The 57,671-nt window shown below is 75.0% G+C and carries 52 protein-coding genes (1 of these 52 cut by a window edge); 23 read left to right on the forward strand and 29 right to left on the reverse strand.

All coding sequences use genetic code 11. The features are described 5' to 3' along the window. A protein-coding gene (locus PP1_RS27725) for a hypothetical protein (protein WP_075314446.1) crosses the window boundary here: on the forward strand, positions 1-1,885 show its 3' portion. Its footprint begins 353 nt before the window's first position; the window shows 1,885 of its 2,238 coding nt (coding positions 354-2,238); the start codon falls outside the window, past its left edge; it ends in the stop codon at positions 1,883-1,885. 26 nt (positions 1,886-1,911) lie between these two features. Here PP1_RS27725 and PP1_RS27730 read toward each other — a convergent pair whose 3' ends face one another. Then, positions 1,912-2,874 (reverse strand): pseudouridine synthase, encoded by a 963-nt coding sequence (locus PP1_RS27730; RefSeq protein ID WP_033199302.1) that lies wholly within the window; start codon positions 2,872-2,874, stop codon positions 1,912-1,914. Positions 2,875-2,940: 66 nt separating this feature from the next. Here PP1_RS27730 and PP1_RS27735 point away from each other — a divergent pair, with 66 nt between their 5' ends. The 4 genes from PP1_RS27735 to PP1_RS27750 all read left to right on the forward strand — a co-directional run bounded on the left by PP1_RS27735 (position 2,941) and on the right by PP1_RS27750 (position 7,406). Next, entirely contained in the window at positions 2,941-3,711 is a 771-nt protein-coding gene (locus PP1_RS27735) for a hypothetical protein (RefSeq protein ID WP_010228257.1), read from the forward strand. A 74-nt stretch (positions 3,712-3,785) separates the two neighbouring features. Next, positions 3,786-5,252: a GntP family permease gene (locus PP1_RS27740; RefSeq protein ID WP_075314444.1), complete on the forward strand. Its 1,467-nt coding sequence runs from the start codon at positions 3,786-3,788 to the stop codon at positions 5,250-5,252. Positions 5,253-5,267: 15 nt separating this feature from the next. Continuing rightward, a complete protein-coding gene (locus tag PP1_RS27745) occupies positions 5,268-6,485 on the forward strand; it encodes a CaiB/BaiF CoA transferase family protein (protein WP_010241745.1) in 1,218 nt (405 codons plus the stop codon). Further along, the gene (locus PP1_RS27750) at positions 6,486-7,406 is read left to right on the forward strand and encodes a hydroxymethylglutaryl-CoA lyase (protein WP_010241744.1); all 921 of its coding nucleotides are present in this window, start codon (positions 6,486-6,488) and stop codon (positions 7,404-7,406) included. Positions 7,407-7,424: 18 nt separating this feature from the next. Here the strand turns inward: PP1_RS27750 and PP1_RS27755 are convergent, their stop codons facing one another. The 3 genes from PP1_RS27755 to xylB form a co-directional block, all read right to left on the reverse strand. Beyond that, a complete protein-coding gene (locus PP1_RS27755) occupies positions 7,425-9,041 on the reverse strand; it encodes a BCCT family transporter (RefSeq protein WP_010241743.1) in 1,617 nt (538 codons plus the stop codon). A gap of 282 nt (positions 9,042-9,323) precedes the next feature. Further along, positions 9,324-10,097, reverse strand: coding sequence for an IclR family transcriptional regulator (locus tag PP1_RS27760; protein ID WP_010241742.1), 774 nt, complete (start codon positions 10,095-10,097; stop codon positions 9,324-9,326). Then, positions 10,094-11,485 (reverse strand): xylulokinase, encoded by a 1,392-nt coding sequence (xylB, locus tag PP1_RS27765; RefSeq protein WP_010241740.1) that lies wholly within the window; start codon positions 11,483-11,485, stop codon positions 10,094-10,096. Before xylB ends, PP1_RS27760 begins: the two co-directional genes overlap by 4 nt. A 71-nt stretch (positions 11,486-11,556) precedes the next feature. Between xylB and PP1_RS27770 the strand changes: the two genes are divergently transcribed. After that, complete coding sequence (locus PP1_RS27770) at positions 11,557-11,748, forward strand: hypothetical protein (RefSeq protein WP_010241739.1); 192 nt, start codon at positions 11,557-11,559, stop codon at positions 11,746-11,748. 45 nt (positions 11,749-11,793) lie between these two features. Here PP1_RS27770 and PP1_RS27775 read toward each other — a convergent pair whose 3' ends face one another. Next, positions 11,794-13,242: a cytochrome P450 gene (locus PP1_RS27775; RefSeq protein WP_010241737.1), complete on the reverse strand. Its 1,449-nt coding sequence runs from the start codon at positions 13,240-13,242 to the stop codon at positions 11,794-11,796. 100 nt (positions 13,243-13,342) lie between these two features. Between PP1_RS27775 and PP1_RS27780 the strand changes: the two genes are divergently transcribed. Next, positions 13,343-13,903: a TetR family transcriptional regulator gene (locus PP1_RS27780; RefSeq protein ID WP_075301715.1), complete on the forward strand. Its 561-nt coding sequence runs from the start codon at positions 13,343-13,345 to the stop codon at positions 13,901-13,903. Positions 13,904-13,912: 9 nt separating this feature from the next. Here PP1_RS27780 and PP1_RS27785 read toward each other — a convergent pair whose 3' ends face one another. Next, positions 13,913-14,968, reverse strand: coding sequence for a phosphotransferase family protein (locus PP1_RS27785; protein WP_010233340.1), 1,056 nt, complete (start codon positions 14,966-14,968; stop codon positions 13,913-13,915). Positions 14,969-15,104: 136 nt separating this feature from the next. Between PP1_RS27785 and PP1_RS27790 the strand changes: the two genes are divergently transcribed. From PP1_RS27790 to PP1_RS27805, 4 genes are read left to right on the forward strand one after another with little or no spacing between them, the layout of a single operon-like run. After that, positions 15,105-16,148 carry an LLM class flavin-dependent oxidoreductase gene (locus PP1_RS27790; protein ID WP_010233336.1) on the forward strand — a complete coding sequence of 348 codons (1,044 nt, stop codon included), beginning with the start codon at positions 15,105-15,107 and terminating at the stop codon, positions 16,146-16,148. After that, complete coding sequence (locus tag PP1_RS27795; protein WP_010233333.1) at positions 16,145-17,689, forward strand: long-chain-fatty-acid--CoA ligase; 1,545 nt, start codon at positions 16,145-16,147, stop codon at positions 17,687-17,689. The genes PP1_RS27790 and PP1_RS27795 overlap by 4 nt, the downstream gene beginning before the upstream one ends. Positions 17,690-17,694: 5 nt before the next feature. Beyond that, positions 17,695-18,504: an alpha/beta fold hydrolase gene (locus PP1_RS27800; RefSeq protein ID WP_029239690.1), complete on the forward strand. Its 810-nt coding sequence runs from the start codon at positions 17,695-17,697 to the stop codon at positions 18,502-18,504. A gap of 2 nt (positions 18,505-18,506) precedes the next feature. Further along, positions 18,507-19,253 (forward strand): SDR family NAD(P)-dependent oxidoreductase, encoded by a 747-nt coding sequence (locus PP1_RS27805; protein WP_249266010.1) that lies wholly within the window; start codon positions 18,507-18,509, stop codon positions 19,251-19,253. Between the two features lie 61 nt (positions 19,254-19,314). Here the strand turns inward: PP1_RS27805 and PP1_RS27810 are convergent, their stop codons facing one another. From PP1_RS27810 to PP1_RS27820, 3 genes are all read right to left on the reverse strand, one after another. Continuing rightward, on the reverse strand, positions 19,315-19,722 hold the full coding sequence (locus PP1_RS27810) for a nuclear transport factor 2 family protein (protein WP_010233325.1): 408 nt from the start codon (positions 19,720-19,722) through the stop codon (positions 19,315-19,317). Positions 19,723-19,726: 4 nt separating this feature from the next. After that, the gene (locus PP1_RS27815; protein ID WP_082398891.1) at positions 19,727-20,353 is read right to left on the reverse strand and encodes a TetR/AcrR family transcriptional regulator; all 627 of its coding nucleotides are present in this window, start codon (positions 20,351-20,353) and stop codon (positions 19,727-19,729) included. 80 nt (positions 20,354-20,433) lie between these two features. Next, the gene (locus PP1_RS27820) at positions 20,434-21,525 is read right to left on the reverse strand and encodes an LLM class flavin-dependent oxidoreductase (RefSeq protein WP_010233319.1); all 1,092 of its coding nucleotides are present in this window, start codon (positions 21,523-21,525) and stop codon (positions 20,434-20,436) included. A gap of 117 nt (positions 21,526-21,642) precedes the next feature. On the opposite strand from PP1_RS27820, the gene PP1_RS27825 reads away from it, so the two are divergent. The 3 genes from PP1_RS27825 (at position 21,643) to PP1_RS27835 (ending at position 25,127) form a co-directional block, all read left to right on the forward strand. Then, a complete protein-coding gene (locus PP1_RS27825) occupies positions 21,643-22,947 on the forward strand; it encodes a PucR family transcriptional regulator (RefSeq protein WP_075314442.1) in 1,305 nt (434 codons plus the stop codon). A gap of 120 nt (positions 22,948-23,067) precedes the next feature. Continuing rightward, positions 23,068-23,832: an SDR family NAD(P)-dependent oxidoreductase gene (locus tag PP1_RS27830; RefSeq protein WP_010229190.1), complete on the forward strand. Its 765-nt coding sequence runs from the start codon at positions 23,068-23,070 to the stop codon at positions 23,830-23,832. Beyond that, on the forward strand, positions 23,832-25,127 hold the full coding sequence (locus PP1_RS27835; RefSeq protein WP_010229193.1) for an acyl-CoA dehydrogenase family protein: 1,296 nt from the start codon (positions 23,832-23,834) through the stop codon (positions 25,125-25,127). Before PP1_RS27830 ends, PP1_RS27835 begins: the two co-directional genes overlap by 1 nt. A 16-nt stretch (positions 25,128-25,143) precedes the next feature. On the opposite strand, the gene PP1_RS27840 is transcribed toward PP1_RS27835, so the two are convergent. From PP1_RS27840 to PP1_RS27855, 4 genes are all read right to left on the reverse strand, one after another. Then, positions 25,144-25,653: a gamma carbonic anhydrase family protein gene (locus PP1_RS27840; RefSeq protein WP_010229198.1), complete on the reverse strand. Its 510-nt coding sequence runs from the start codon at positions 25,651-25,653 to the stop codon at positions 25,144-25,146. 34 nt (positions 25,654-25,687) lie between these two features. After that, positions 25,688-26,203, reverse strand: a complete 516-nt coding sequence (locus PP1_RS27845; protein WP_010229201.1) for an O-acetyl-ADP-ribose deacetylase — start codon at positions 26,201-26,203, stop codon at positions 25,688-25,690. Continuing rightward, positions 26,200-26,910: a 5-formyltetrahydrofolate cyclo-ligase gene (locus PP1_RS27850; protein WP_029239489.1), complete on the reverse strand. Its 711-nt coding sequence runs from the start codon at positions 26,908-26,910 to the stop codon at positions 26,200-26,202. The genes PP1_RS27845 and PP1_RS27850 overlap by 4 nt, the downstream gene beginning before the upstream one ends. Positions 26,911-26,994: 84 nt before the next feature. Further along, positions 26,995-27,249, reverse strand: a complete 255-nt coding sequence (locus tag PP1_RS27855) for a DUF7218 family protein (protein WP_010229207.1) — start codon at positions 27,247-27,249, stop codon at positions 26,995-26,997. A 310-nt stretch (positions 27,250-27,559) separates the two neighbouring features. Between PP1_RS27855 and PP1_RS27860 the strand changes: the two genes are divergently transcribed. The 3 genes from PP1_RS27860 to PP1_RS27870 all read left to right on the forward strand — a co-directional run bounded on the left by PP1_RS27860 (position 27,560) and on the right by PP1_RS27870 (position 29,894). Next, entirely contained in the window at positions 27,560-28,042 is a 483-nt protein-coding gene (locus tag PP1_RS27860) for a helix-turn-helix domain-containing protein (protein ID WP_010229210.1), read from the forward strand. An 83-nt stretch (positions 28,043-28,125) separates the two neighbouring features. Next, positions 28,126-28,650, forward strand: a complete 525-nt coding sequence (locus PP1_RS27865; RefSeq protein ID WP_010229213.1) for a hypothetical protein — start codon at positions 28,126-28,128, stop codon at positions 28,648-28,650. 5 nt (positions 28,651-28,655) lie between these two features. Next, positions 28,656-29,894 carry an MAB_1171c family putative transporter gene (locus PP1_RS27870; protein ID WP_075314440.1) on the forward strand — a complete coding sequence of 413 codons (1,239 nt, stop codon included), beginning with the start codon at positions 28,656-28,658 and terminating at the stop codon, positions 29,892-29,894. Here the strand turns inward: PP1_RS27870 and PP1_RS27875 are convergent. The 3 genes from PP1_RS27875 to PP1_RS27885 form a co-directional block, all read right to left on the reverse strand. Continuing rightward, entirely contained in the window at positions 29,870-30,382 is a 513-nt protein-coding gene (locus tag PP1_RS27875; RefSeq protein WP_033199762.1) for a 2'-5' RNA ligase family protein, read from the reverse strand. The two genes, PP1_RS27870 and PP1_RS27875, sit on opposite strands and share 25 nt — an antisense overlap. 184 nt (positions 30,383-30,566) lie before the next feature. Continuing rightward, a complete protein-coding gene (locus tag PP1_RS27880; protein ID WP_010231864.1) occupies positions 30,567-31,040 on the reverse strand; it encodes an NUDIX domain-containing protein in 474 nt (157 codons plus the stop codon). Next, positions 31,037-31,624: a GNAT family N-acetyltransferase gene (locus PP1_RS27885; protein ID WP_202796389.1), complete on the reverse strand. Its 588-nt coding sequence runs from the start codon at positions 31,622-31,624 to the stop codon at positions 31,037-31,039. Before PP1_RS27885 ends, PP1_RS27880 begins: the two co-directional genes overlap by 4 nt. Before the next feature lie 224 nt (positions 31,625-31,848). Here PP1_RS27885 and PP1_RS27890 point away from each other — a divergent pair, with 224 nt between their 5' ends. Next, entirely contained in the window at positions 31,849-32,772 is a 924-nt protein-coding gene (locus tag PP1_RS27890) for a DedA family protein (protein WP_010231870.1), read from the forward strand. A gap of 12 nt (positions 32,773-32,784) precedes the next feature. Here the strand turns inward: PP1_RS27890 and recD are convergent, their stop codons facing one another. From recD to PP1_RS27940, 10 genes are all read right to left on the reverse strand, one after another. Continuing rightward, a complete protein-coding gene (recD, locus tag PP1_RS27895; RefSeq protein WP_075314438.1) occupies positions 32,785-34,800 on the reverse strand; it encodes an exodeoxyribonuclease V subunit alpha in 2,016 nt (671 codons plus the stop codon). Further along, positions 34,797-38,279, reverse strand: a complete 3,483-nt coding sequence (locus PP1_RS27900) for a UvrD-helicase domain-containing protein (protein ID WP_075314436.1) — start codon at positions 38,277-38,279, stop codon at positions 34,797-34,799. The genes recD and PP1_RS27900 overlap by 4 nt, the downstream gene beginning before the upstream one ends. After that, on the reverse strand, positions 38,276-41,641 hold the full coding sequence (recC, locus tag PP1_RS27905; protein ID WP_075315139.1) for an exodeoxyribonuclease V subunit gamma: 3,366 nt from the start codon (positions 41,639-41,641) through the stop codon (positions 38,276-38,278). Before recC ends, PP1_RS27900 begins: the two co-directional genes overlap by 4 nt. 47 nt (positions 41,642-41,688) lie before the next feature. Beyond that, a complete protein-coding gene (locus tag PP1_RS27910; RefSeq protein WP_010225043.1) occupies positions 41,689-43,107 on the reverse strand; it encodes an SDR family NAD(P)-dependent oxidoreductase in 1,419 nt (472 codons plus the stop codon). Positions 43,108-43,133: 26 nt separating this feature from the next. After that, a complete protein-coding gene (locus PP1_RS27915) occupies positions 43,134-43,793 on the reverse strand; it encodes a biliverdin-producing heme oxygenase (protein WP_010225040.1) in 660 nt (219 codons plus the stop codon). A gap of 68 nt (positions 43,794-43,861) precedes the next feature. Then, complete coding sequence (locus PP1_RS27920) at positions 43,862-44,461, reverse strand: TetR/AcrR family transcriptional regulator (RefSeq protein ID WP_010225038.1); 600 nt, start codon at positions 44,459-44,461, stop codon at positions 43,862-43,864. A 53-nt stretch (positions 44,462-44,514) separates the two neighbouring features. Next, entirely contained in the window at positions 44,515-45,000 is a 486-nt protein-coding gene (locus PP1_RS27925) for a peroxiredoxin (RefSeq protein WP_010225037.1), read from the reverse strand. A 410-nt stretch (positions 45,001-45,410) separates the two neighbouring features. Then, on the reverse strand, positions 45,411-46,346 hold the full coding sequence (locus tag PP1_RS27930) for a hypothetical protein (RefSeq protein ID WP_010225036.1): 936 nt from the start codon (positions 46,344-46,346) through the stop codon (positions 45,411-45,413). Positions 46,347-47,218: 872 nt separating this feature from the next. After that, positions 47,219-49,120: a primary-amine oxidase gene (locus tag PP1_RS27935; protein WP_010225034.1), complete on the reverse strand. Its 1,902-nt coding sequence runs from the start codon at positions 49,118-49,120 to the stop codon at positions 47,219-47,221. Further along, positions 49,117-50,601, reverse strand: a complete 1,485-nt coding sequence (locus tag PP1_RS27940) for an APC family permease (protein WP_010225032.1) — start codon at positions 50,599-50,601, stop codon at positions 49,117-49,119. Before PP1_RS27940 ends, PP1_RS27935 begins: the two co-directional genes overlap by 4 nt. A gap of 233 nt (positions 50,602-50,834) precedes the next feature. Between PP1_RS27940 and PP1_RS27945 the strand changes: the two genes are divergently transcribed. Further along, positions 50,835-52,250, forward strand: coding sequence for an APC family permease (locus PP1_RS27945; RefSeq protein WP_010225030.1), 1,416 nt, complete (start codon positions 50,835-50,837; stop codon positions 52,248-52,250). Continuing rightward, entirely contained in the window at positions 52,247-53,005 is a 759-nt protein-coding gene (locus PP1_RS27950) for an IclR family transcriptional regulator (protein WP_075301707.1), read from the forward strand. The genes PP1_RS27945 and PP1_RS27950 overlap by 4 nt, the downstream gene beginning before the upstream one ends. Positions 53,006-53,016: 11 nt before the next feature. On the opposite strand, the gene PP1_RS27955 is transcribed toward PP1_RS27950, so the two are convergent. Both PP1_RS27955 and PP1_RS27960 read right to left on the reverse strand, forming a co-directional pair. Continuing rightward, the gene (locus PP1_RS27955) at positions 53,017-53,262 is read right to left on the reverse strand and encodes a hypothetical protein (RefSeq protein ID WP_010225022.1); all 246 of its coding nucleotides are present in this window, start codon (positions 53,260-53,262) and stop codon (positions 53,017-53,019) included. Positions 53,263-53,356: 94 nt separating this feature from the next. Next, a complete protein-coding gene (locus PP1_RS27960) occupies positions 53,357-53,791 on the reverse strand; it encodes a DUF6319 family protein (RefSeq protein WP_010225020.1) in 435 nt (144 codons plus the stop codon). A gap of 200 nt (positions 53,792-53,991) precedes the next feature. On the opposite strand from PP1_RS27960, the gene PP1_RS27965 reads away from it, so the two are divergent. Further along, complete coding sequence (locus PP1_RS27965) at positions 53,992-54,372, forward strand: VOC family protein (protein ID WP_010225017.1); 381 nt, start codon at positions 53,992-53,994, stop codon at positions 54,370-54,372. 6 nt (positions 54,373-54,378) lie between these two features. Here the strand turns inward: PP1_RS27965 and PP1_RS27970 are convergent, their stop codons facing one another. Continuing rightward, on the reverse strand, positions 54,379-54,993 hold the full coding sequence (locus tag PP1_RS27970) for a TMEM175 family protein (protein WP_010225015.1): 615 nt from the start codon (positions 54,991-54,993) through the stop codon (positions 54,379-54,381). A 69-nt stretch (positions 54,994-55,062) separates the two neighbouring features. Here PP1_RS27970 and PP1_RS27975 point away from each other — a divergent pair, with 69 nt between their 5' ends. Both PP1_RS27975 and PP1_RS27980 read left to right on the forward strand, forming a co-directional pair. Continuing rightward, positions 55,063-56,058 (forward strand): zinc-dependent alcohol dehydrogenase family protein, encoded by a 996-nt coding sequence (locus PP1_RS27975; RefSeq protein ID WP_202796307.1) that lies wholly within the window; start codon positions 55,063-55,065, stop codon positions 56,056-56,058. A 216-nt stretch (positions 56,059-56,274) separates the two neighbouring features. Beyond that, positions 56,275-57,582 carry an MFS transporter gene (locus PP1_RS27980; protein WP_029239217.1) on the forward strand — a complete coding sequence of 436 codons (1,308 nt, stop codon included), beginning with the start codon at positions 56,275-56,277 and terminating at the stop codon, positions 57,580-57,582. Positions 57,583-57,671 lie beyond the last annotated feature (89 nt).

Here is a 57,671-nt window from a genome sequence, read left to right on the forward strand (position 1 = left end):
CGTCCCGCCGACGCCGAGCGTGTCGGTGGACGTCTCGGCCCTGCCCGTCCTGGAGCAGATCCTCGCCGAGCTGCTCGCCCACGCCGCCGGTGCGACCCCGCCCGGGGAACGGCTGGAGCTGCACACCCGGTGGGGTCCCGACGGCGGCGTCGTCGTCGAGCTGCAGTGCGCCACGCCGCCCCGGCACCGGACCCCGGTCGAGGAGCTCGACCGCGCGCTGAACACGGCCACCCCCGCCGGTCCCGTCGCGCCGCAGGAGATCGGGCTGCACGTCGCCGCACGCCTGGCGCGGGCGATCGGGGCGCGGCTCGGTGTCCGTGACCCGGCCGCGAGCACCGGGGTCTCGCCGGTCGCGGTGCTGCACCTGCCCTCGTCGGTCGTCGGAGGGGGGCAGCAGCCCGAGCAGCCCGCCGCCGCTCCGGAGGCCGTCGGTCCGACCGCGTCGCTGCGCCGGCCCGCCTCGCCCGACGCCGTCGGAGACGCGCCCTGGCCGCCGCCGCAGAGCAGCCGGCGGGACGACGACTCCCTGCCGAGCCGGCCGCCGGCCGCGGCCCAGGCCGGGCCCCCGGCGCCGGACGAGCCCGGGGCGCTGCCCCGCCGGGACACGCCGGGCCGTCCGCGGGGGATCGCCGGGGCGCAGCCCTTCGGTGCGCCGGACCGGAACGGTGCCGCGGGGCTGTGGACCGCGTCCCCGCAGGACTCCGGCCCGCAGGACCTCGCCGCGCAGGAGCCCGGGCCGCAGGACTCCGGGCCGCAGGACGTCGCCGCCCACGGGCACGTCCGGCCGGGTGCCGATCCTGGTGTGCCGGGTCCTGGTGTGCACGGTGCCGGAGCGCAGAGTTCCGGTCAGCAGAGTTCCGGTCAGCAGGGTCCTGGTCAGCAAGGTCCCGGTCAGCAGGGCCTCGGCCAGGGCGCCGGACCCCAGGGGCCGGGCCAGGTCGTTCCGGGCCGGCAGGGGTCTGGTCTGCCCGGGCCTGCTCAGCACGGCCCGGGTCCGCAGGGTCCCGGTCAGCCGAACGCCGGTCAGCACGGATCGGGTCAGCCGAACTCCGGCCTGCCGGGATCCGGTCAGCAGGGTCCTGGCCATCAGGGCGCCGGCCACCCGGGATCCGGTCAGCCGAACCCGGGGCAGCAGGGCATGGGGCTCCCGGGCCCGGGCCGGCAGGGGCCCGGTCCGTCCGGCCCCGTCCGGCCCGACCGCTGGGGCACCGGACTGCACCTCCCCGCCGGTCGCCCGGCGGCCCCCGGACCGGACCGGACGTCCAACGGGGCGGGTCCGGATCCCGCCGGCCCCGACGCGCCCCCGGTCACCGAGGCACTACCGGTGTCCGGAGCCCCCGGCACGACCCCACCGGTCGAGCTGTTCGGTCCGTTCGACTCGGAGGTACCGGTCCCGGTGGACGACGCCGACGACACCCCCATCTTCGCGTCGGTCGCCTCGGCCTGGTTCCGTGAGCCGTCGACGCCCGAGACCACCGCGCTGCCGGTGAGCAACGGGACCAACGGCAACGGTGCCCCGTCGGGCAACTGGCAGACCCCCGGCGACGCCGAGTTCGACGCCGCGCGGATCCGCGCCGACCGCGTCGTCGACCTCCCGACGACCGCCCAGGGCCTCCCGCAGCGGCTTCCCGGCCAGGCGATGGTCCCGCCGCCGTGGCGGGAGACGCCGAACGGCGGTCAGCCGAGCGGCTCCCGGGAGCGGCAGCCGGACCGCGTCCGCAGCCGGCTGGCGAGCTACCAGCGGGGCCTGCGTGAGGGCAGGCACCGCGCGTCCGAGGACCAGCCGGAACCGGTCAACGGGGCCGCCGTCAACGGGCACTCCGGCGGCGGCCCGGCCTCGAACGGGCACGGGCTCCACGGCGAGGGCGGCCGCAACGTCGGCTGAGGCGCGGTGGCCCCGCGGCGGCCGCGTCAGGACCGTGGTCCGGCCGCCCAGCCCTCGGGGTCGTCCCACGCCTGCAGTGTCCGGCGGCTCACGAACGTCCGCCGCTCCCCGCTGACCGGGTCGTCGAACTCCAGGGAGCGGGAGAGCAGCTGCAGCGGGCGGGTGAAGTCGCCGTCCGGACGCTGCCGCAGCTCGGGGTAGACGTCGTCGCCGAGGATCGGCACGCCCAGCTCGTTCAGGTGGACCCGCAGCTGGTGGGTACGTCCGGTGCGGGGGAACAGGCGATATCGGGCCAGCCCGGCGCGGTGCGTGTCGAGCTCGATCCGGGTCTCGGCGTTCGGCGTGCCCGGCTCCGTCACGGCTGCGAAGATCCCCGGCCGCTTCACGATCCGCGACACCTCGGTGCGGGGCAGTGTGAGCGACGGATCGTGCCGGGTGATCGCCTCGTAGGTCTTCCCGACCCGGCCCTCGGCGAACAGCATCTGGTACGCCCCGCGCAGCTCCGGGCGCGCGACCAGCAGCAACACCCCGGCCGTCGCACGGTCCAGCCGGTGCGCGGGGCTCAGCTCGGGCAGTCCGAGCTCGTGCCGCAGCCGCACGAGCACGGTCTGGCGGACGTGCGAGCCGCGCGGGATCGTCGCGAGCAGGTGGGGCTTGTCGACGACCACGACGTCGTCGTCGGCGTGCAGCACCTCGACCGGGAACGGGACCTCGGCCTCGTCGGGCTCCTCGCGGTGGAGCCACAGCGTCGTCGACGGCGTGAACGGCGACGACGGCGTCAGCGGCCCGGCCGCCGTCACGATCTCCCCGGCGGCGAGCATCGCGTCGATCCGCCGGGGATCGACGCGCGGAAGCCGGTCGGCGAGGTGCGCGCGCATCGTCGTCCACTCCCCGGCGGGCGGGGTGCGCAGCCGGGCCGGATCGAGCCCGTCCCGGGCGGGGAGCGGCGGCACCTCCCGGGACGCGCGTCGGCGGCGGCGGGACCTCACCCCTGCGAGCCTACGGCGGCGGCCACGAACGCTCCGGCGGCAGGGCCCGGGCCGTACCGTGGGGCGATGCGGCTCGCAGCGGTCCTGCTCGTGATCGCCGCCGGGCTTGCCGGGTGCGGTGCCGGGCCGCCGGGCGGCGGGCTCACCGGCGCCGTCATGCAGTACCGCTCGGACATCGCGTCCCGCGTGGTGACCGTCCGGCTGCGCGCCGGCGCCGATGTGCGGGTCGAGCGCGTGGAGCTGCGCCCGGCCGGGTTCACCCCGTCGGCGCCGGTCGTGCCGGGTGCCGCGCTGGGGGCCGGGACGACGACGGACGTCCGGGTGCCGCTCGGCGTCCCGGACTGCCGTGCCGCACCGGCCCCCACCACCGCACTCGTCACCACCGAGGGCACGACGGAGACGCTCACCCCCGCCGACGAGCACGACGCGATCGGCGCGCTGCACCGCGCGGAGTGCGCCGAGCGCGCCGCGCGGGACCGGGCCGACGTCACCTTCGATCCGGTGTGGACGCGGTCCGGGGACCGGCTGCTCGGCACGGTGCGGCTGCACCGCCGCGCCGGGACGGAGCCGGTGTCGATCACCGAGCTGGGCGGCACGACCCTGTTCGGCATCACACCCGCGCCCGGGAGCCGCCTCCCGCTGACACTCGGGCCGTCGGCGCAGGACATCAGTTTGCCGGTGCGCATCGAGGCGGCCCGGTGCGACCGTCACGCGCTGGCGGAGAGCAAGCGCGCGACGGCGTTCGCGGTCGTCACCGGGGAGCCGCCGGTCCGGCTCACGGTGTCGCCGCAGGACCGTGTGCCGCTGCTCGACTTCGCGGCCGACGTCTGCACCTGACTTGCCCGCATGGTGGGTAAGAGTTCATGATGTGGGTCCGCGACAGTGCCGTCGGACCTGCAGGGAGCCCTATCGTGTCGGAGACCGTCATCGTGGTGAACACGGTGGTGGCCGTGCTCGCCACCGTCGTGCTGATCGTCCGGTTCCGGTTGAACCCGGTGATCTCGCTGGTGATCGGCGCGGTCTACCTCGGGCTCACCGCGGGCCTGGGCGTGCAGGGCACCGTGGACGCCGTCACCGGCGGGTTCGGTGACATCCTCGCCGACGTCGGGCTGCTGATCGCCTTCGGCGTGCTCACCGGGGCGATGCTGCACCGGGCCGGCGCCATCGAACGGCTCGTCGCGTCACTGCTGAGCATCTGCGGGCCGCGCGGGATGCCGTACGCCACGGCGGTCACGGTCGGCACCGTCCTCCAGTCGATCTTCGTGGACGTCCTGCTGGTCATCTCGGCGCCGCTGGCCCGGCGGATCGCGCCGCGCATCGGGAGCCACGGTCTGCCGCGGATGGCGACGGCGCTCGCGATCGGGCTCGAGTGCGGGATCGTGTTCATGGTGCCGGGCGTCGGCGCGGTCGCGCTGGCCGGTGTGCTGGGCGTCCCGATGGGGCAGATGCTGCTGGCCGGGCTGATCGTCGTCGTCCCGACCGTCGTGATCGCGACCGGGATCATGACCTTCCTCTTCCGGCGCGGCTGGTGGGACCCCGAGCGCGACGAGCAGGAGCCGACCTGGGCCGGGATGGCGCCGTCGGGGACGGACGGCGACGAGGGGCCCGGCCCGGACACCGACGCCGCCGGCTCCGGTGCGACGGCGGATCCCGCCGGTCCCGAGGGGACGGCGCCGCAGCCGTCGGGCGCGGCCACGACCGTCGCCGGCCGGCCGGACGGCGCCCGTCGTCGCCCGCTGCCGCTGATCCTGCTCTTCGCACCGCTGCTCGTCGGTCTGCTCCTGATCGCCGCGGGCGCCGTGCTCGACGCCGCCGGTGTCGAGCAGCCGGTGCTGGTCTTCCTCGGCGAGCCGGTGATCGCGCTGCTGATCGCGCTGGTCGGGACGACCGCCGTCGTCGGGCTGGCGCACGGCCGCGAGCTCGTCGAGGGCGCGGTCGGCGACGGGTTCCGCGAGAGCGGCCAGATCCTGATCCTCACCGGTGTCGGCGGCTCGCTCGCCACGACGATCTCCGACGCCGGGCTGGGCGAGATCCTCGGCCGCTACTTCTCCGCGAACACCGCCGCACCGCTGCTGATGGTGTGGCTGATCGCCGCCGTGCTGCACGTCGCGATCGGCTCGGTGACCATCTCGGCGATCACCGCGGCCGGCGTCCTCGCCCCGGTCGCGCCGGTGATCGGCCTGGCGCCGGTGCTGATCGCGCTGGCCGCGGGCGCCGGTGCGCTGTTCGCCGTGCACGTCACGTCCAACACGTTCTGGCTGCTCCAGTCGCTGCTCGGCCAGTCCGTGCGGGGCGCGCTCAAGACCTGCTCGGTCGGGGTGTCGGTCGCCTCGGTCGTGGCGATCCTGCTGATCCTGCCGCTGTCCTACGTCTTCTAGAAGGGAGGCCGAGACGTGTCCGACCTGCCGCTGTCCGGTATCCGGGTGCTGGAGCTGGGGAACTACATCGCGGCGCCGACCACGGGCCGGCTGCTCGCCGACTTCGGCGCGGACGTGATCAAGGTGGAGCGTCCGCGCACCGGCGACGAGCTGCGCAACTGGCGGCTCTACGCCGGTGACACCTCGATGCTCTACCGCACCCTCAACCGCAACAAGCGGTCGATCACGCTCGACCTGCGCTCCGACGCCGGGCGCCGCGCCGTGCTGGACCTTGCCGCGTCGTGCGACGTCGTGCTGGAGAACTTCCGGCCCGGCACGCTGGAGAAGTGGGGTCTCGGGCCGGGTGAGCTCGACGCCGCCAACCCCGACGTCGTCCTGGTCCGGATCTCGGCGTTCGGCCAGACCGGCCCGATGTCGGCACGTCCGGGCTTCGCCGCCGTCGCGGAGGCGATGGGCGGGCTGCGCGCGCTGGTGGGGGAGGAGGACCGGCCGCCGTCGCGGACCGGGGTGTCGATCGGCGACTCGATCGCCGGGCTCTACGGCGCGTTCTCCGCGGTGATGGGCCTCTACCAGCGCGAGGCCGCCACGGACCGGCCGCCGCTGGACCGCCGCTCGATGGACGTCGCGCTCAACGAGGCGGTGTTCTCGATGATGGAGTCGCTCGTGCCCGACCACCTGGCCTACGGCGTCGAGCGTCGCCGGGTCGGCGGGCGGATGGAGGGCATCGCGCCGTCCAACGCCTACGAGTGCGGTGACGGCGGCAGCGTCGTCATCGCCGGCAACGGCGACTCCATCTACGGCCGGTTCATGCAGGTCATCGGCCGGCCGGAACTGGCCGACCAACCCGATCTGGCATCCAACGCGGGTCGCTGGGAGCGCCGGGACGAACTCGACGCGGCCATCGAGGCGTGGACGCGGTCGATGCCCCGCGACGAGGTGCTCGCCCGGCTGGAGTCCGCGGGCGTGCCGGCCGGGCCCATCTACTCGGCCCCCGACATCGTCGGCGACGCGCAGTTCCGGGCTCGGAACATGGTCCAGTACTTCGACGTCGACACCGGCGGTCCGGAGCCCGCCCGGGTCGGTTTCCCGGGCGTCGTGCCGGTGCTGGGCGGGGAGTCGGTGCCGGTCCGGCACGTCGGCCCCGACCTCGGCGCCGACACCGGCGACGTGCTCGGCGGCCTGCTCGGGTACACCGACGACGCGGTCCGCGCCGCGTCCGGAGAGGAGTCCTGAATGGACGTGCTGCTGCGTGACGTGACGCTGCGGGACGGGTTGCAGCTGACCGGCAAGCCGCTGCCGACCGGGCGCAAGGTCGCCCTCGTCCGGTCGCTGCTGGCGGCGGGCGTGCCCGAGCTGGAGATCGGCTCGCTGGCCCGCGGCGACCTCGTGCCACCGCTCGCGGACACCCTCGACGTGGTCGCCGCGCTGACCCCGGAGGAGCTGGAGCGCTGCTGGGTGTGGGTGGCGACGCCACGGCACGTGCAGAAGGCCGTCGCGGCGGGCGCCCGCAACGTGCAGTACTGCTTCTCGGTCTCCGACGCCCACAACAACGCCAACATCGGTCGCGACACCGGGGTGTCCCTGGAGGCGATGCCCGAGGCCGTGCAGTACGCCCGTGACGCCGGTGGACGGATCCAGCTGTGCCTCGCGACGTCGTTCACCTGCCCGTTCGACGGCCCGGTCGACCCGGAACGGGTGCTGGAGATCGTCGCGGACCCGCGGACCGACGGCTCGTGCGACGTCGTCGTGTGCGACACGCTCGGGCAGGCGGCACCGTTCGAGGTCGGGTCGCTGGTCGAGCGGGTCGCGGGCGTCGCGGACGGCCGGCGGATCGCCTTCCACGGTCACGACACCTGGGGGCAGGGCGTCGCGAACGCGCTCGCGGCCGTGCAGGGCGGCGCGACCCTGCTGGACGGCGCGCTGGGCGGCCTCGGTGGCTGCCCGTTCGCGCCCGGGGCCAGCGGGAACACCGCGAGCGAGGACCTGCTGTTCGCGCTGCGCCCGTCCTGGCTCACCCCCGACGTGCTGGCCGGGCTCGTGACGGAGGCCGAGGACGTCCTCGCGGAGCTGGGGGAGCCGAACCGCTCCCGCGCGGCGCAGGGCGTGCGGTCGAAGGCCGAGGCGTTCCGCTGGACGGCCGGGCCGCGGGACTGACGCCCCGCGGCCCTGCGGTCAGGTCGGCTGTCCGCTCGGCTCCGTCTCCGCGTCGCGCGTCGCGGACGACGGCTGCTCGGACGACGGCGGGCCGGGCGGCGGCCGCTCGGCGGGGACGACCCCCTGCTCGACACCCATCTCCCGGACCACCCGGGGCGCGGTCCACAGCAGCGGGAGCATGAGGAACCCGGCGGGCACCGCCGTGATCACGATGACGTTCTGCAGGGCGGTGATGCCGCCGTCGCCGACGACGATCAGCACCGCCGCGGCGGCGCCCATCAGGAGGCCCCAGAAGACCCGGGTACCGCGGGCCGGCTCGCCGCGCGTCGTCGAGGCCGCGGCGATGGCGTAGGACATCGAGTCCGTCGTCGTCGCGACGAACGTGCAGGTCAGCAGGAGCAGCACGATCCCGAGCAGTGATCCGAGCGGGAGCTGCTCGGCGGCCGAGACGACGGCCGCCGCCATCCCGGTCGACTCGAGCGGCCCGGACAGCGCGCCCGGGGTGTTCTGCTCCAGGAAGATGCTCGTGCCGCCGAAGACGGTGAACCACACCGCGGTCGCGACCGGCGGGACGATCGAGGTACAGACGATCAGGTCGCGTACCCGGCGGCCGCGCGAGATCCGCGCCACGAAGATCGACATGAGCGGGCCGTAGCCGAGGAACCAGCCGAAGAAGAACACCGTCCACGAGCCGAGCCACGCCTCGTCGCCGCGGTGCAGGGCCAGCGGCGCGAAGTCGCGCAGGTACAGGCCGAACCCGCCGAGGAAGGCGTCGATCAGGAACCCGGCCGAGCCCAGCACGAGGAACGCCGCCAGCACGCCCAGCGCCATCCAGATGTTGATCCGGCTGAGCAGCTGGATGCCGCGGTCGATGCCGGTGAGTACCGAGACCACCGCGACGGCGGTCAGCCCGAGGATCACGGCGAGCTGCACCGGGTAGGTGTCCGGCGTCCCGATCAGCCGGGACAGGCCGTAGGACACCTGCAGACCGAGGAAGCCGATCGGCCCGACGGTGCCGGCCACCACGGCCAGCACGGTGACGATGTCGACGGCGGTGCCGAGTCTCGAGTGCCGCACCTTCTCGCCGAGGATCGGGTGCAGCAGTGTCCGTGGTCGCAGCGGCAGGCCCTTCTCGGCGCCGCGCATCATCACGATCGCGCCGAGCGAGCCGAGCACCGCCCAGGCCAGGAAGCCCCAGTGCGTGAAGCTCTGGGCCAGCGCCGGGGCGACGGCGTCCGGCGAGCCGGGCGCGACGTGGTCGTAGTACGGCGACGGCGAGACGAAGTGCTGCAGCGGCTCACCCGCGGCGAAGAAGACCCCGCCGCCCGCGAGCAGCGTGGACATGATCATCGCGATCCACTTGAAGCGGGCGATCTCCGGCTCGCTGCGGCCGCCGAGCCGCACGGCGCCGTAGCGGGAGCACGCCAGCCCCACCGCGACGACGAAGGTCGCGAACAGCAGCACCTGCCACAGCGGGCCGAACCAGCGGGCCGCCAGGTCGAACGCGACGGTCACGCCGTCGTCGGTGGCGACGGGGACGATCAGCGCGGCGATCACGAACGCCGTCAGCAGGCCACCGGCGATGCCCAGCACCGCCACGTCGGTGGACCGGGAACGGGTCGCCGGGGCGGTCACCGCCCGCCCCCGGCGGTCGGTACCGCGCTCGGCAGCGGTCGGTCGGTGGCGCCCACGAGGGGTCGCACGGATGTCATCGGGATCGTCGCTCCGCGGAGTCGGGGATGATGTGGAGCTGGGCGGCATGCGCGCCGTCGGCCAGTCCGTGGCCGGGAGGTGCAGCCCGTCTCGCAGCGTTGCCGCGCGCTCGTGCTCCCGAAGTGCCGAAGCATCCACCGTAGCCGCTGATCGGACACGTGCCACAAACGGCCACAGTGGACGAAACGTTCGTGGTGTGTCCGGTCAGGACGGCGGGCGGCCACCGAGGGTCCGGGTCAGCCGGTCGGCGGCCCGGACCAGCAGCTCCACGTGCTGCTCGCACCGCTCCCGGGTGAGCCGGATCGTCGGCCCGCTGATCGTCAGCGCCGCCGCGACCGCCCCGGAGTGGTCGAAGACGGGGGCAGACAGTCCGGAGCCGCCGTCGTCGCGCTCGGCGGCGGTGATCGCGAACCCGTCGCGGCGGGTCTCGTCCACCAGTGTCCGCAGCACCGCCGGGTCGGTCACCGTGTGGTCGGTGATCGTCTCCAGCGGCCCGGACAGGACCTCGTCGGCCAGCGGTGCGTCCCACGCCAGGAGCACCCGGCCCGCCGAGCCCGTGTGCAGCGGGATGATCTTGCCGACGTGCATCTCCCGGCGCAGCGCGTGCCGGGTCTCGGCCACCGCGACGCAGACCCGGAAGCGGGTCTCGGCCCGGAACAGCGCCGCCGTCTCGCCGGTGGTGTCGCGCAGCTCGCGCAGCACCGGGCCGGCCAGGTCGAGCAGGTCGACGCCGCGGGCAGCGGCACCCGCCCAGTAGGCCATCCGGACGCCGACCCGGACCCGGTCGCCGACCCGGTCCAGCAGCCCCTCCGTGACCATGTTGGACACCAGCCGCTGCACCGTCGACGTCGGGATCCCGGTGGCCTGCTGGATCTCGCCGAGGCTGAGCACCGGGCGCTGCAGGGTGAAGGCGTCGAGGATGTCCGTGATCTTGCCGAGGACCAGGAGCGGCTTCGGCCCGGTGACCTCGGAGGTCATTCCGGGATCCGGTCCAGGAACGCCGACGCCGCCTCCCGGTAGCGCTCCCAGGCGTGCGGGGCGGGATCGGCGTCGTACCGGGCGGGCTCGGTCGCCGGGGCCCAGGACGGCGGGGTGTCGCCGCCGCGCAGCGCCCACGCCGCCTGGCGGGCCGCGCCGTCGGCGACGTACTCGCCGGGCTCCGGTACCCGCACGGGCACCTCGAAGACCTGCGCGGCGATCCGGCACACGGCCTCGGACCGGGTCGCGCCGCCGACCAGCGTCACCCCGGACACCGAGACGCCCTGCTCGCGCAGCGCCTCCAGGCCGACCCGCTGCGCGTAGAGCATGCCCTCGACCGCCGCCCGGGCCAGGTTCTCCCGGGTCCCGGAAGCGAGGGTCCAGCCGTGCAGTGAGCCGGTGGCGTCCGGCAGGTTCGGCGTCCGCTCGCCCTCGAGGTAGGGGACGACGACGAGGCCGCCCGCCCCCGGCTCCGCGGCCAGCGCCAGCTCGCCGAGCTCGGCGTGGTCGACGCCGAGCAGCCGCCGGGTCGCGTCGAGCACCCGGGACGCGTTGAGCGTGCAGACCAGCGGCAGGTAGGCGCCGGTCGCGTCGGAGAACCCGGCGACGATCCCCGACGGGTCCTGCGCACGCGTCGCCGACCGGGCGAACACGGTGCCCGACGTCCCGAGCGAGACGACGACGTCGTCGCCGGCGTCGACCCCCAGCCCGGCGGCGGCGTTGTCGCCGGCCCCCGCGCCGATGCGGATCCCGCCGGGGCCCTCGACGGACTCGGCCGGGCCGAGGACCCGGGGCAGCGCCGGTGTCGCACCGAAACCGCGTTCGAGCAGGTCCGTGCGGTAGCCGGCGCCGTCGTAGTAGCCGGTGCCGGACGCGTCGGACCGGTCGGTGACCAGCTCGTCCAGTCCGGCCGCGCCGCGCAGCCGCCAGGTCAGCCAGTCGTGCGGCAGGCACACCGCCGCCGTGCGGGCGGCGTTGTCCGGCTCGTGCTCGGCGAGCCAGCGCAGCTTCGTCAGGGTGATCGAGGCGACCGGGACGACGCCGGTCGCCTCCGCCCAGCCGCCGGCCCCGAGCTCCTCGGTGAGTGCGGTCGCGGCCGGGGCGGAGCGGGTGTCGTTCCACAGCAGCGCGTCGCGGACGACCTCACCGCCGGAGCCGAGGCAGACCATCCCGTGCTGCTGGCCCGCGACCGACAGCGCCTCGACGCCGTCGAGGCCGCCGGCGTCGGCGAGGGCCTCCTGCAGGGCGTCCCACCAGAACCGCGGCGCGATCTCGGTCCCGTCCGGGTGCGAGGCCCGGCCGGACCGGACGAGCTCGCCGGTGTCCGCGTCGCGGACGACGACCTTGCAGGACTGGGTGGAGGAGTCCACCCCGAGCACCAGTGCCATGCCCCCAGCCTGCCACGGGGATCCCGGCGCGGCGGGCGGCACGCGGTCGCCGGCGGTGCCAGGCTGGACCCATGAGCGACGAGGAATGGTTCTACTGCCTGAAGCACAACACGGTGGAGCCGAAGGACGGCTGCCGCGCCGCCGACCGGCTCGGCCCCTACCCGGACCGCGAGACCGCGGCCCGCGCGCTGGAGCTCGCCCGCGAGCGGACCGAGGCCGAGGACCGCAAGGACCACCGGTGGAGCAGCGGGGACGACGAGTAGGCGCTTCGCGCTCGTGAGTGGAAAACACGGCCCTGACCGTGTTTTTCACTCACGGGCGCGCAGCGCCACAGGAATCCCGCCCACCGGCACCGGCAGCGAGGTGTTGTCCCAGCGCAGCCGGTAGCCCGGGTCGACGGTCCACCGGTACCGCCGCAGCATCTCGTGCAGGACCGCGGTCACCTCCAGCGTGCCGAAGTGCAGGCCGATGCACTTGTGCACGCCGCCGCCGAACGGGATCCAGGCGTCGCGGTCGGACCGGTCCTCGCGCCGGTCCGGGCCGAACCGGTCGGGGTCGAAGCGCTCCGGGTCGGTCCAGCACGAGCGGTCGTAGTGGTTCACCGCCTGGGCGACGACGACCCGGGTGCCCGCCGGCACGTGGTGCCCGGCGACCGTGGTGTCACGCACCGCGGTGCGCATGACGACCGGGACCGGCGCGTCCATCCGGAGCGCCTCCTTGATCACCAGGTCCAGCCCGGTGAGCGAGCGCAGGTCCGCGACGGTCGGCACGGCGTCGCCGATCCGTTCCGCGAGCGCGTCGGACTCGGCGCGGCAGCGCTCCTGCCACTCCGGGTTCCGCGCCAGGTGGTGCGCGGCGGCGGCCGCGGTCGTCGTCGACGTGTCGTGCGCCGCCATCATCAGGAAGATCATGTGGTTGACGACGTCGTCGTCGGAGAACGCCTCGCCGTCGTCGGTGCGGGCGTGGCAGAGCGCGGAGAACAGGTCGGTGCCCTCGCCGGTCCGCTTCGCGTCCAGGTTGGACCGGAACCAGTCCTCCAGCAGCGCGCGGCCCTGCAGCCCGCGCCGCCACCGTGTCCCGGGGAGGTCCTTGCGCACGAACGAGTTCGCCGCCCGGACGCAGTCCACGAACGCCCGGTTCACCGCCTCGGCCTCCGGGCCGGAGCGGGCGTCCATGAAGACCGACTGGGCGACGTCCAGGGTCAGCCGCTTCAGCGCCGGGTAGAGGCGCATCCGCGACGGCCACTGCGGCATGACCTCGCGCAGCACCGGGGTGGTGGCGGCGACGTAGCTCTCGATCCGGGCCGGGGTGAACGCCTCCTGCATGATCCGCCGGTGGGCCCGGTGCTCGTCGAAGTCGAGCAGCATCAGGCCGCGGTGGAAGAACGCGTCGACGGTCGCCCGCCAGCCCTCCTGGGAGAACGCCTTGTCCCGGTTGACCAGCACCTCGCGGGTCGCGGCCGGCCCGGTGACGACGATCGCCCGCCCGGCGGGGGAGCGCATCCACCACACCGGGCCGAGCGCCTCGGTCCGGGCCCGGGTGAAACGGTGTCCGAACCGGACGTAGGCCAGCGCGTGGCCGAGCAGCGGCAGGCCGTCGTCGCCGGGGACCTCCCTGGTGTCCCCGGGGGCCGGGCCGAACGGCGCGGGCCTGCGGCCCTCGGCGCCGGTGCTGAGCAGCGCGTCGTCCAGCCGGTCGGGGGCGGGCAGGGTGAGCACCGACGACCAGCGCTCGCGTGCGTGCTGCACCAGGCTCACGGGGGTGCCTCCTCGCGTTCGACCACCGTGTCGGACCTCAAGTTAGACACTTCTTCCGAAACTGTCCAGGAGCTGGACATGGCATGCCATGATGTCCGCGATGGAACGGCGGACGATGGCGCGGCGGGCGCGCGACGAGCTGCGGGACGAGGTGCTCGACGCCGCCGAACGGCTCGCCGTCGCGGGGGAGCGGCCCTCGATGCCCGAGCTCGCCCGCCGGGTCGGCGTCAGCAGGCAGACCCTCTACAGCGAGTTCGGCGACCGGGACGGCCTGGCCGCCGCGCTGGTCCTGCGGGCCACCGGCCGGTTCCTGGACCGCATCGAGACCGCGCTCGACGGGGAGGACGACCTGCACGCCGCATGGGTCGCCGCCGTCGGCGCGGCGCTGACGGAGGCCGCGGAGAACCCGCTGGTGAAGGCCCTGCTGACCGGTGCGCCGTCGGCGTTCGGGAGCCAGTCCGGGCCCATCGTCGCCGCCGCGGCCGACCGGGCGGCCGGGTACCTGCGGCGGGTCCGGCCCGGAGCCGCGGACGGCACCGTCCGGCTCGCCGCGCAGACCGCCGCCCGGCTCACCGTCAGCCACCTGGTCCTGCCGCCCGGGCCCGCGGAGCGCTCCGCGGAGGACATCGCCACCGTCGTCGTCCGGCTGCTGGGGGAGTGAGCCGGACCGTCAGCGGGCGAGCGGCGCGACCCGCTCCAGGGTCCGCACGGCGGCGTCGTGCAGGTGCTGCCCGACGTCCGGGTCGGCCTGGCCGGCGAGCGCGCGGGCGTGCGTCCCCTCGATGACGATCGCGAACTTGAACCCGGCGAGGACGGTGTACCAGTCGACGGCCGACGGCTCCCGGTCCCCGGCGTCCGCCCAGGCCCCGACGAGCTCGTCCCGGCCGGGGAGCCCGCCCGCGGCGGCCAGCGCGGCCCCGGTCAGCGGGTCCGGCCCGCCGTCCGGCCAGGTCACGAGCAGCCAGCCCAGGTCGAGCAGCGGGTCGCCGACCGTGCACATCTCCCAGTCCACGATTGCCGCGACCCGGGGCCGCACGGGATCCAGCAGCACGTTGTTGAGGTGATAGTCGCCGTGCACCAGCCCCGGCGGCGACGGCGGCGGGCGGTGCGCCTCCAGCCACCGCGCGAGCTCCGGGACGTGCGGGAGCCGGTTCCCGCCGTACTCCGGGATCCGGTCGTAGGACGCCAGGTGGTCGAGCCAGCGCGGCACCTGACGCTCGAGGAAACCGTCGGGCCGCCCGAGGTCGCCCAGCCCGATCGCCTCGTGGTCGACGGCGGCGAGGCGGGCGAGCGCGGTGGCGGTGTCCGTCGCGGCGGCGGCGCGGGCGGCCGCGTCGTCGCGGTACAGGGCGCCGACCGTCGCACCCGGATTGTCCCCGTCGACGGCCTCCATCAGGTAGAAGACGACGCCGAGCACGCTCTCGTCGGTGCAGCCCGCGACGAACCCGGGGTGCGGCACGTCGGCGCCGGCGAGCGCCGACAGCACCCGCATCTCGCGGGCCAGCGTCGCGTTGCTGGCGGGCCGGGGGTGCTCGGGCGGCCGGCGCAGGACGAGGTCGCGGCCGCCCCAGTCCAGGCGCAGCACCACGTTCTGGGTGCCGCCCCCGATCCGCTCGACGGCGGAGACCGGGCCGCCCGGCAGACCGGCCCCCCGTCCCCAGCCGGCGACCGCCTCCAGGTCGACGAGGTCGCGGGGGAGCCAGTCGGGCTGTGTCGTCGTCGGCACGTCAGCGAGGTTACGGCCCGCGGGCCCGCACGTCGCGGGACCGGCGCCGACCCGGCCCCGGGGCGTTGAAGGAGTCCACAACGACCACCACGGGAGCGGGGTGACAGCGGTCACCCCCGGACGCCAGGGTGCCGCCATGACCAGCACGCACGAGACGCCCGCCCGCACCGGACCGGCCTTCGGGCTCTGGTACGACTTCCGCAACCCCGACCCCGGCCGTCCGTTCGGGGCGTTCTACGCGGAGGTCCTGGACCAGATCTCGTGGGCCGAGCAGCGGGGACTCGATTCCGTCTGGCTGACCGAGCACCACTTCTGCGACGACGGGTACAGCCCGTCGCCGTTCGTCCTCGGGTCCGCGATCGCGCAGCGGACGTCCCGCATGCGGATCGGGACCAACCTCATCGTCTCGCCGCTGCACGACCCGGTGCGGCTCGCCGAGGACGCGTCGACCCTGTCACTGCTCTCCGGCGGCCGGTTCGACCTCGGCGTCGGGCAGGGCTACTGGGCCCGCGAGTTCGACGCGTTCGGCAGGACGCTCACCCACCGGCCCAGCCTGCTCGAGGAGGGGGTCGAGCTGATCCGCCACGCGTGGTCGGGATCGGCGGAGGGCTACCGGGGGAGGCGCTACACGCTCCCGCCGCTGCCCGTGACGCCGGTCCCCGAGACACCGCCGCAGCTGCTGGTCGGGGCGATGGCCGACGTCGCGATCGAGCGGGCCGCGCGGATCGCCGACGGGTTCCTGTCCACCCAGAACGCCCACCACCGCAGCTACCTCGACGCGGTGCAGCGGCTCGGCCGGCCGGTCGACGACGCCGCGATCTACGCCGGTCAGTGGGCGATCGTCGCCGACGACCCCGAGCGCGTCTGGTCCCGGATCGGGGAGCACGCGCTGTACCAGCTCAACGAGTACATCTCCTGGGGCGCGTTCGGACCGCCGGAGAGCACACCGAGGTTCACCGACCCGGCGCAGATCATCGAGGCGGGCGCGTACCAGCTGATGGACGCCGAGGCCGCGACCACCCACTTCACCGAGCTGCTGCGCGGGACGCCGCAGATCCGGGACGTGCACTTCTGGGCGATGCTGCCCGGCGAGCCGGTCGAGAGCGGCTCCGAGCGCATCGCCTACCTCTCCGACAAGGTCGTCCCGGCGGTGCGGGAACGGCTGCGGGCGCGGCCGTGACCGAGTTGCTGATCACCGAGTTCGCCGACCGGGCCCGGCAGCAGCATCCCGGGCGGCCGATCGTCGGCTACGAGCACGGCGAGGAGGTGCTCCGCTACGACTACGGCCGCTACCACGACCGGGTCGTGCGGCTGGCGGGTGCGCTGCGCCGGCTGGGGGTGCGGCCGGGCGACCGGGTCGGGTCGCTGTGCTGGAACCACCACCGTCACCTGGAGCTCTACGCCGCGGTGCCACTGGCCGGGGCGGTGCTGCACACCCTCAACCTGCGGCTGTCCGCGGAGGAGATCGCCTACATCGCGGGGCACGCCGACGACCGGCTGATCGTCGCCGACGACGACCTGGTGCACCTGCTCGACGGCGTCCGGCCGGAGCTGGGCGTCGTCGGCTCCGGTGCCGAGTACGAGGAGCTGGTCGCGCAGGGACCCGCAGTGACCGGGGCCCCGGAGCGGTCCGAGCACGACCTGGCCGTGCTCTGCTACACGTCCGGGACGACCGGGCGCCCGAAGGGCGTCGGCTACACCCACCGCGGCCTCTACCTGCACACCTTCGGCGCGTGTCTGGCCGACGGGCACGCGATCTCCGCCCGCGACACCGTGCTGCACGTGGTGCCGCTGTTCCACGCGAACGCCTGGGGCGTGCCGTTCGCGGCCACCATGGCCGGGGCGGCGCAGGTGCTGCCCGGCCCGCACCCGACCGTCGCGGAGATCGCGTCGATCGTGCAGCGGGAGCGGGTCACCTACCTCGGCATGGTCCCCACGGTCGCGACCGACCTGCTGGAGCACGTGCGCACCCACGGGACCGACGTCTCCTCGGTCCGCGCGCTCGTCCTGGGCGGGTCGACGCCGTCGACCGCCCTGATCCGCGCGTGGGACGAGCTCGGCGTCCCGGTGTTCCAGGGCTGGGGGATGACCGAGATCTCGCCGATGGCGACCTTCACCCGCGATCCCGACCCGCCCGGCGACGACGAGGAGCGGTACCGGAGGACCCGCAGCCAGGGCCGGCTGCTGCCCGGCCTGCAGTGGCGGATCGTCGACGACGACGGCGCGGAGCTGCCCCGCGACGGCGTCGCGTCCGGCGAGCTGCTGGTCCGCGGGCCGTGGGTGGCGACCTCCTACTACCTGGGCGAGGCGCCCGAACGCTTCGTCGACGGCTGGCTGCGGACCGGCGACGTCGCGACCATCGACCCCGCGGGGCGGCTGCGGATCGTCGACCGGGCGAAGGACCTGATCAAGAGCGGGGGCGAGTGGATCAGCTCGGTCGCGCTGGAGCAGGCACTGCTCGACGATCCCGACGTCGCCGAGGCGGCCGTCGTCGCGGTCCCGCACCGCCGGTGGCAGGAGCGCCCGCTCGCCGTCGTCGTCCTCCACGCCGGACGGGACGCGACCGGCGGAGAGGTGCTCACCCGGCTGGGCACCCGGGTGCCGCGGTGGTGGCTGCCCGAGGACGTCGTCCCGGTCGACGCCCTGCCCCGCACGAGTGTCGGCAAGACGGACAAACGGCGGCTGCGCTCGCAGTACGCCGGCACCGACGAGAAGGAGTGATCCACATGGCGTTCCTCGAGGTGGAGGACGGCAAGCGGGTGTACTACGAGCACCACGCGGGACCGGGGCGCCCGGTCGTGCTGGTGCACGGCTGGGCCGCGGACGCGCACTGCTGGGACACGACCCTCCCGGCGCTGCTCGCCGCCGGGCACTCGGTCACCGTCCTCGAGCACCGGGCGTGCGGCCGGTCGGACAAGGACATCGCCGACACCTCGATCGGCGCGATCGCCTCCGACGTCGTCGCGCTCGTCGAGCACCTCGGGCTGCGCGAGCCGGTGCTGAACGGCTGGTCGCTGGGCGGCGCGGTCGTCGTCGAGGCCGCCCGGCGGCTCGGGGCGAACCTGGGCGGGCTGGTGCTGACCGGTGGGGCGACCCCGCGCTACACCGCCGCGGAGGGCTGGCCGCACGGCGGCACCCCGGACGACGTCGAGGGCGTGCTGGCCGGGCTGGCCGTGGACCGGCCGGGCACCTTCCGGGCGGTCGCCGACGCGGTGTGCGCGAAGGAGGTGGGGGAGCCGGTCGTGCAGTCGATCTGGCTGGCGTTCCTGGCCTGCGGGCCGGGCGCCGACCGCACGCTGCGCGACCTCGCCCACATCGACCAGCGGGAGATCCTGCCGGCCATCGACCGTCCGGTCCTGCTGCTGTCCGGCCGGGAGGACGGGTTCGTCCCGTTCGACGCCGTGGCCGCGTCGCGCACCCTGTTCCGCGACGCCCGGCTGGTCGAGTTCGGCGGCGTCGGCCACGCGCCCATGCTGGAGGACGGCGAGACCTACCGCGCCGAGCTGCTGGGCTTCCTGGCGGGCCGGGAGGCCTGAGGGTGGGACGGATCTGGGTGGTCACCGGCGGTACCCGCGGGATCGGCCGCGCCGTCGTCGACCGCGCGCTCGGCGAGGGCGACACCGTCCACGTGCTGGCCCGCACGGTCGATCCCGGCGACTGGCCGGGTGCGGTCCGGGACCGGGTGGTGGGCGTCCCCGTCGACGTCGCCGACGCCGGCTCGGTCGAACGGGCCGTCGCCGCCGTCGAGGAGGTCTCGGGTGCCGTCGACGTCGTCGTGCAGGCGGCGGGGGTGCACCGCGGGGGCCGGATCGACCGGCTCGGCGACGAGGCGTGGGACGAGGTGCTGACCACCAACCTCACCGGGGCGTTCCGGGTCGCGCGGGCCACCCGCCGGCTGCTCTCCGACGGTGGCTGCGTGGTCAACATCGGGGCGGTCGTCGGGCTCCGCGGCTATCCCGGCGACGCCGCGTACGGGTCGGCGAAGGCGGGCCTGTCCGGTCTCACCAGCACGCTCGCGATCGAGCTGGCGCCGTACGGCGTGCGGGTCAACCTGGTCGTCCCGGGGTTCGTGGACACCGACATGACGGCCGGGATCCCGGAGGGGTCCCGCCGGACCGTCGTGGACGGCATCCCGATGGGACGGCCGGGACGGCCGGAGGAGATCGCCGACGTCGTCTGGATGGTGGCGGGCGCGAGCTACATGACGGGCTCGACGGTCGCCGTCGACGGCGGCCTGCTGGCCTCGTTCGGCGCGCCGCGCACCCGGCGGTCCGGCCGCGGCTGAGTGCGCCCCCGGCACGACGGTGCCCCGCAGCGCGCAGCTGCGGGGCACCGTCGTCGTGGGGTCAGGGGGTGACGAACACCGCGGTCGTGTGCTCGGTGTCCAGGTACTCCTTCACCGACGAGATCTTCCCGTCCCGCACGGTGAACAGGAAGTGGTACAGGTTGTTGTAGACGCGGCCGTTGCGCAGCTCGGTGTAGGACTCGGTCTCCACCGCGACCCGGTCGCCCTCGGCGGTGAAGGCCAGCGGCGTCAGCCGGATCGCCCCGCTGGTCGTGGACTCGGCGATCCCGGACACCATGTCCTTGAACCCGGCCCTGTCCTTGGTCCCGGAGATGCCGGGGATGGTCCCCGCGACCCACCAGGTCGCGTCGTCGGTCATCCGGGACAGGATGCCGTCGACGTCGCCGCTGGTGAACACCTCCATGAACTCGGTGACGGTCTGCTTGTTGCGCTCTTCGGGAGTGCTCACGAACTCACCTCTTCGACAGCTGGCGGACGACCATGTCCGCGTACCGCTCCGCGATCTCCTCGATCGGCAGCCGGCCGGACGGGTCGAACCACTCGTTGGGTCCGTTGATCAGGTCGAGCAGGGCCAGGGTCGCCAGCCGGGGGTCCGGGCAGTGGAACTCGCCCGCCTCGACGCCCTCGGCGAGATGCCGGGCGATCCGGCGCTGGTAGTCACGGCGATAGGACTGGACGGCCTCCAGGTGCTCCGGCGACAGGGCGCGGAGCTCCCGGCCCGCGACCCACCAGGCGTCGCGGTTGGCGCCGATGTGCAGGACGTGCGCCCGCACCAGCCGGGCCAGTCGCTCGCCGTGGCCGCCGGCGCCGTCGAGGAGCGGCATCTGCTCGACGATCATGTCGCGGTCGACGACGTAGATCGCGTGGAGCAGCAGCTCCTCCTTGTTGCGGAAGTGGTGGTAGAGCGACGCCGCCTGCATCCCGGCGGCGTCGGCGAGCGCGCGCATGCCCACGCCGTGGTAGCCGTGCTCGCGGAACATCCGGCTGGCCAGGGCCACGATCTCGGCCTTGCGGCTCCCGTGCCGGGCGGGTCCGCGGTGCGCACCCCGATCGGCGTCCATGACCGGAGACCCTGTCATCGCCCCCACCTCCACCGGGCACCGGGACGGCGGACGTGCCGGTGCACGGCCTGCCGGTCCCGCGTACCCCGTCGCACTCCTCAGGCCGGGACCGCGGTCGTCACGCCCATCTTCTGCAGCTCCGGGACCACCTTCTCGCCGAAGAGCCTCAGGCTGGCCCGCACCTTGTCGAAGGGCAACCCGGCGAACGACGGCGCCACGTTCGGCTGGTGGTCGCCGAACAGCTCGACCCGGCGGCGGTACTTCTCGACGATCTGCTCGGGGGTGCCCCAGATCTGGGTGTCGGCGTAGCCCGAGGCGGCGGCCTCCATCCCGGCCTCGCGGATCATGTCGGCACCCACCTGGTAGGCCTCGTAGCCCTTGGTTTCCCGCCAGTGCTTCCCGGCGAAGTCGTAGTGCTTGACCACCGACAGGAAGTAGCGCGACAGGTACTCGCGGGCGGTCCGCTCGGCGACCTCCGGGTCCTCGTGGCAGTAGATGAAGTCCTGGGTGAGCACCGGGCCCGGCTCGGTGCCGTGCTCGCTGCGGTAGCACTCGCGGTAGCGCTCGATGGCCGGGACGTGCTGCTCGGCCGGGTACTGCATGAAGGTCATCATCCGGGCGCCGACCTTGGCCACCGCGGGCACCGAGTCCGGGGACATCGCGACGCCGTACAGCCGGTCCGACCAGTCCCGGCCCGCCTCGGGTGCGGGGCGGACGTCGACCCGGGGCTGGCGGTAGAACGGGCCGTCGTTCTCGACGTAGCCGTTCCGCAGCCCGGCCAGGATCAGCGGTGCCGCCTCGTCGAACCGGCCGCGGGACTCGTTCATGTCCTGGCGGAAGCCCTCGTACTCCATCTTCGCCAGGCCCCGGCCCATACCGAAGATCGCCCGGCCACCGGAGAGGATGTCGAGCATCGTGACCTTCTCGACGACCCGCAGCGGGTCGTTCCACGGCAGGATCACCGCCCCGGTGCCCAGCTTGATCCGGCTCGTCCGGGCGGCCAGGTAGGTCATCAGCTGCAGGTTGTCCGGGCACATCGAGTAGTCGTCGAAGTGGTGCTCGGCCGCCCACACGGAGTCGAAGCCGAGCTCCTCGGCGAGTACTCCGAGCTCCGTCTCCTGGCGGAACATCTCCGCGTCGCTGAGGTCCTCGTGCCAGTTCTGGAAGACAAGCAGGACACCGACATCCATGGCGGTTCGCCTCTCTCGAAGGGGTCTCGGGACGGGGTTGCCTAACGAACGTTAGGGCTGCGATGGTAGTGCGGTGGATCACAGCGGGTCAAGGCACCGACGGAGGTGACGGGGACCATGGCAACCCCTCTCGGGACCGGGCCGCCGCCCGTCCGCAGGCCCGGCCCGGTCCTCGTCCCGGAGCCGTCCGATCCGCTCCCCCGGCTGCTCGCCGGGCTGTCGGCCGCGGTGCTGTCCGGTGTGGACGACGAGCGGCTCGTCGACCGGGTGTCCGGCCTGCTCGGTCTCCCCGTGACGCTGCGGCGCCCCGATCTGCGGGTGCGGACCTGGGCGGCGCCCGCCGCCTTCCGGCTCGACGCCCCGCCCGCCCTGCCCTCCTCGGTGCTCGGGACACCGGGGGTGTCCCGGCTCGGTCCCGGGTGGCCGTCGGTGGTGCTGCCGCCGGATCCGGTGCACGGCCCGGCCCGCCGGCACCTGCTGGCGGTGCTCGTCGCGGAGGGTGCGGTCGCCGGGTATCTCGACGTCGGTGAGCTCGGCCGGGCGCTGCGGCCGTCCGACGCGCAGGTCGCCGAGCAGGCCGCCGCGCTCCTCTCGGTCCGGCTCGCGGGCGAGGCCCGCACCGAGCGGGCGATCGCCCGCAACCGCGACGACGTGCTCGCGGACCTGCTCCGCGGCAGCCGCCCCGAGCCGGACCTGCGCCGGCTCGCCGGGCAGGTGGGACTGGACCTGGACACCGGCCACGTCCTGCTGCGCTTCCCGGTGGCACCCGGGCGGTCCGCGTCCGGGAGCCGCGACGCCGTCGTCGCCGCGGCGGGGGCCGCGCTCGGGGCCGCGCCGCCGGTGCTCGTCGAGCCGGACGCCGTCGTCGGGCTGGTGGCGCTGTCGCCCGACCCGTCGCCGGGCGAGCTCCGGTCGCTGCACCGGAGCCTGCGCGAGGGGCTCGACGCCGTCGCGGCGGCGACAGGGGTCCGGCGGGTCGTCGTGTCCGGCGCGGTCCGCGAGATCGGCGGCTTCCCGGCTGCCCTGGCCGAGACCCGCGAGGTCGACGGGATCGCCGGCGCGCTCGGCGGCGCCGCGGACGTCGTCGCGGTGACCGAGCTCAGCACCCTGCGCCTGGTCGTCAACGCCGACCGGGCCGGGGTCGCGGTCCGCTTCGCCGAGCAGTACCTGGGCCCCCTGCGGCGCAACGACGAGTCCTCCGGCGGCGACCTCGTCGAGACGCTGCGCCGCTACCTGGCCGCCGGGGCGCAGGTCCGGGCGGCCGCCAAGGAGCTCGGCGTGCACGAGAACACCGTGCGGTACCGGCTGGGCCGGATCGAGCACCTCACCGGCCTGGACACCCGTCGCTTCGACGCGTTGCTCGCCGCCCAGCTGGCGTTCCAGGTCGACGGCCTGGCCACCGCGGGCCTCGGCGTCCCGTGAGCCGCTCGAGACCTCGACAACGCCCGCATCCGCGTCCCGTTGTCCGCGCCCGGCGCCGTTCCTAGTGTCCCGGCCCGGCCCATCCGCCCCATCGCCCCGCACCCACCGGAGGACACCGCCATGACCGTCGAGGACACGCTGCAGGACCGGGTCGCGATCGTGACCGGCGCGGCACAGGGCATCGGCCGCGCCACGGCGCTGCGGCTCGCCGCCGAGGGCGCGGTCGTCGCCTGCGCCGACATCCAGGACTGCGCCGGGACCGTGGCGCTCGCGGAGAAGGAGGGCGGCCGGGCGGTCGCGGTGGAGCTGGACGTGCGCCGGGCCGCGGACTGGGAGGGCGCGGTCGCCGGGCTGGTCGCCGAGCACGGCCGGATCGACCTGCTCGCCAACGTCGCGGGCGTGGTGAACCTGCTCAGCCCGGACACCGTCGTCGGGCTCACCGAGGACGCCTGGGACGTCGTGATCGACACCGATCTCAAGGGCGTCTGGCTCGGGATGCGGGCGGTGATCCCCGCGATGGTCGACGCCGGTGGGGGCCGGATCGTCAACATCGCCTCCATGGCGGCGCTGCGCGGGCTACCGAACCTGGCCTCGTACTCCGCTGCCAAGGGCGGGGTGGTCGGCCTGACCCAGCAGGCCGCGTTCGAGTACGCCGACCAGGGCGTGCTGGTCAACGCGATCGCACCGGGGACGATCGACACCCCGATCCTGGCCGGGATCACCGACGAGATGCGCGCGGCGAACGCCGACGCCCACCTCGTGCGCAGGCTCGGCCGCCCGGACGAGATCGCCGCGATGGTGGCGTACCTGTTCCGCGAGGGCTCCTTCCAGACCGGCATCACGTTCCCGGTGGACGGCGGCTGGGCGGCCAAGGGCAACTTCTGATGTGGGACTTCTCGACCGACCCCGACTACCAGGCGACGCTCGACTGGGTCGACGCCTTCGTGCGCGACGAGATCGAGCCGCTCGACCTCGTCCTGGGCGACCCCTACGACAAGACCGACGCCACGGCACGACGGCTGGTGCGCCCGCTGCAGGAACGGGTCCGTGAGCGCGGGCTCTGGGCCGCCCACCTGGGCCCCGAGCTCGGCGGGCAGGGCTACGGCCAGGTCCGGCTGGCGCTGCTCAACGAGCTGCTCGGCCGGTCCCGGTGGGCGCCGACGGTCTTCGGCTGCCAGGCGCCGGACTCGGGCAACGCCGAGATCCTCGCCCGGTTCGGCACGCCCGCGCAGAAGGAGCGCTACCTGCAGCCGCTCCTCGACGGCGAGATCTCGTCCTGCTACTCGATGACCGAGCCGCACGCCGGGGCCGACCCGACGCTGTTCACCACACGCGCCGTCCGCGACGGCGACGACTGGGTGATCGACGGCGAGAAGTGGTTCTCCTCGAACGCCCGGCACGCCGCGTTCGTGATCGTGATGGCGGTGACCGACCCGGACGCCGCACCGCACGACTCGATGTCGATGCTCATCGTGCCGCGGGAGACCCCGGGTCTGGAGATCGTGCGGGACGCGGGCGTCGGCACCGAGTCACCCGAGCACTCCAGCCACGCCTACCTGCGCTACTCGGGGGTGCGCGTCCCGGCGGACCACCTGCTCGGGGAACACGGGCGCGCGTTCGCGATCGCCCAGACCCGGCTCGGCGGCGGGCGCATCCACCACGGGATGCGCACGATCGCCCAGATGCGGCGGGCGTTCGACCTGATGCGGGAACGGGCGGTCTCCCGGACCACCCGGCACGGGCGGCTCGCCGACCTGCCGTCCACCCAGGACGCGGTCGCGGAGAGCTGGATCGACCTGGAGCAGTTCCGGCTCCTGCTGCTGCGCACGGCGTGGCTGATCGACCGGCACCAGGACTACCGGGCGGTCCGCGCGGACATCGCCGCGGTGAAGGTGGCGATGCCGCGGGTCTACCACGACGTCGTGCAGCGGGCGATGCACCTGCACGGTGCGCTCGGCATCTCCAACGAGATGCCGTTCGCCGCGATGATGGTCGACGCCCAGGTCATGGCGATCGCCGACGGCCCGACCGAGGTGCACCGCCGGACGCTGGCCCGCGGGCTGCTCCGCGACGTCGAGCCGGGGGAGCCGCTGTTCGGCTCGGGGCACCTGCCGACCCGCACCGAGGCGGCCCGGGCGCACGTCGCCGCCCGGCTCGAGCACGAGGTCGCGAACGCGTGAGGTGCGCCCGGGGCCGCTAGCGGGTGGCGTCGCGGTGCAGGCCGAGCAGGTGGACGTAGGCGGCCGCCGACAGCGGGATCGAGTCCCGCTCCTGCTCGGTCAGCTCGCGGCGCACCTTCCCCGGCACCCCCGCGACCAGCGACCCGGGCGGCACGACCGTGCCCTGGGTGAGCACCGCCCCGGCCGCGATCAGCGACCCGGCGCCGACCTCGACGCCGTTCATGATGACCGCGCCCATCCCGACCAGCACGTCGTCGCCGACCGTGCAGCCGTGGACGACCGCGCGGTGGCCGACGGTGACGCCGTCGCCGATCGTCGCGGGGAAGCCGGGATCGGCGTGGACGACGCAGCCGTCCTGCAGGTTGGACCGGGTGCCGATGCGGATCGGGGCGACGTCGGCCCGGACGACGGTGGTGTACCAGACGCCGGACTCCGCGCCGACCGTCACGTCGCCGGCGAGGACGGCGCCGGGGGCCACCCAGGCGTCGGGGTGGACGTCGGGGGAGTGGCCGTCGATCTCGATCACGGGAGCTCTCCGGGAGGGGTCGGGGACGGGGTTCTCAGGTACCGGCGGCGACCCGGAAGGCCTGCAGCACGTCGTCGCCGAACAGGACGAAGCGCACCTGCCGGACCGAGGTCGGGGTGTCCCGCGCGGTGGCGACCGCGATCCGTGCGGCGTCGTCGATCGGCCAGCCGTAGACGCCGGCCGACACCGCGGGGAACGCGACGGTGCCGGCGCCGAGCTCGTCGGCGACCCGCAGCGACTCGCGGTAGGCGCTCGCGAGCAGGTGCGAGCGGTCCTCGGACGTCGCGTACACCGGCCCGACGGTGTGGATCACCCATCGCGCCGGGAGATCGCCCGCCGTGGTGGCGACGGCGCGGCCGGTCGGCAGGCCGTCGGGCCAGGTGTCGGCGCGCAGCCTGCGGCACTCGGCGAGGATCGCCGGGCCGCCACGGCGGTGGATGGCGCCGTCGACACCGCCGCCGCCGAGCAGCGACGAGTTGGCGGCGTTGACCACGGCGTCCACCACGGCCTCGGTGATGTCCCCGCGCTCGGTCACGATCTCGGGGCTCATCGGCCCACCTCCGTCCGGAGCCGTCCCAGCAGGGGGATGGCGTCGATCTTCTCGTCGGTCAGCGACTCCCAGACGATGCCGCCGTCCGGCCGGGTGCGCCGGTGCTGCCGGCAGTCGATCACACGGTCCGGGGTGACGACCAGGTCGACCGGGGCGTCGTGCGAGGCCCACGGGACGACGCCCGCATCGCGCAGCTGCAGCTCGTGCACGGTCGTGACGACCAGGGTGTCGTCGGAGACGAGCCCGGCCTCGCGGGCGAGCGCGAACTCCAGGTCGGCGAACCCGCCGCCCTTCCCGAGCCGGGCACCGTCGGCGCCGACGGCGACGCAGCCGGTCACCACGAGATCCACGGGTTCCAGCTCGTCGACGGCGACCCGGCGGGCCGAGCGGGTGGCGTTCTTGATCGACACCGCGCGGCGCGGCGGGTCCGCGAGGTGGTCGGGATCGAGCAGGAAGAACGGATCGTCCTCGGCGAGCCGCGGGACGGCCATGTACACGGTCTTGCCGTCCTCCAGGGCGTACTGCCGCACCGGCAGCTGCGCGGAGTCCGGGTTGGACTTGACCGTGCGGGCCGCCCGCCAGACGTCCAGCTCCCGCAGCCGCCGCGCCGCGGCCTCGGCGCCCACGAAGTTCGAGATCCGGTTGCGGGCGCCGGGGAACCGCGACGCCTTCTGCTCGGTGAGCGCGGTCCAGACCTCGTCGCGCAGGGCCGCCTTGCGCTCGAGCGTCTCCGGGTCGCCCCCCGGCGTCGTGGTCGTGGCGGCGGCTCATGCCGGCGACTCTGCCACGGCTCAGTGCTCGCGCAGCGCCCGGATCAGCTCGTCCTTGCTCATGTCGGACCGGCCCTCGACGCCGACCCGCTGGGCACGCTCGTAGAGCTGGTCGACGGTCATGTCCTCGTAGTCGCCGGACCCGCCGCCGCGCGCGCCGATCTCGTCCCGCCCCTCGGCGGCGGCCGCGTTGGCGATCCGGGCGGACTTCTCCTTCGAGTTGCCCTCCTCGCGGAGGCGCTCGTACATCTCGTCGTCCTTGATGCTGTCGGGCATGCCGGAGGGGTACCCGGCGGGTGGCAGCCCAACCGGCGGCCGGGCCGACCGCACCCCCCGGTGGCGGCCGGCCCGGTTCCCGCGTTCCTGCGTTTCCGCGTTTCAGCAGGGACGTTCGACCGCCCCGGACCGGGCCCGGTGTGCGGGCCCGGCTCGCGGCCGGGGTCCCCCCTGCTCACCCGTCACCGGGTCCGGTCCGCAGCGGTCGATTGCCAGCGAATTTCTGTGCACATGAATATGCTGGCGTTGTAGGGTGAATGTCAACTCCGTTCCGGGCACATCCCGGAACCGCCGATCGAGGGAGGACCGCGTGACCGGACCCGGGGAGCCGGACGGCGCCGACCACCCGGCCGCACCGACGCTCGGGGAACGCCTGGCGCGGCTGCGGACGACCGTGCACCCGGCGGACCGCGGGCCCTACACGCTCGAGGAGGTCTCGGAGGGCATCCGGCTGCGGGGCGAGACGATCTCCCCGGCCTACCTGCACCAGCTCGAGACCGGCAGGCGCCCCAACCCGTCGCTGCAGAAGCTCGAGGCGATCGTCGGGTTCTACGGCGTGACGCTCGCCTACCTGTTCAACGACGGGGTGGCCGCCGAGATCGACGAGGAGATCGCGCTGCTGCAGGCGATCCGCGACCAGGGGGTCAAGGACATCGCCATGCGCGCACTCGATCTCGACCCGGAGTACCGCCGGTCGCTGGCGCGGATCATCCAGGAGATGGGCGACCTGCAGCAGCGCAGCGGTTCCACCGGCCGCCGCCGTCGTCGCGGTGCCGACGGACCGTCCGGATGAGACCATTCCTCCCGACCGGGGAGGTTCCGGGCCACGGCCCGCACTGCACGCGACTCGCCGCACGGCAGGCAGGGGGGAGGACCGTGCGCTACTCGACGCTGCACCGTCGCTGCGCCGCCCTCGTACACCGGCTGGACCGCGACATCGGCGGCATCCCGCGCCCGTTCGACCTGGACGAGCTGCTGGACCGGATCGAGCGCCACCGGGAGCGGCCGATCGACCTGCACGCCACCCGGATCGCGGGTGGACCGTGCGGGCTGTGGCTGCGCCGCGACGACGCCGACGTCATCGTCTATCCGGAGAACACCAGCACCGTCCACCAGACGCACATCGTCCTGCACGAGATCGGGCACATGGTGTGCGAGCACCGGGGCGCCTGCGCTCTCGACCTCGGGTCGGTGGGTGGTCTCGTCTCCCCCGAGCGGGCCCTGCTGGCCGAGCACATGCTCGCCCGCTCGACCTACGGCACGGACGACGAGCAGGAGGCGGAGATGGTGGGCACCCTGATCCGGCTCGCCGCGGAGACGCCGTCCGCCGAGCTGGTCGACGGCCGGGTCGGCGGTGACGAGTCCGGTCTCTACCGGCGCATCGCCGACCTCTTCGGCTGACGGCGATGGTCAGTCTCGTCTTCCTCGGCGTCGCCCTGCTCTGCTTCGGCACCGCCGTGCTGCGACAGCGCTCCTGGCGGGCGCGGCGCGGGGCGGGGGCCACGCCGGTGCTGCCGGCGCTCGCAGCACTGGGGTGCGCCCTCGTGCTGATCGCGCCCGTGACCCAGGAGCTGCTGAGCGCGGTCGTCCCGGGTGCGGGGCGGCTGTCGTCGAACGCGTGCACGCTGATCGCGGCGTTCGCGTTCTCCGAGATGCTCGGCTACCTGCACGGCACCGGCGGGACGCCCGGGGGCAGGCGGCGCCGCGCCGGTCTGCTGGTCGTCGTCCTGACCGTGCTGGTCGTGACGTTCGCGCTGGGCCGACCCCCCCAGGGACCGGTCGCCCTGTTCTCCTACCGGGACGACCTCGCACTCACCGTCTACGTCGTCGTCTACGCGCTCTATCTCGGGTTCAACCTCGTCCGGATGCTCCTCCTGGCGGTACGGGCTGTCGGCCGGACGCGACGGCGGCTGCGGCTGAGCATGGTCGTCCTCGCTGCCGGGTGCGTGGTCGGTCTCGCCTACGCCGTGTCGCGGGTGACGACCGCGGTCGGTGCCTACGCCGGAGCGGGGCCGGACGGGGCCGAGCGGTGGTGTGCCGGCCCGTTCGAGAACCTGCACTGCTCGCTGGCCGTCGGCTTCCCCGCGCTGTCGGTGGCGCTCATCGTCCTCGGCCTGGGGGTGCCGTTCCTGCTGGACGCGCCCGCCGAGCTGCGCCGGTGGGTCACCGATCTCCGGCTCGCCCGCGCTCTGCGCCCACTGTGGCGTGCCATGTACGAGGCGCTCCCGCAGATCGCGCTGACCTCGCCGGGTGCGGTCGCCGGCAGCGTCCCCCACCACGACGCGTCGCTGCGGCTCTACCGGCGCACGGTCGAGCTGCGCGACGGGGCGCTGCTGCTCCAGCCCTACCGCACCGCGGCCGACACCGCCGAGCACCGGCGCCGGGCCGCCGCCGCCGGTCTCCGGGGCGAGCGGGCGGACGACGCGGTCGAGGCCGCGGACCTCGCGGTGGCACTGGCGCGGTACCGCGAGGCGGGGTCGGTGCCCAAAGCTGGTCCGGCGGGCGGACCCGGGCCCGGCGAGCCCGGGGAGCCGGCCGCGGACGATCCCCGCGCCGAGGCCCGGCGGCTGGCGCGGGTGTCCGCGGCGTTCGCCCGGGGCGATCTCGCGCCGCCCGCGGATCAGAGCGGGAACGTCGCGCGCTGACGCCAGCCGTCGCCGGTCAGCTCGACCAGCACCGCGGTGTCCAGGTGGGCCTCGATCGGAAGCAGGGTGTCGGCAGGGCCGGAGATCCCGCCGGGGTCCTCGACCGGTCCCAGCGCGAGGGTGACGTGCGGTTCCGGGTCGGGGCCGAAACGGCCGCCGTAGGGCGGGTGGTCCGGCCACTGTGCACGCAGCGCCGTGGCCAGCGCCGCGACCGGACCGGCGGGCTCCGGAGCGGTCGAGATCATCGTGGGTCCGACGTGGGTGCGGGTGAAGCGGCAGGTGAGCCGGCCCGTACCCGCACAGAGCGCGCGGCACCGGTCGACGACGCCCTCGGTCACCTCGGTGGTGGGCAGGAACGGGTAGAGCAGCGTGAGGTGGGCGGGGATCCCGGGCCGGACGGCGTCCGGTCTGCGGCCGGCGATCACGGCGAGCACCGGGTCGAGCTCGGCCACCGGGAGGAGGACCGCGGTCTGTCCTGGCTGGGGCACGGTCGCATTGTGGCATCGGCGGGCCGACGCGCCCGGCCCGTGACGGTGTCCGGATCCCCGCACCCGGGGGGTGGGCGCGCGGGGATCCGGCACCTGCTCCGTCCGGGGGGATGGCCGGAGCGACTGCGAGTGTACGGACGGTGAGCGCCGGGAGGCGAGGGTCGCGGACGATCGGGTCCGACGTTCAGCCCAGCAGGGCGGTGACGCGGTCGAGGAACGGCAGCTGGCCCTTGACGATCTTCTCGCGTGCCGTGGCGAGGTCGAACCACCCGGCCCGGTCGAGCTCGGGGAACCGGACCGTGCGCCCGGACCGGGGCGGCCACTCGATCTCGACCCAGGTGCCGTCGTCGGGGCGGCCGGCGACGGCCTCGGCGCCGGTGAACCCGCTGCCGTCGAGCGCGAAGGCGGCGACGGTCTTGCGGGACTGGCGCACCGTGCCCAGGTCGACGGGCTCGCCGTCCGGGGGAGGGGCGCCGATCTCCTCGGTGAACTCGCGGCGGGCGGCGTCGAGCGGGGACTCCTCCGGGCCGTGCTCGCCCTTCGGGACCGACCAGGCGTGCGCGTCCTTCCGGGCCCAGAACGGGCCGCCCATGTGCCCGAGCAGTACCTCGACGCCGTCCGGGCCCCTGCGGTGCAACAGGATCCCGGCGCTGGTCACGGGTGGCACGGCGACTCCTCGGGACGGTCGACGCGCAGGACCAGGCTCCGCGGCGGGTCGATCGGGTTGTCGGGAGCGAGGTCGCCCTCGGCGACCCGCCGGAAGCCCGCCTTCTCCAGCGCCCGCCAGGACGCCCGGTTCGTCGCCACCACGGGGACGATGATCGCGCGCGCCTCCGGGTAGCGCTCCCACACCCCCGCGACGGCCGCGACGAGGATGCGCGGCCCGAGCCCGCGGCCGACGAGCCCGGGCTCGCCGATCAGGTAGTCGATCGTCGCGGCGCCGGGCGGGATCTCCAGGATCGGCGCGATCTCCTCGACGTACTCCGGGTAGTCGTGCCACAGGCAGCGTTGCAGCAGGCCCACCGGTGCACCGCCGACCACGACGACGAGGTCCTCGGACGGCTCCTCACCGCGCATCGCCGGGCCGAAGTCCCGTTCGACGGCCTCCGGCGACGTGTCGTGGAACCACCAGCGGTGCACGTGCGGCTCGGCCAGCCAGCCGCGCAGCATCGGGAGATCGGCGGGGGTGAGCGGACGGAACCCGGGAGGGCCGTCCGGGAGGTCGTGCTCGGCGGCGGACACCACCCGGACGGTAGCGAGGGCGGCAGCGGGCCGGGAGCGGGTTTCCTCGGCACGGGTTCCGGCTCCTCCGCCGGGACTTCCCTCCACCGGGACCTCCCGGCTCCTCCGCCGGGACGAGACGCACGGTCCGGTGATCTCGTCCCCGCCGACGACGACCGGGCGAGCGCCGACGTCCTAGCCTCTGGAGCGTGGTGGTGCGCAGGCCCGCCACGGGAGGGGGAGAGATGTCCGAGGCGGACGCGCGGGGGACGGACACACCGGACGGACGGCCGGAGGGGCCCGCGCCGGGCGGTCCCGGGCCGGACGCCGCCGGGCCGGAGGCTTCCGGGCCGGGCACGGCGGCGGACGGCACCGGGGCTCCGGCCGGGACGCCGAAGAAGCGGTTCCGGTGGCGCAACAGCGACTACACCCCCGAGGAGCTCGCCGAGGCCAAGAAGGCCTGGCGGGACGCCATGCCGTGGGACCACCCGATGACCCGTGGCGACAAGTTCCTCGTCTTCTCCACGCTCGGGATCATCGCGTTCATGGCGCTGACGATGCCGCTGCGGCCGTTCCTGCTGGCGTCGCACCCGATCGGTCTGAGCTTCGTCACCGGCAGCCTGTCCGCGATCGGCGCCGGTGCGGCGTTCGCGCGGATCGGCGAGGCGTCGCTGTGGCTGGTGGTCGTCGCCGGGATCGTCGGCATGATCAAGTTCGACTGGCTGTTCTGGCTGGCGGGCCGCCGCTGGGGTCCCAAGGTGGTCGAGCTGTTCGCCCCGGGCGAGGCGGCACAGCGGTTCGTGAGCAAGGTCCGGTCCTGGCCCCGGTGGGTGCTGGGGCTGGTCGTCGTGCTGTCGACGATCCCCGGCGTCCCCGCACCGGCGGTCTTCGCGCTCGCCGGGCTCGGCCGGATGCGGCTGGTCACGTTCCTGCTGTTCGACGCCCTCGGCGCGGCCCTGATGACCGGTCTGGTCGCCGGACTCGGGTTCGGGCTCGGGCAGCACGCGGTCGACGTCGTGCTCATGATCGACGAGTACGCCCTCTACGTCACCCTCGGCCTGGTCGCCGTCGTGACGGTCGGCTCGGTCCGCCGGGACCGGAAGGCCCGGGCCGAGCGCGAGGCAGCGACGGCGTCCGCGTCGACGACCACGACCGGCACCGCGGAGTGATCCCGGCGGGCGTCACGCGCCGTCCGTGGCGCCCAGCCGGTTCCTCAGACCGCTGGCGCGCCCCGCCGGGCGCGCGATCGCGGCCCGCACCGCGGCCTCCGTGCCGATGATCCGCACGTGCCGACGGGCCCGGGTCACGGCGGTGTAGAGCAGCTCGCGGGTCATGAGTGGCGAGTCCGCGGGCGGCAGCACGACGGTGATCCGGTCGAACTGGCTGCCCTGGCTGCGGTGCACCGTCATCGCGTAGACGGTCCCGACGCCGCCCAGCCGGGCCGGTTCGAACTCCTGCGGCCGCCCGTCGGTGGGGAACACGGCACGGCGGCCCTCCGGGGTCCGGACGACGACGCCGGTGTCGCCGTTGAACAACCCCAGGTCGTAGTCGTTGGTGGTGACGAGCAGGGGCCGGCCCGGGTACCAGGGGGCCTCGGCGTCGTAGCCGGGGCGCGCGGTGGAGATCCAGCGCTCGATCTCCGTGGTCCACCGGGCGACGCCGTACGGCCCGCGCCGGTGCCCGCACAGCACGCGGTGCTCGTCGAGGACCTCCAGCGCCCGGTCGACGTCCCCGCCGTCGGCGGCGTCGATCAGCCCGGTCGCCGAGCCGACCACCTCGGAACGCAGCGGGTCCAGCGCGGCCGCCGGGACCTCGGCCGGGTCGGCGTCGACGAAGGTCAGCTCTCCGGAGTCCCGGCTCAGCAGCGCCGCCGCGGCGTCGCCGTCGCCGGCCTGCACGGCGGCGGCGAAGTCCGCGATCAGTCCGCCGAACCGCCAGTTGCGCTGCAACTCCACCACACCGTTGCGCACGACGACCGGCTCGCCCGGTTCCCCGGGGCCGGCGTCCGGCTCCGCGGTGGCCGCCGGGATCGGGCGGTCGGCGCGGAACGCACCGCACCGCTCCAACGCCTCCTGCAGGGCGGGCTCGGGCCGGCCGCCTGCGGCGGCGAGGTCGCCGAGCACGGCACCCGCCTCCACCGAGGCGAGCTGCTCGGGGTCGCCGACCAGCACCAGGCGGGCGTCCGGCCGCACGGCCTCCAGGAGCCGGGCCATCATCGTCAGCGACACCATCGAGGTCTCGTCGACCACGACGACGTCGTGCGGCAGCCGGTTCCCGCGGTGGTGGCGGAACCGCCCGGAGCTCCCGCGCGAGCCCAGGAGCCGGTGCAGGGTCGACGCCGTCGTGCCCGTGATCGCCTTGCGATCGTCCTCCGACAGCTCACCCGCGGCCTCGGTCACCGACTGGGTCAGCCGGGCGGCCGCCTTGCCGGTGGGCGCGGCCAGCGCGACCCGCAGGCCGGGACGGCCCTGCGTGCTCCCGCCGTGCAGGTCGTGCAGGACGGCGAGCAGCCGGGCGACCGTCGTCGTCTTGCCCGTGCCGGGCCCGCCGGCGATCACCGTGACCGGGCGCAGCGCGGCGACGGCGGCGGCGAGCCGCTGGCGCTCGGCACCGGGACGGCCGAGCAACCGGTCCAGGGCGGCGCACAGCCGCTCCGGCACGACCTCGGTGACCGGCCCGGAGCGCGCGGCGAACTCGCGCCGCACCAGCTCCTCCTCCTGCCAGTACCGCTCCAGGTACAGCAGGTCGCCGAGCAGCCGCAGCGGACGGTCCGCGGGCGCGTCCGCGCCGTCGGCGACCAGGGGGCTCGCCGCCAGCTCGGCGCGCCACGCCGCCGGTTCCGGCCACGGCAGGCCGGACACGTCGACGGCGATCTCCCCCTCGCTCGCGGTCGACGTCGCGGCCGCCGAGAGGTCCACGCAGACCGAGCCGTTGCGGATCGCCCGCACCGCGAGCGCAGCGGCCAGCAGCACCGGCACGGGTTCGGCGGCGGCGCCGTCGGCCACACCGGTCGGGTCGCCGCGGCCGCCGAGCCGCGCCAGCCGGCGGGCCACGTGCAGGTCGCCGGGCGCGAGGACGTCCGCGACGTTGAACTCGGCGAGGACCCCCGACGCGGTGCGCGCGGCCCGCGGGCCGAACGGGTCGCGCTCCGGTGCGGCGGCGGTCGTCGTGGTGGCGGGGCTCGTGGGGACGGTCATCGGGCGCCTCCGTCGAGCAGCTCGGACAGCTCGGTCACCAGCGCGGAGGGTGGGCGCCACGCGAACACCCCGCACGGCGCCGCGAGCGGGCCGGTACCGGTGACCGGTGTGGCCGGGCCGCACATCCCGCGCAGGAACAGGTAACCGACCCCGCCCAGGTGCTCCTCCGGGTCGTACCCCGGGAGCCGCCAGCGCAGGTAGCGGTGCAGTGCGACGGCGTAGAGCAGCGCCTGCAGCGGGTAGTGGGCGTCGGCCATCGCGGCGGCGAGCCGGGGCTCGGTGTAGTGCGCGGCGGTGAGCGGCTCCCGGGGCCCGGAGACCGACGGCGGGCCGAGCCAGTTGGTCTTGTAGTCGACGACGAGGAAACGCCCGTCGACCCGCAGCACGGAGTCGATGCTGCCGGTGAGGTAGCCGCGCAGGTTCTGCCCGGCCAGCTCGGGGGAGCCGAGCCGGTCGGCGTAGCCGTGCAGCAGGTCGCCGGGGCCGAGGTGCCGCCCGACGACGGCGGCCAGCCCGGCGAGGGTGAGCCGGCCCGACGGCACGTCGCCACCGCACAGCGGCAGCTCGAAGTCCAGCTCGGACAGCCGATCGGCCGGTGCGACGTCGGCCAGCGCCCGGCCGCCCGCCAGCGGCCCGAGCGGGGTCCGCAGCACGGGGACCAGGGCGTCGGCGAGCTCCTCGGGATCGACGTCGGCGGGCTGGCGCCGCAGCTCGGCGGTGACGTGCGCGACGAGCTCGGCCCGCAACGCGTCGTCGCCGCCGGCGGCGACGGTCGTGTCGAGGTGCTCGAGGACGGCGTGCACCAGGGTGCCGAACCCGGCGCCCATCGGCAGGTCCGCCATGGGGGAGGGGACGCTCGCGGGATCCACCGTCGAGGTGGCACCGCCGGTCGCGGCCCCGGCGGGACCGGTGCCGCCGTCCGCGGCGGGCTCGTCGCTCAGGCCCTCGTCCTCGGGCTCGGTGAGCACCCCCGGCGTGGCGGCCGGCCCCGCGTCGGCCTCGGCGGTGTCGTCGAGCGGGTGGTGCGCGGCGTGGGCGGCCGCGGTGAGCGCGGTGTACGAGGTCCGCCGCCAGGCGGTGTCCAGGGTGCGGCCGAACCCGGCCGCGGCGAGCCGCACCCCGTCCGCTTCGGCCGGGAGCCGCACCGGGTCCCGGTCGTGCAGGGTCTCGACGACCGCGTCGCTGCCGGCGAGCCGTTCCCGCAGGTACTGCACCGCGTTCGCGTCACCGGGGACGGCGGCGGCCGTCTCGGGCCCGGTGCCCGGGCCGCGGTTCCCGGCCAGCATCCGGTGCAGCGACGACGACGCGGTCGTCGTCGACGGCACCCACCACGCGACGACCTGGCTGCAGGCCCGGGTCAGCGCGACGTAGAGCAGCCGCAGGTCCTCCCCGGCCTCCTCGGCCAGGTGCAGCGCGGTGCGGTGCGCGCGGTCGGGCCCGGAGGTCCCGCCGACGTCGAGCAGCCGGCGCGCGTCGCCATCGGCGCCGCCCGGGACGTCGTGGTAGAGCAGCGGGTCCGGGGTGTCGTTGACCCAGCGGTCCCAGGCGAACGGCAGGTACACGACGGGGAACTCGAGCCCCTTCGACCGGTGCACCGTGACGATCTGGACGGCGTCGGCGTCGGACTCGAGCCGACGGCTGCGCTCGGCGGAGGTGTCGCGTGCGGCCTCACCGATGCGGTGCCGCAACCACTCGGTGAGCGCGGTCGGGCCGAGGTGACGCTCCAGCGCGACCGAGTGCAGCACCTGACCGACGTGCCGGAGGTCGGTGAGGTCGCGTTCGCCGTCGGGGCGCGACAGCAGCCGCTGCGCCGGGGCGTAGCGGGCGAACACCGCCTCCTGCAGCGCGGCGACCCCCCGCTCGGCGAGCACCTGGTGCCACGCGCGCAGGTCGGCGCCGAGGCGGTCGACGAGCCGGTCGGCCTCGGGTCCGCAGAGATCGGCGACCGTGTGCCCGACGAAGCGGGTCAGCGCCGCTGTGCGCAGCCGCATCGACCGCTGCGGCTGCTCGACCGCCTCCAGCAGGGTCAGCCAGTCCTGGGCGACCGGTGTGGTGAACACGCTGGTGCTGCCGGTCAGCACCGCGGGCACCCCGGCCTCGGCGCAGGCGTCGCGCACCAGCAGGCCCTGTGCGTTGGTGCGCACGAGCACCGCGACCTGGCCCGGGCGCAGGGGCTCACCGTCCCAGGTGGCGGAGCCGTCGAGCAGCTCGGACAGGTCGACGGCGACGTCGCGGGCCACGACCCGCCGGGCCGCGGGTGCGCGGCCGAGCTTGCGGCCGGTGAGGTCGAGCCGGTCCCGGTCGACGGCGCGCAGCCGGAGCGGGGCGTCGCGCCGGGCGGTGAGCCGCCGCGCGGTGTGGTGGGCGTCGACGGGGTGCACCACGATCTCGGAGTCGCCGAGCGCCGCCCCGTCGAAGACCCTCTCCAGCGCGGTGAGCAGGGCGGCGTCGCTGCGCCGGTTCGTCGCCAGCGTCCGCCGGTCGGTCGCGGCGTCGGCGGCGCGCAGGTAGCTGTGCACGTCGGCGCCGCGGAAGGCGTAGATCGCCTGTTTCGGGTCGCCGATCAGCACGAGCGTCGTGGCCGGGGCGCCGTGGAAGGCGAGCGAGAGGATCTCCCACTGCAGCGGGTCGGTGTCCTGGAACTCGTCGACCAGCACCACCGAGAAGCGGGACCGCAGCCGCTCGCGCGCGGCCGGCCCGCGCAGCGGGTCGCGCAACGCCTCGGCCAGACGGGAGAGCATGTCGTCGTAGCTGTAGATGCGCAGCCGGCGCTTGCGGGCGTCGACCTCCCGGCGGACGGCCGTGGCGAACCCGTGCCGGGTCGCGGCCACCGAGCGGGGGTCGGCGTCGCGCGGCTCGAGCTCGGCCTGCGGGTCGGCGACCGCGCGGCGGGCCAGCGCCAGTGCCTCGGCCCGGGTGAAGGCCGGCTTCCCGGCCTGCGGGTTCGCGTACTTGCGCACGTAGAAGTCGTCGACGACCTCGGTCACGACGTCGTCGACGTGCTCGACGAACTCCGCGTCCGGGTCGTTGTCACCGGCGACCCCGAGCCCGGCCAGCATCTGCCGGCAGAACTGGTGGGTGGTGGCGATCGTCGCGGCGTCGAACGACGCCGACGCCTCCGCCAGCCGGGCCCGCCGGAGCCCGATCTCCTCCGGCCCGGCGTCGGCGAGGTGCGCGACCACCGGGTCGGACTCCCGGGACGGCGGCTCGGCGCCGGCGAGCACCGCGGCGAGCGCCCGCTCGGTGCCGACGAGCCGCTCCCGGACCCGTTCGCGCAGCTCCTGGGTCGCGTCCCGGCCGAAGGTCACCAGCATCAGCCGGTCCAGCCCGGCGACACCCTCGGCGACGTAGCGGGTGGCCAGCGCGGCGATCGTGTAGGTCTTGCCGGTCCCGGCACTCGCCTCCAGCACGACGGTGCCGGACGGCAGCGGACCGTCCACGGCGAAGGTCGGTGCGGAGAGGACCGCGGTCGTGCTCACGGTGCGTCCTGCCTCTCGTGGTCGAGCAGCGGCGCCCACAACCGGGCGGCGAGCGAACCGAAGCGGGTCGGCTCGGCGCCGCTCCCGGGCTCCTCGCGGGTGAGCAGTGGTGCACCGGAGCCGCGGACGAACACGTGCGCGGCGTCGTCGCGCTCGAACCGGGACCACTCGGAGTCGGCCGCGGCGAGCGCGTTCGGCGGGACCACGCCGCGGGAACGGTTGCGGGCGTAGACGGCCGCGGCGTCGGTCGGCAGCGGCAGCGGCTCGCGCAGCCCCTCACGCCGCAGCGCGACCAGGTCGGCGAGCACGGACCGGGCTCGATCCGGGGGCACCGGTCCGAGGGTGGAGCGGGCGGCGCCGCCGGTGCCGCGGCCGATCGTCACCGCCGTCCACGGTCGGTCCGGGTGCGCGGCGGTCAGGGCGAGCAGCTGCACCCACGCCCGCAGCCGGTGCTTGGCCTTCAGCCGCGAGTACTCGACCCGCACCACGACGTCGCCGTGCAGACCGGGCACGGTGCCGGTGACGGTGATCCCGTCCAGCGGGGTTCCGCCCAGCGGTGCCACCAGGTCCTGCGAGGCCGCCTCGCCGGTCCGGACGGCGGCGGCGAGGGAGACCAGCGGCTCCACCCGGCCGCCGACGTCGGTCAGCACGCGGTGCCCGATGCCGCCCGGGGGCAGGTCGCCGCGCAGCGTCTCCGCCCGGGCGACGGCCTGCGGCGGGGCTCCGGCGAGCCGGTCGGCGAGCAGCCGGTCGCCGATCTTCCAGGTGGCGAGCCCGTCGAGCTCGACCGGCAGCGCGTCGTCGGGCTCGGCGTTCTCCCCGGGCGGCAGCACGCGGACCCGCTGGCGCAGGTACGCCCGGACCGGGTGCTCGACGAAGGCGACGATGTCGTCGAGGTCGACGGACTCCTCGGCGTCGGGCTCGGGCAGCGGATCGGGCGGGAACAGCGGCACCGCTTGCCGCGGTCCGTCCGCGGCCTCCGCGCCGCGGAGCGCGGCACGGTCGAAGCTGAACGGCCCGGACGCGAGGAGCGACCCGGCGGTGAAGTTGCGCCGGTCGTGGGGCTGCAGCGGGTGCCGGGCACGCAGCGCCTCCGACGCGTGCTGCCCGGTGCCGGTGGTGACGGTGGCGTCGATCGCGTCGCACAGCTCCCCGATCGGCACCGACGGCGGCCGCTCCGCACCGGTCCGCTCGTCCGCACCGGAGCTGACGACGACCAGGTGGTCGGTCGCCGAGCCGATCGCGTCGAGCAGCAGCTGCCGGTCCTCGCCGCGCGGGTCCCGCTCGCCGACGACGGGATCGCGGGCGAGCACGTCGTCGCCGTCCGGGGCGCCGGCCCGGGGGAACACGCCGTCGTCGCAGCCCAGCAGGCAGACGACCCGGTGCGGGACCGCCCGCATCGGCACCAGCGTGGCCACCGTCAGCGTGCCGGTGCGGAAGTTCGCCCGGCTCGGCCGCCCGCGCAGCCGTTCGGCGAGCAGGCCGCGGACGTCGGGCAGGTCGAGATCGACGGTGCCCGACTGGGGCCCGGCCGTGTGCAGCACGTCGGCGAGCTCGGCGCGGGCCTGCGTGGCCTGCCACGCCTCCGACGGCGGGGTGTCGGTCAGGGCGGCGAGGCCCTCCTCCAGCGCGGCGACCCACGCCGACAGCGGCTGCGGCCCGCGCAGCCCGTCGACGACGGTGCCCAGCCGGTCGACGATCTCGGCGAGCCTGCCCACGAGGTCCACGTCGGACGAGTCGATCTCGTCGAGCGGCAGCGCGGTGCCCAGCCACGCCGGCGCCCCCGGTGTCTCGGCCATCGCGACGCCCACGAGCAGCCGGTCCAGCCCGGACCGCCAGGTGTTCTGCTCGACGCCGTCGAGCCGGTAGGGGGTGCGGTGCGCGGCGTCGAGGCCCCACCGGATCCCGGCGGCGGTGACCAGCTCGGACAGGCGCTCCAGCGCGTCGTCGTCGAGCCGGAAGCGGCGCCGCACCGGGCCGGTGGAGACGAGGTCGAGCACCTGGGACGCGGTGAGCCGGGACCCGGCGAGCTCCAGCAGCGTCGACACCGTGCCGAGCAGTGGGTTCGCCTGGCGCAGCGCCCGGTCCGCGAGCCGGACCCGGAGCAGGTGACCGGGGTGCAGCTCGTCGCGGGACGGGCCCGGGCCGTCGGTGCCGGTGCCGTCGGGCGCCAGCCCGAACGACGCGGTGATCAGCGGTGCGAACACCTCGATGTCCGGGCACATCACCACGATGTCGCGCGGCTCGAGGGTGTCGTCGCCAGCGAGGAGCCCGAGCAGCGCCTCGCGCAGGACCTCGACCTGCCGGTCCGGGCCGTGGCACGAGTGCAGCACGACGCTGCGGTCGGCCGGGTCGAGCAGCGGTCGCGCGTCGGGAGCCGGGGGCGTGGCGTCGTCACGGAGCCCGTCCTGCAACCGGCGCAGGAGTGTCGGCGGCCCCGTGGGCGCGGGTGCCGGGTGGTGCGTGTCGGTGACCCCGGCGCCCGCGGCGGGCAGCCGCAGCGCCAGCTCACGGACGTCGCGGCCGAGGGAGCGCAGCAGCGGGTTCGCGACCAGCCGGGCGCTGCCGTCGTCGGTGCGGGCCGGCGGGGCCTCCGGGCGGGCCGCGCGCACCGCGTCCCACATGACGGGGGAGGGGTGCGGCAGCCAGAGGTGCACGTCGCGGTGCTCCGCGAGCGCCCCCAGGACGGCGAGGTGCTCGGCGGCGAGCCGGGTCGGCCCGAACAGCGAGAGCCGCTGCGGCACATCGTCACCGGGGGAGGCGCCGGACCGCAGCGCGGCGACGGCGGCGTCGAGCCGCTCGGCGGGGCCGGGTACGTCGAGCCGGGCCCGCAGACGCCGCCACAGCTCCGGCTGCCAGCCGAGGTCGGCGGGCACCCCGTCGTCGCCCGCGCGCCAGCCGCGCAGCAGCCCGGGCCGGTGGGTCGCGTAGGAGCCGAACAGCCCGGCGAGCGAGCGGGCGAGCGCGTAGCGGCGGCCGTGACCGCCGCGGTCGAGGTGGGCGGCGAGGCCGGTGAAACGGTCGTCGCCGGAGCGGGCGGCCTCGTCGACGATCTCCAGCAGCGGCCAGACCGCCCGGCCGGGCGCCCACGGGTCGGTCTCCGCGTCGACCCCGGCGACGTGCGTGACGATCTCGCCGAGCAGCTGCGCGGGCGACGGGAACCGCACGTTGGCGCAGACACCGCCGGAGCCGGACCCGGCCCCGAGCCGGTGCGAGAGCTTCTGGGCCAGCCAGCGCTCCACACCGCGCTCCGGGACGGCGACGAACTCGGCGGCGAACGGGTCGCCGGAACCCTCCGCGAGCACGGCGGCGAGCGCGTCGACGAGGGTGTCCGCACGCTCGGCCCGGTGGAGTTCCAGCACGGACGGCACGGTATCGGCGACCCCCGACAGGACCGGGGGAGGCCCCGCTACCAGGACGACACGGCGTAGTCCTTCAGGAACACCCCGTGCAGGTCCTCGCCGGCCTCACCGGCGACGATCGGGTGGTAGACCCGGGCGGCGCCGTCGGAGAGGTCCAGCGGGGCGTGGAAGCCGTCGTCGGCCAGCCGCAGCTTCGTCGGGTGCGGGCGTTCGTCGGTGATCCAGCCGGTGTCCACCGAGGTCATGAGGATCCGGTCGGTCGTGAACATCTCCCCGGCGCTGGTCCGGGTCAGCATGTTCAGCGCGGCCTTCGCCATGTTGGTGTGCGGGTGCCCCGGCGCCTTGTAGCCGCGCCCGAACACACCCTCCATCGCGGACACGTTCACCACGTACCGGTTGCGGAACGGCGACGCCGCCATCGCCGGCCGCAGGCGGGAGACCAGCACGAACGGCGCCGTCTGGTTGCACAGCTGCACCTCGAGCAGCTCCAGCGGATCGACGTGCTCGACGTTGTCGACCCAGCTGTTGACGGCCGCGGTGTCGGGCAGCAGGCCGCCCGCGTCGACCGCGGTGCCGTCGGCGATCCGTTCCGGCGACGCCGAGCGGGCCGTGGTCGCGAGCGCGGCGAGATCGGCGCCCGGCACGGCACCGGCGAGCAGCGCCGGGTGCTCCCGGGTGGTCGCGTGCGCGAACGACACGATCTCGGGCAGCTCCCCGGGCGGCAGCGGCTCGGCCTCGGCCGCCTCGAGCGCCGAGTACGACCCCCGCGACCGCCGGACGGTCTGCGCCGCGTTGTTGACCAGGATGTCGAGCGGCCCGGCCGCGGCGACCTCGTCGGCGAGCGCGACGACCTGGGTCGGGTCGCGCAGGTCCACCCCGATCACGCGGAGGCGGTGCAGCCAGTCGGCGCTGTCGTCGAGGGCGGCGAACCGGCGGGCGGCGTCGCGCGGGAAGCGGGTGGTGATCGTGAGGTGCGCGCCGTCGCGCAGCAGCCGCAGCGCGATGTACATGCCGATCTTGGCCCGGCCACCGGTGAGCAGCGCACGACGGCCGGTGAGGTCGGTGCGGGCGTCGCGGTGCGCGTGGTGTGTGGCCGCGCAGTCCGGGCAGAGCTGGTGGTAGAAGGCGTCGACGAGGGTGTAGCGCGCCTTGCAGACGTAGCACCCGCGGGCGCGGTTCAGCACGCCGGCGGTCGCGCCGGGTGCGGAGGAGACGAGCGGGATGCCGGCCGTCTCGTCGTCGATCCGGCCCGCCGCGCCGGTCGCGGTCCGCGCGGTGACGGCGTCGTCGGCGTCGCGCTCCGAACGCCGCTTCGCCGCCCGCCGGCGCAGGCGCACCGACTTCCAGATCCCGGCCGTGGCCCGCCGGACGGCGACCGCGTCGGGGTGCTCGGGCTCCAGCTCGTCGACCTGCGCGAGAACCCTCAGCGCGGTCGCGAGCTCGTCCGGGTCGATGCCGCTGGTCACCGCACCAGTCTAGGAATCACCGACGGTCACGAGGCGAGCGGCTGCTCCAGTCCGACCTCCTCGGCCATCTCGGACAGCACGTCGATGTTCAGCTCGAACCCGAGGACGGCCTCGGCGGCCACCCGGGACCGCGCGACGGCGTCCCACGGGGCGGCGTCGAGCAGCTCGCGGTAGCGCGCGCGGAACCGGGGCGGAGCGCCGAGCGAGGAGAAGTCGTAGAACCGGACGCCGTCGCCGGACAGCCCGTAGGTGCGCTGCAGCAGCCTGCCGATCACCTGGCCGCCGGACAGGTCGCCCAGGTAGCGGATGTAGTGGTGGGCCACGAACCGCTCGGGATCCGTCGCCGCGGTGCGCAGTCGCTCCACGTAACGCGCGGTGGAGGGCAGGATCCGCGGGACGCCGCTGCCGAGCGCGTCGAGATCGTCGTGCAGGGCGGGCAACCTGCGCAGCTCGTCGATGACGAACGGCCCGGCGACCGGGTGGTCGGCCATCACGTCGGAGGCCGCCTCGAGGGCGGTGTAGATCGCGCCGTACTGCTCGGCGAGCAGGGTGTAGGCGTCCAGCGGCAGACCGCCGTCCAGCAGTGCGGCCATGTAAGTGGAGCGGTGTGCCTGCTCGTGGACCTCGTACGTGGCCTGCCGGAGTTCGGCGGACAACGTCCCCGAGATCGGGGTCGTGGCGCCCATCGGCCCTCCCGTGGATCTGACACCGTGTCAGATCCGATGGTAGGCCGTGCGACGCGGTAAGGCTAGCCTCAGTCGTGGGTCGTCGTCGAGACCATCCGCAGGACGGCGGCGACCGCGGTGTCCACGGTGGCCTCCAGTTGCGGGGGTGCGACGTCGACGATCTTCCGGCTGGACAGTGCCGCGGCGACGAGCGCGGCGAGCACCGCCGGGTCGTCGTCGACCATCGAGCCGTCGGCCGCACCGTCCCGGAGGATCGCGGTCAGCCGGTCGCCGATCGGGTCGGCGTGCGCGGCGATCCGCCGGTACGCCTGCGGGTCCAGCGCCCCGGCGAGCGCCTGACCAGGCGGGAGGTGGAACTCGGCGAGCCGGCGCAGCTGCATCCGGGCGAACACGGCCAGGCGCCCCGCGGGGGACGACACCCCGGCCAGTGCCGCGTCGAGGTCCTCGACGTAGCGGGCGGCCTCGTGCTCGACGAACGCGACCAGCAGCGCCTGGCGGTCCGGGAAGTGGTTGTACATCGCCGACCGGCCGACGCCGGCGGCAGCGGCGACGCCGGACAGCGTCACCTGCTCGAAGCCGCGCTCGTAGAGCTGCTCGCGCAGCGCGGCGAACACCCGCTCGCGCACCTGCTCGCGATGCGTCGCGAGCGAGCCCAGGACCTTCGGCACGCGGGCCAGTGTAGGCCCGCGCGCCGGGTCGCGAGGGGTGCCTCAGCGGCGGGTCAGAGCTGCGCGAGCACCGACTCGACGCCGGACACCTCGACGCTGGAGGGGACGTCCTCGACGCCGATCCACTGGACGACGCCGTCCTTGACGATCGCGGCGTACCGCTTCGAGCGGGTGCCGAGACCGAAGGCGGAGCCGTCCATGTCGAGACCGGCGGCCTTCGCGAAGTCGGCGTTGCCGTCGGCCAGCATGAGGACGGCGTCGCCCACGTTGCGGGCCTCGGCCCAGGCGGCGAGCACGAACGCGTCGTTGGCGGAGGTGCAGGCGACGGTGTCGACGCCCTTGGCCTTCAGCTCGTCGGCACGCAGCACGTAGCCGGGCAGGTGGGTGTCGGAGCACGCCGGGGTGAACGCCCCGGGCACGCCGAACAGGACGACCGTGCCCGAGCCCAGCGCGGTCGCGCTCTGGACCTTCGTCGGGCCGTCGGCGGTCGGGGTCATGAGGGTGACGTCGGGGATCTGGTCACCGGCAGCGAGTGCCACGGGGGTCCTCCACGGGGAGTGCACGGACGGTCGTGCGCAACCCTAGCCCCGGCGCGCGCCGGCGCCGGACCCACATGCCACCCCGCCCGCCCGTTGCCGCTCTCGCGCCCGACCGACAGAAGCGCCACCCGCGGCGGACCCGCACAGCTCGTGCGGCCCCGCACAGCTCGTGTAGGACCCGCACAGCTCGCGCCGCACAGCTCGCGTCGGCCCGCACAGCTCGCGCCGGCCCCGCACAGCTCGCGCCGCGCCCCCGCGCCGGGCCCGCACGGCCCACCGCGGAACCGCACAGGTCGTGGCGGAACCGCACAGGTTCTGCCTCGTGCGGGGGCAGCACAGCCTGTGCGGTCTGCGGAGCATCTGTGCGGTTGCCGGACCGGGTGTGGTCCGGCGCGGCGCCCGACCCGGGGTCACCTGGCCAGGGATCGGCGGAGGCGGGCTGCCGCCTCGGCGAAGTCGGCCAGATCGGCCCAGGTCCAGCGGACGACCGCGAGTCCCTCCGCCCGCAACCTGTCCTCGCGTAGCTTCTCCTCCCAGAGCACCTCGGCCGGGTCCTGGTCGGGACGCAGCTCGCGGCCGTACTTGACCCGGCCGTCGAACTCGGCGACGACCCGCTGCTCCGGCCACGCGAAGTCGGTGACGTGTCGGTGTCCGCCGCAGTGCACCTCCCACTGCAGCACCGGCGCGGGGAACCCGGCCCGGGCCAGGGCGATCCGGCTTCGGGTCTCGCCGACGCTCCCCGAACGCCCGTCCGCGGCCGCCGCCACCCGGCGGACCGTGCCGATGCCGGACCGTCCGGCCGCCGCGGTGACCGCGGCGGTCAGCTCGTCGGGTGTCATCAGCGGTGGCCTGCCCTGGGACCGGCGGGCGAGTGCACGGTCGGCGACGACGAGTCCGCGCTCCAACCCGGCCGTCCGTGCGATGTCGACGACCGTCCGCGCCGGGGTGGTCACGGCGATACCGCCGACCGTCGTCCGGTCCTCGGGTGCCAGCGGGGACGGGTGGACGTGGAGGTCCCGGGTCCGGCGGCCACCGTGCGAGCGGTCACGGGTGACGTGCACGCGGTCGAGCGGAAGCCCCCAGGTGTCCAGGCCGCGCACGACCGCCGCCGACACGTGGCTGGCGACGGCTCCCGGTGCCAGCTGGCGGAGCGCGGCACGGACCGCCGCGCGGTGCCGGGCGCGGAGCTGCGTCAGCGCGGGATCGGCGGCCTCGAGGTACGCGCCGCGCCGGATCGCGACGAGCTCGCCGCGCGCGAGTGCCCGGCCGATCTCGTCCTCGTCGAAACCAGCGGCGCGCAGATCGCTCCGGAGCCGTACACCGTGTGCGGGCAGGGAACCGTCCATGCCGCGCAGGCAACACGGCCGGCTCGCGGACCGGGCCGAACCCCCCGATCCCGTTCGCGATCGCATCGCGTCCGCTCACCGGCAGGACCTGCTTCGCCCGTCGCCGCACGGGATCTCCGGCTGCCGCACGATCTCGGTCCTGCGCGGCGGCCCCACCACCTGTGCGAGCGCCGCGCCCGCGGGGGCCGCGCCCAGTGACGGACACACCCGCGCGGATCCGGCCGTGCCGCGGCTCGGTTACCCGATTCGGTGCCGCACATGCTGTACGGCTGTCGCACGATCCCAGTCCTCTGCGAGAGCATTACAACCTGTGCGGGCGCTCCACAACCTGCGGGACTGCAGCGGTTCCTGCTCCGGCACGGAGCGATGTACCCGTGCGGAACGGAGGCGATCTGCTCGGCGCGATCCGCTCGGCTCAGCGCCGCACAGGTTGTGGGGTTCCCGCACGAGATCGGGCTTGTGCGGCTCGAACGAGACCTGCGCGGTTCCGCCGGGATGTGTGCGGCTGTCTCGGAACCTGTGCGGCTGGGTGGGGGAGGACGAGCGCGGTCCGGTGACTGCGGCGCATCGCCCTCGGACCGGGAGCCGGGAAGGTTCCGGAAGCCGCTGATCCCGATCACTGGCGCTCCGGATGCCGGTCTCCCGCATCGGACGGGCGCGCCCCCGCACAGCCGGCGTGCCCTCCACTGGCCGGCGTGCTCCGGCACAGGCTGGCGTGCTCCGGCACAGGCCTGCGTGCCCCCGCACAGGCCGGTCTGCTCCCGCACAGGACTGGTCCCGTGCGGGAGCAGCACTCCCTGTGCGGGAGCGTGCCGCGGGGTGCCGCGCGCGGTGCGGCGGTGCGGCGCGTGGTGCGGTGGTGCGGCGGCTGGTCAGTGGCAGTGCTTTCCTTCCGACGGCGGGACGTCCAGGGCCGGGTTGCGGTCGAAGAAGCCGGCGGGCTTCAGGGTGAAGCCGGTGTAGTCCACGGGCATGACCGGCCAGTCCTCGGTGCGCGGGAAGTGGGTCAGGCCGAAGGTGTGCCAGAGCACGACGTCCTGCCCGTCGACGTCCCGGTCCGCAGCGGTCCAGGCGGGCAGCCCGGCCCCGCCCGGGTTCTGGTTGACGAAGTCACCGGCCGGGTACCGCTCGGCCGGGTCGTAGCGCGTCACCCACAGCGCCTTCGTCGCGAACGCCGCCCGGGCCGCGATCGACGACGCCGGGTCGGCCAGCAGCGTCGGCTGGCCGTGCGGGTGCAGGACGTACCCGACCGGCTGCCCGAGCGCGTTCGTCTTCTCGGTGTTGACGACGTGCCACACCCGTGCGGTGCCGGGCGAGGCGTCCCGCTGCGCGCCGGACTCGGAGCCGAGCCGGGTCGCGGAGCGGGCGAACGCGTTGCCGTAGCGGTTCCCGTCACCCATCGGCACCCGGACCGCCTCGACCTCCTCGACGGCGTTGGCGAGGCCGTCGACCGTCATGTCCAGGCGTGCGGAGAACAGGTGCTGGTGGAACGGTGCGCCGAGGCCGGGTGCGATCTCGGTGGCGTGCTCCCCGGGGGTTCCCGAGGTGAACACGATGCCGGTGGCCTTGGCCTCCAGCTCGATGGTGCCGTCGAGGTAGAGGTACCAGTAGAAGCCGTAGTCGTAGTTCCCGATCGGGGTGAAGAACGAGATCACCAGCCGGCGCTGGCGGCGCACCTCGCGGGACCCGGTGAAGATGTCGGTGTGCTTCCAGAGGACGCCGTGGTCCTCCTCGTGCATGCAGATCGCGTTGCCGATCGTCTTCGGGTTGCCGAGGTCGTCGGCGATGGTGGCATCGACGTAGTGGATGTCGCCGAGGCAGTCGCAGCCCAGCTGCAGCGAGTCGGCGTAACGGGCGAACATGTACTCGCCGCAGTCGAAGTAGTTCTGCCAGAACCGGACCGGCGCCGGGTCGGCGTACGGCACCACCATCTCCGCGACCGACGCCCGGTAGCAGACCTGGCGGTCGTCGAACGAGATCTGGTGCAGGGTCAGGCCCTCGCGCTCGTTGAACCCGATCCGCAGGTCCCACTTCCCCCAGCGGACGCGGCCGTCGTCGACGGTGAACGACCGGCCCTCGGGCTGGGTGATCTCGATCGGCTTCAGGCCCTCCAGCGGCGGGCCCTGCACGGCCGGGTCGTCGAAGTTCCCGCTGGTCTCCGGCACCGGCACGACACCGGTGTCGATCACCCGGTCGACCGAGCGGTTCGTCAGGTCGATGTAGGCGACGAGCCCGTCGATCGGGTGCGCCCACGGGTGGTCGGACTCGGAGTCCTGGCGGAACCCGAAGGCGCGGGCCATCCGGCGCCCGGTCTCCTCGGCGTAGTCGTAGACGCCCGCCGACAGCGGCACGGCCCGGACCGACGCCGGCTCGATGCCCCGCTCCGCGAGCGCGGCCAGCCAGTCCGGTGAGGCGTTCAGGACGTCCTCGATGAACTCGAACTCGGAGTCGATGATCGGTGGCTGGCCGTCGGACGCGGGCTCCAGCTCCCGGCTCGACACGAGCTCGCCCGCGGTCGCCGAGACGACGGTGTCCCAGGACCGGCCGGACGCCAGGTCCAGCAGCACCACCCGGAAGCGGCGGTCGGGGACGCCGTCGTCGAACGCGAGGACGTCGGCCTTCGGCGGCTCCTCGGGCGCGAAGAACGCGTACCGGACGTGCTCGCCGAGCATCCCGGCCGCTGCGAGCACCTCCCGGACGGCGGCGACCTCGGCCTCGGTGGTCATGGTCAGCGGGTGCCCGGAGTGCGTCCGGGGCTCCTCGACGGCGGTCATCGGTCCTCCGTGGTGTCGACGGTGTGCTGGGGCGAGATGTGAGCCGGGACGGGTGGCGGCACGCGCCGGGACCACGCGGCACCCCCGGCGAACGCCACCACCAGGACGGCGCCGATCGCGGTCGCCAGCGCGGGCGAGCCCCCGATCAGCGTCGGGAAGTTCGCGACGGTCAGCGCGAGGCAGGTCAGCAGTCCGGCGAGGCCGAGTGCCGGCGCGAGCCGGGTGTTCCAGAGCCGGCGGTCGGCCCGGGTCCGGGCGAAGAACACGAGGACGGCGAGGCAGGTCAGCGCCATCAGCGTCAGCACGCCGAGGGTCGCGGTGCCGGCCATCCAGGCGAACACCTGCGTCACCGGGTCCATCCCGGTCACGGCGAAGACGACGATCAGCAGGAGCGCCGTCCCGGACTGGGCCAGCGACGCCGCGTGCGGCGACGCGTGCCGGGCGTGGCTGCGGCCGAACACCGCGGGCATCGTCCCGGCGTTCCCGAGCGCGAACAGGTAGCGGGCCAGGACGTTGTGGAACGACAGGAGCGCGGCGAACAGGCTGGTCACCAGCAGGACCTGGGCCACGTCCCCGCCGACGGGGCCGAGCACCGCGGTGATCGTCGAGACGATCATGTTCCCGGGGTCCTCGCCGGCCCGCGCGACGGCGTCGGCGTCACCCCAGGCGGACACCACGGCCCACGCCGAGAGCGTGTAGAACGCGCCGATCAGCACCAGCGCGAGGTAGGTGGCACGCGGGACGGTGCGCTCGGGGTCGCGGGCCTCGTCGCGGAACACCGCGGTCGCCTCGAACCCGATGAAGGACGCGATCGCGAACATGATCGCGATGCCGAGCGAGCCGGAGAGGATCTCCGACGGCACCAGGAGCGCCGTCGACCGGCCGGTGCCGAGCCCGCCGGTCACGGCGACGACGGCGTCGAACACGAGCACGATCGCGACCTCCGCGACCAGCAGGACGCCCAGCACCCGGCCGGACAGCTCGATGCGCCGGAATCCGAGCACACCGGCGACGACCAGTGCCCCGGCCGCGTAGAGGTACCAGGGCAGGGCGGGTCCGCCGTAGTGCTGGACGACGGCGTCGAGGGTCGCGCCGAGGTAGCCGTACACCGCAGCCTGCACCGCCGTGTAGGTCACGAGTGCGAGGAACGCCGAGCCGAGCCCGGGCGCCGCGCCCAGCCCGCGGGCGACGTAGGAGTAGAACGCCCCGGCCTCCGGGACGTGCCGGCTCATCGCGCAGAACCCCACCGCGAACAGCAGCAGGACGACGGCGCAGAGCACGAAGGTGGCAGGGAACGCGGCCCCGTTCCCTGCCGACAGGCCGAGCGGGACGGTCCCGGCGACGACCGTGAGCGGTGCCGCGGCGGCGACCACCATGAACACGATCGACCCGGCACCGAGCGAGCCCCGGAGCCGGTGGCCGGGCGGCCGCGCCGAACCGGTCGCGGCAGGGACCTGCGGGTCGGATGCTGGTGCGCTCATCGGCGCCTCCGGGACGAGATGTGGCGGACGGATGCCGGGCACCGTCTCGCCCGGCCCCCGCCGGTCACAACGACCGCTCCCGAGTGGTGCGAATCACGGTACGACCCGTTCCCGCCGGGTGGGAAGCGCGCGCCGGAAATTCTCGTTCGACCCGTCGACGCTGGTCACGACGTCGTGATCGGGCGATAGTGTCCCGGTCCGACGATCACCGGTGACCGCGGACGGAGGTGGGTGTGGGCGTGCTGCGCGACCGTTCGCCGGTGCACGGGCTGGAACGACGCCGGCTCGGCCCGGCCGACGTGCTCGCCCAGTCCATCGCCGGTTCGGCCCCGTCCGCGGCGATGGCGGCGACCCCGGTGATCGTCGCGGGGATGGCCGGTCCGGCGACGGTGTGGTCGTTCGTCGTCGCGACCGTGCTCGCGTTGCTGGTCGCGACGAGCATCGGCCGGTTCACCACCCGGATGGCCGCGCCGGGCGGGCTCTACACACTGACGGCGCAGGGGCTCGGGTCCGGCGCCGCGTTCGCAGGCGGGATCGCCGGGGTGGCCGGGTACCTGCTGCTCTGCGGCGCCGCCGTCGCCGGGGCCGTGCTCTACCTGCAGTCGCTGCTCGGACCGCTGCTGCCCGGCGACCGGTGGGTCCCCGTCGCGGCCGCGGTGGTGGCCGGGGCCCTGATCACCGCACTCGTCGTGCGCGGGGTGCGGCCGGCGGCGCGGGTGGTGCTGCTGGTGGAGGCCGTCGCCGTCGCCGTGCTGGTCGGAGTGTTCGCGGTGCTGCTCGCCGGCGGCCCACTGCCCGGGCCCGGCCCTGATCCGGTCGAGCCCGCCGGACCGGGAGCCGGCGGCCTCGTCGCCGGGGTGCTCCCGGCGCTCGCCGCCTTCATCGGGTTCGAGGTGGCGACGTCGCTGGGCGCCGAGGCCCACCGGCCGTTCCGCTCCGTCCCGCGGGCCGTGCTCGTGACGGCCGCGGTGACCGGCGTGCTCTACGTGTTCGCCGCGGCCGTGCAGGTGGCCGGGTTCGCCGAGGTCCCGGGCGGCCTCGCCGGGCAGGCGCAGCCGGTGCAGGTGCTCGCCACGGCCCGTGGCTGGTCGTGGATCCCGCCGGTGCTCGACGCGGCGCTGGTGCTGTCGTTCCTGGCCTGCGGGGTGGCGACGGCGACGGCGCTGTCCCGGGTGCTCTTCTCGCTCGCCCGCGACGGCGCCGTCCCGCGCGTGCTCGGCCGCACCCACCCGCAGTTCCGGACGCCGCACGTCGCCGTCCTCCTCGGCGTCCCCGCCGCGACGGCGGCGGTGGCCGTCCCGGTGGCGCTCGGCGTGCCGCTCGGCACGGTGCTGGTCGCCCTGCTGTCGTCGGCGACGATCGGGTTCCTCCTCACCTACGCGCTGGTCTGCCTGGCCGCCCCGCTGTTCCTGCGCCGGATCGGCGAGCTCACCCCGGCCGCGGTGCTGACGGCGGTGGTGGCCGTACCGGCACTGCTCGCCGCGCTCGCCGGCTTCGTCGTCACCGCGCCGGCCGGTGGCGTCGTGCTCGCGGTCGCGCTGCTCGGCGCCGCGGTCTGGTTCGTGGTGCTGCGCCGCCGCGGCGGCCTGCGCGATCTCGGCGTCTACGACGAGACCGTCGCCTCCGACGTGTGGGGCCGGTCCGGGTGAGTGCGACGGGTACGGGGCCCGCTCCGATCAGCGGCCGCCAGCCGCGCGCGGTCCGGACGGCGCTGGCCGTGCTGGAGGAGGTCGTCGCCGCGGGGCCGGGGGTGACGGCCAAGGAGATCTCGGCCGCACTGCGCCTTCCCCCGGCGACGACGTACCGCGTGCTGAACCTGCTGGTGGGGGAGGAGTACCTGGTCCGGCTGCCGGACCTGCGCGGTTTCGCGCTCGGAAGGCGCGCCGCGCGGCTGTCGCCGGTCCCGGTGCCGCGCCCGCCGACGGCGGCCCGGGCGGTCGTCGAGCACCTGCGCGGGTTGGTCCGGTGGGGCGTGCACCTGGCCCTGTTCGACGCGGGTCGGCTGCACCTCGCGGACCCGGACCCCGACCACCCGCCCAGCGACCCGGACCTGCTCGCCCGGCTGCCGCAGGCGTCGGCGCTCGGGCGGCTGCTGCTGGCCGAGCAGCCGGACTGGCGGGCCCTGGTCCGGGACCTGCGGCCGGTGACGGGGGCGACCGTCACCGACCCCGACGAGCTGGCGGCGCTCCTGCCGGGCGTCCGCCGCGACGGACTCGCCTCCCAGACCGGGGAGCTGCGTCCGGACCGCGGGTGCCTGGCCGTGGCCGTCCGGTCACCCGCGGACGGCCGGCTCGTCGCCGGGCTGGCCCTGTCCGGTCCCGCCGACCGGGTCGCCGACCCGGACCCCGGGCTGGTCACGTTGCTGCGGGAGCACGCGGCGAGCCTCGGTCCACTCCTCGGCTGAGCCGTCCGGGGTCAGAGATCCCGTTCGGCGAGGTACTGCTCCCCGGCCGCGGTGAGCCCGATCCGGGTCCGGGCGGTGTCCCCGTCGCCGCTCTCCTCGACCAGCCCGAGATCGAGCGCGCGCTGCTCGAGCTGTGCGGCCATGCCCCGCTGCTGGTCGGTGGCGTCGCCGCCGCGGCCGAACAGGGTCGTGACGGGATCCGCGCTGCCACCGGTCTCCCGGAGGCGCAGGAGGAAGGTCGCGAGGGGATCCAGCATCGTCGCCGCCGTTCTGCTCGTCGTGCGGTCCGCGGGTGTGGTGTGCCCACGCCGGACCGTAGCCGCGGAGACGGCCGACGGGCAGCCCCGGCCGCTACTCCTCCAGCTCGGCCAGCGCCTTCTTCGCCTGCTCCAGCTCGGCCTCCAGCTCCGCGACGCGCGCTGCCTTGGCCGACCGGGCGGTCTCGATGACCTCGTCGACCGGTCCGGCCAGGTCCGGGTGCAGGGCCGCCGCGGCCTGCGAGACCGCGGTCGCGCTCACCGGCAGCCCGCGGGCCACCCAGGAGCTGCCCTGCTTCAGCTCGGCCTGCCACTCGCCGTCGGCGGAGCCGCTGACGGTCAGGGTCATCGTGATGACGCGGGTGGTCTTCGCGGTCGAGCCCTTCGGCCGGCCCCGCCTGCGCTTCGGCGCCTCGCCGTCGGCGGGCTCGGCGGCCCCGTCCGCGGGCGACGTCCCGGGGTTGCCACCGGCCGGTGCCGCCGCCCCGTCGACGGCGTCGCTGTTCCCGGTCACCAGGTCCTCGTCCACGTGCTCCCTCGTCCTCTCCTCGCCCGACTGCGGCAGGTACAAGGGTGGAGTCAGAACATGTGTTCGGGCAACCCGGCCCGGCGTGTTCCACCGTGTGGGTCCGGGCCGGGGACGCCGTGCCGCCGGCCGATCACCGTCCGCGGTGTCGGCGTCACCCACAGGAGGACGTCGCCGCCCGCCCTCCTGTCACGATCGTCGTCATGCGCATCGACCATCTCGACCACCTGGTGCTGACCGTCGCCGATCCCGGCCGGACCGTCGCCTTCTACCGCGACGTACTCGGCATGACGGCCGTCGAGTTCGGCGGCGGCAGGCGGGCGCTGGAGTTCGGTCCCAGCAAGATCAACCTGCACGAGGCGGGCCGCGAGTTCGAGCCGAAGGCCGCGGCGCCGACACCCGGCAGCGCCGACCTCTGCCTGATCACCCTCGACCCGCTCGACCGGGTGCAGGAGGAGCTGGCCGCGCACGGCGTCGCGGTGGAGGAGGGGCCGGTGGAGCGCACCGGCGCCCGCGGCCCGCTGCGTAGCGTCTACCTGCGCGACCCGGACGGCAACCTGATCGAGATCAGCAACGAGGTCTGACGCCGGTCAGCCGGCCGGGTCCGGGAACAGCCGGTCCGCGAGGACCGAGACCGGCAGGATCAGCAGCCACGAGAACATCGCCGCCGCCGGTGCGACGAACGCGATCGGGATCGACGGGACGAGCGCGACCACGGGGGCCAGGCCGTGGATCAGGGTCGCGCGCGCCGCCGCCGGCGTCACCTCCGGGCCGGTCAGCCGGCCGCCAGACGACGCGTGCCACCAGATCGCCGCCGACGCCAGCCCGATCACGATCAGGTTCGCCGCGTAGAGGACGACGGCGGCCGTCCTGGCGCCGTGCTCGCCGAGGGCGGAGGTCGGGAACGGCAGGAACGCGATCCCGAACAGGTAGGCGAGGTTGAGCGACATCAGCCGCCGGTCCGCGCGGACGAACCGGTCGAAGAGCTGGTGGTGGAACATCCAGTAGCGGCCGATCACCACGAAGCTGAGGGCGAAGGTGAGCATCCGGGGGAGGAGGTCGAGCAGCTGGGGACCGATCCGGTCGTCGCTCAGCACGGTGTCGGTCAGCGGGAGGACCAGCAGCGTGATGGCGATGGCGAACACGCCGTCGCTGAACGCCGTGATCCGCTCCAGCCTTGTCCCGTCCGGCCGGATCGTCGTCACCGGACCCCCTCCGTGCTCCTCGCGGCCCGGACGGCCCGCACCGGTGACCTCGCACCTAGCCTGGCCGGTGTGACGGGCACGGTGCGGGCGGTGCGGTTCCACGCGACGGGCGGTCCGGAGGTGCTGCGCGTCGAGGACGTCGTCGTGCGCGAGCCCGGACCCGGCGAGGTCCGGATCCGGGTGCACGCCGTCGGGCTGAACCGGTCGGAGGTCGCCTTCCGGCGCGGGACCTACCTCGACCGTCCGGTGCTGCCCGCGGGTCTGGGCAGTGAGTGCTCGGGCACCGTCCTCACGATCGGACCGGGCGTCGACGGCTGGTCGCCCGGCGACGAGGTGTGCGTGCTGCCGGCGTCGTCGCAGAACGACCATCCGGTCTACGCCGAGGAGGCCGTCGTCCCGGCCCGTGCGCTGCTGTCCCGGCCTCCCGGCCTCGACGACGAGGGTGCCGCAGCGCTCTGGATGCCGCTGCTGACGGTGTGGGGCATGACCCGGCACGCGGTCCGGCTGCGGGAGGGCGACCGGCTGGTGGTCACGGCGGCCGCGAACAGCATCGGCGCCGCGGCCCTGCAGGTCGCGCGGCACCTCGGTGTGCACGCCGTCGCGACCGTGCCCGACGACCGGCACGTCGCGGCACTGCGCGCCGCCGGTGCGGCCGAGGTCGTGACCGGCGACGACGACCTGCGCCCGGCGATCGGCGGCGACGGCGCCGACCTGGTGCTCGACGCCGAGGGCGGCCCCGGGGTGGGACGCCTGGTCCGCGCGTGCGCGCCGGGCGGCGCGGTGATCGTCCACGGCGGACTGTCGGGTGAATCGACGCCGTTGCCCGCCGCCGGGTACGCGCCCGTCTGGCTGCGCCGTTTCCACGTCCGCGAGGTCACCGGCGACGCCGCCGTGCTGGCCCGGGCGACGGCGTTCGTCCGCGCCGGTCTCGCGGCGGGGACGCTCGCCCCGCTCGTGGACCGCGTCTTCGGGATCGACGACGTCGCCGCGGCACACGAGTACCTCGAGTCACCGGAGCGGGCCCCGGGGAAGCCGGTCCTGCGGATCGGTCAGCCGAACAGATAGGCCCCGAACAGCGCGTTCGCCAGGCCCACCACGACGCCGACGGTGCCGAGCAGGACGGCGGCCGTCGCGGTCCGCCCGACCGTAGCGCCGCATGGTCACCGTCACGGTCGTTCGCATTGCTCACGAGGTGTGTTGCGTGGTGCAATCGACTTCGGTCCGAAACGTCCGCGATCTCGCCGGGGTCCGTTCCCGGGGAAAGGCAGTGAGGTGGACGACATGTCCCGATCATCCGGTGCCGCACACGCACCGAGCCCGTTCCGCCAGCCGAAGGCCGTGTGGGCGGTGGCGTTCGCGTGCGTCATCTCGTTCATGGGGATCGGCCTGGTCGACCCGATCCTGCCGTCGCTGTCCGGCCAGCTCGGCGCGAGCCACGCCGAGGTCGAGCTGCTGTTCACCAGCTACCTCGTGGTCACCGCGATCGCGATGCTGGCGACCGGCTGGGTGTCGTCGCGGATCGGCGCGAAGAAGACGCTGATCGCCGGGCTGGTGCTGATCGTGGCGTTCGCCGCGCTGGCCGGTGCGTCGTCCGGGATCTGGGGGATCGTCGGGTTCCGTGCCGGCTGGGGGCTGGGGAACGCGCTGTTCATCGCGACCTCGCTGGCCGTGATCGTCGGCTCGGCGTCCGGCGGGTTCGCCGGGGCGATCGTGCTCTACGAGACCGCGCTCGGCCTGGGCATCGCGACCGGCCCGCTGGTCGGTGGGCTGCTCGGGAACTGGTCGTGGCGCGGGCCGTTCTTCGGCGTCTCGGCGCTGATGCTGGTCGCACTCGTGGCGACGGTCGTCCTCCTGGAGCCGACACCGGTCCCGCAGCGGAAGGCGCGCCTGTCCGAGCCGCTGACCGCGCTGCGCCACCGCGCGCTGGCGACGACCTCGGGCGTCGGCCTGCTCTACAACTGGGGCTTCTTCACGATGCTCGGCTACGCCCCGTTCCTGATGGGCGACCTCGACCCGATCACGCTGGGCTGGGTCTTCTTCGGCTGGGGCCTGCTCGTCGCGCTCTTCGCGGTGTTCGGCGCCCCGTGGCTGAAGGAGCGGTTCGGCACCGCCCGCACCCTCTACAGCGCCCTGGTCGGGATCGCGGTGCTGCTCGCCGCGATCGGGCTGTTCGACACGGTCCCCGCGGTCGTGATCGTCGCGGTGATCCTCTCCGGGATCGTCGTCGGCCTGAACAACACCCTGGTCACGACGGCCGTCATGTCGATCTCGCCGGTGCCGCGGCCGACCGCGTCGGCGACCTACGGTTTCGTCCGGTTCATCGGGGGCGGGCTCGCCCCGCTCGCGGCCGGTCTGATGGCCGGTGCGGTCGGCGCGTCGGTGCCGTTCCTGATCGCCGCCGTCGTCGTGCTGGCCGGGGCGGCCCTGCTGTCCACCATCCACCGCGAGCTGGAGGCGGCCGACGCCGAGTCCGTCCAGGAGGGTGCGTCCTCCGAGCGGGCCGACGCCGAGGAGGCCGTCCGCGAGGTGCCCGGCCTGCCCGACGAGTCGATCATCGCCGAGGACGCGCTGGAGCACGACCGCCGCTGACCGGGCCGCCGGCCACGCCGCTGATTCCGGGCCGCCGGCCACGCTGCTGATTCCGGGCCGCCGGCCGCGCTGTTGATCCCGGGCCGCCG

This window comes from Pseudonocardia sp. P1, from assembly GCF_000178675.2.
In the GTDB taxonomy this organism is placed as follows: Bacteria; Actinomycetota; Actinomycetes; order Mycobacteriales; family Pseudonocardiaceae; genus Pseudonocardia.

Coding starts and splice junctions, on each gene's coding strand:
- PP1_RS27735 (WP_010228257.1), top strand. CDS start 2,941: ATGCGGCTCGCAGCGGTCCTGCTCGTGATCGCCGCCGGGCTTGCCGGG.
- PP1_RS27750 (WP_010241744.1), top strand. CDS start 6,486: ATGGACGTGCTGCTGCGTGACGTGACGCTGCGGGACGGGTTGCAGCTG.
- PP1_RS27760 (WP_010241742.1), bottom strand. CDS start 10,097: ATGACCTCCGAGGTCACCGGGCCGAAGCCGCTCCTGGTCCTCGGCAAG.
- xylB (WP_010241740.1), bottom strand. CDS start 11,485: ATGGCACTGGTGCTCGGGGTGGACTCCTCCACCCAGTCCTGCAAGGTC.
- PP1_RS27770 (WP_010241739.1), top strand. CDS start 11,557: ATGAGCGACGAGGAATGGTTCTACTGCCTGAAGCACAACACGGTGGAG.
- PP1_RS27780 (WP_075301715.1), top strand. CDS start 13,343: ATGGAACGGCGGACGATGGCGCGGCGGGCGCGCGACGAGCTGCGGGAC.
- PP1_RS27790 (WP_010233336.1), top strand. CDS start 15,105: ATGACCAGCACGCACGAGACGCCCGCCCGCACCGGACCGGCCTTCGGG.
- PP1_RS27800 (WP_029239690.1), top strand. CDS start 17,695: ATGGCGTTCCTCGAGGTGGAGGACGGCAAGCGGGTGTACTACGAGCAC.
- PP1_RS27815 (WP_082398891.1), bottom strand. CDS start 20,353: ATGACAGGGTCTCCGGTCATGGACGCCGATCGGGGTGCGCACCGCGGA.
- PP1_RS27820 (WP_010233319.1), bottom strand. CDS start 21,525: ATGGATGTCGGTGTCCTGCTTGTCTTCCAGAACTGGCACGAGGACCTC.
- PP1_RS27825 (WP_075314442.1), top strand. CDS start 21,643: ATGGCAACCCCTCTCGGGACCGGGCCGCCGCCCGTCCGCAGGCCCGGC.
- PP1_RS27830 (WP_010229190.1), top strand. CDS start 23,068: ATGACCGTCGAGGACACGCTGCAGGACCGGGTCGCGATCGTGACCGGC.
- PP1_RS27835 (WP_010229193.1), top strand. CDS start 23,832: ATGTGGGACTTCTCGACCGACCCCGACTACCAGGCGACGCTCGACTGG.
- PP1_RS27845 (WP_010229201.1), bottom strand. CDS start 26,203: ATGAGCCCCGAGATCGTGACCGAGCGCGGGGACATCACCGAGGCCGTG.
- PP1_RS27855 (WP_010229207.1), bottom strand. CDS start 27,249: ATGCCCGACAGCATCAAGGACGACGAGATGTACGAGCGCCTCCGCGAG.
- PP1_RS27870 (WP_075314440.1), top strand. CDS start 28,656: ATGGTCAGTCTCGTCTTCCTCGGCGTCGCCCTGCTCTGCTTCGGCACC.
- PP1_RS27890 (WP_010231870.1), top strand. CDS start 31,849: ATGTCCGAGGCGGACGCGCGGGGGACGGACACACCGGACGGACGGCCG.
- recD (WP_075314438.1), bottom strand. CDS start 34,800: ATGACCGTCCCCACGAGCCCCGCCACCACGACGACCGCCGCCGCACCG.
- PP1_RS27915 (WP_010225040.1), bottom strand. CDS start 43,793: ATGGGCGCCACGACCCCGATCTCGGGGACGTTGTCCGCCGAACTCCGG.
- PP1_RS27930 (WP_010225036.1), bottom strand. CDS start 46,346: ATGGACGGTTCCCTGCCCGCACACGGTGTACGGCTCCGGAGCGATCTG.
- PP1_RS27935 (WP_010225034.1), bottom strand. CDS start 49,120: ATGACCGCCGTCGAGGAGCCCCGGACGCACTCCGGGCACCCGCTGACC.
- PP1_RS27940 (WP_010225032.1), bottom strand. CDS start 50,601: ATGAGCGCACCAGCATCCGACCCGCAGGTCCCTGCCGCGACCGGTTCG.
- PP1_RS27955 (WP_010225022.1), bottom strand. CDS start 53,262: ATGCTGGATCCCCTCGCGACCTTCCTCCTGCGCCTCCGGGAGACCGGT.
- PP1_RS27965 (WP_010225017.1), top strand. CDS start 53,992: ATGCGCATCGACCATCTCGACCACCTGGTGCTGACCGTCGCCGATCCC.
- PP1_RS27980 (WP_029239217.1), top strand. CDS start 56,275: ATGTCCCGATCATCCGGTGCCGCACACGCACCGAGCCCGTTCCGCCAG.